Genomic DNA, 54,161 nt, shown 5'->3' with positions numbered 1-54,161 from the left:
AAGCGGTTGGCGGATGATTTCGTCCTGCGCGGCGATGCGGCCGGATCCTTTTCGACAGCCGGTGCGCAGGAGCGCGTCTACCTGGTCCAGGCGGAAGCGGCCGTCGCCATCGACCCCTTTCCCGACGCGCCGCCTCCGCTTCTGGTGGTGATGCGCGGCACGGACGCGGCCGGCATCCATGTCCTGCCGGACGGTGTCCAGTATCAGCGCCTCGTGGCCGCAGCCGATACGGATGGCGATGGGCTGGACGAGGTCTTCCTGGAGACGAGCTTCATGAATATGGGCCAGACGTCCATGTCGCTCGATGTGGCGGCTCTCCTGGCAGACGGCGGGGCGCGCATCGTGGAAAGCGTGACGGAGGTCTATTACGACGGCTGCGACAACCCGGCCGGGGCGCGCGAGCGCAAGGCCGCCACCATTTCCTTGCACGACGGCATCCAGGTGGAGCGGTTCGAAGAGGGATGCCCGTGACGCTGCCCCGCCGGTCCGGTCGCGCAAGCGGCGGCCTGCGTGCCTTTGCTGGAAAAAAGACGCCGAGCCTGTGGATTTACATCCTGTTCGGCCTGGGGGAGGTCGCGGCTTTCTGCGTCGTGGCGATCGGCATCATCGGACCCTTCGCCAAGGCTTTTCCGGACTGGACGGGTGTCATCGCCATCGCCGGCATGACGCTGGCGATCGCCGCCGTGGTGGTGATCGACCATCTCTGCGCCTACAAGACCGGACGATGCTGGATCCCCTATCGCAACGGGTGCCCGAAATAGACGCGGGCAGAATGCTACGCCGCTGCGGTTTCAAAATCGGGCGCGATTGTGCAAACTTAGTTTCCATTCGCGGTTGAGAATCGCACCCTTGACCTGTCCGGTCCATGCTAAGCCGTCTATTGTTAATCCCCGACACTCGACAATCGGCGTGGGCGGACAGGCATGTCACCCGATGTCCGCACGCCTTTTGAAAGCACTGAGATGAGCCGACTTGCCAACGATATCGGGCCCGAACTCGAAGGGTTGATCCGCCGGATCGAGCCGGATCTCGTCGCCATCCGGCGGGATATCCACGCCTATCCCGAAACCGGCTTCGATACGGTCCGTACGGCCGGGATCGTGGCCGAGCGGCTCCGCGCACTCGGCCTGAATGTCAGGACCGGCGTCGGGCGGACGGGCGTCGTCGCCGAGATTGCGGGCGGACGCGAGGGGCCCTGTGTGATCCTGCGGGCGGACATGGACGCCTTGCCGATCCACGAGGAAACCGGTCTGCCCTATGCCTCGACCGTTCCGGGCAAGATGCATGCCTGCGGCCACGACCTGCACACCGCATCGCTGCTCGGCGCCGCAGAGGCCCTTGCGCAGATCGCACCGCGCCTGTCGGGCACGGTGCGGCTGGTCTTCCAGCCGGCGGAGGAAACGCAGGAAAGCGGCGCCGCCGCTATGGTGGCGGAAGGCGCGGCGGATGGGGCCGACATGGCGATCGCCTTCCACAACCGGCCGGAGCTCGCGGCCGGGCGCATTGGGCTGAGCCGGGGCGCCAGCACGGCCTCGAGCGACGAGTTCCGCGTCGTCCTCCAGGGCCGGTCGGGCCATGCGGCCCGCCCGCATGCGGCCATCGACCCGATCGTCGGCGCTGCCTATGTCATCACCCAGCTGCAGACCGTCATCTCGCGTGAGATGGACCCGGCCTTGTCGGCCGTCCTCACCGTCGGCCATATCGAAGGCGGTGCGACGCAGAACATAATTCCCGACAGCTGCATGTTCGAGGGAACGGTCCGGTGCCGTTCGCCGCAATCGCGCGACCGTGCGGAAGCTGCGTTCCGGCGCGTCTGCACGGGGGCGGCCGAGGCGATGGGGCTGACGGCGGTGATCGACTATGTCCGCGGCGCCCCGGCCCTGATGAACGACGATGGCCTGGTCGACAAGGCCGCACAGGCCCTGACCGCGCAGTTCGACGCACCGGTGCTGGTCGAAGCCGGCAGCGGCTTCGGCGCGGAGGATTTCTCCTACTTCTCCGAGCGCATGCCCTCGATCCAGATCCTGATCGGCTCCGGCCAGCCGGGCCGTGACGACCGGGTCCACAATTCCGATTACCAGCCCGACGAAGCCTGTATCGCGCAGAGCGCGATCGCGCTGGCGCGCATGGCCACCGAACTTCTCTCCTGACATAAAGGACCTATGGACATGACGATCACCCGCAGCACCTTCCTGCGCGGCAGCCTTGCGCTGGGCGCCACGCTCGCCCTTCGTCCGGCATTCGCGCAGGATCGCAAGCTCGTCTTCGCGACCGAAGGCGCCTTCCCGCCCTTCAACATGACGCGGCCCGACGGCACGCTCTACGGTTTCGAGCTGGACATGCTGGCCGAAATCGCCAAGCGCGCCGGCTTCCAGTACGAGGTGATCGCCCAGGCCTGGGACGGGATGATCCAGGGCCTTGTCGACGGCAAGTACGATGCGGTGATCGATTCCGTCACCATCACGCAGAAGCGGCTCGAAGTGGTCGATTTTTCGCTGCCCTATACGACGGGTGGTTCGACCTTCGTCGTCATGAAGGAAAGCGGAATCGAATTGCCGGGTGTCGGAACCGTCGTCAATCTGGACGAGCCGGAGGCGACCGAGGCCGCCGTCGCGGCCATCGCCGAGGTGCTGGAGGGCAAGACGGTCGGCGTGCACGTCTCCACCATCCAGTCCGACTTCCTGAACCAGTATCTTGCCCCGCGCGGCGTGACCATCCGCACCTATCCGAACGGGCCGGACGTCTACCAGGACCTGTCGAACGGGCGGCTCGATGCCGGCATGGCGTCGGTCACGAACATCTCGGCCTTCCTGCAGAAGAATACCGACACCGCCACGACCACGGGACCGGCCTTCAAGGGTGGGGTGATGGGGTCCGGTGCGGCCATCGTCGTGCAGAAGGGCAATACCGAACTGGCCGACAGATTGAGCGCGGCGCTGAAATCCATGTCGGAGGACGGAACCCTGGAGAAGCTCTCCAACCAATGGTTCGGGCTGAACGTCACGCCCAAGCTTTGAGGATCGGATGGAGGATCTGACGCTTCTCGGCTTCGGGCCGGAAGGATGGGGCTCCGCCCTGGCGCGCGCCGGGCTCATGACCCTGGCCGTGTCGGCCGCGGCCTTCGCCTGCGGGCTGGCGCTGGGCACGCTGGTGGCCTGGGCCCGCATCGCGGGCGGCCGCGTGCTGCGCGGGGCGGCGGAAGCCTATACGGTCGTCCTGCGCGGCGTGCCGGACATCCTCGTCATTTACCTCTTCTATTTCGGCGGGCGGCAGGTGGTGACCGCTGTCGGCACGGCCCTCGGCTTTCCCGGCCCCTTCGACATTTCCGGCTTCATCGCCGGAATGCTGGCCATCGGCCTGATGTCCGCGGCCAACCAGTCGGAGGTGCTGCGCGGGGCCTATCAGGCCGTGCCCAAGGGAACGATCGAGGCGGGGCGCGTCGTCGGCATGAGCCGCCTGACGCTGTTCCGCCGCGTCATCGCTCCGCAGGCGCTGGTCACGGCTCTGCCCGGCATGGGCAATCAGTGGCAATCGGTCATCAAGGAATCGGCACTCGTCTCCATCACCGGCCTCGTGGAGACCATGCGCCAGGTTTCCGTCGCGGCGGGGACGACGCAGGAGCATTTCCTGTTCTATGCCGCGGGCATGGTGATCTACCTGATCATCACCAGTTTCTCCGACCAGATCTTCCGTATGGTGGAGCGCTACACGATGCGCGGCCAGCGCCCGGCGGGACTCTAGATCATGGACGGCGATTTTATCCTGCGCATGTTCGGGCAGATCCTCACCGGGCTGCCGCTCACCCTGAACTTCTGGGTCCTGTCCCTGGCCGGGGGCGGAATCCTAGCCCTGATCCTGAACCTCATGCGAACCACGCGGATCGGCAATGCCGTCGCAGCGTCCTACATCTTCGTTTTTCGCGGCACGCCCCTCCTGATCCAGATCTTCATGATCTATTACGGCCTGGCCGGGTTCGGCTTCATCCGGCAGAGCGTCCTGTGGCCCTTCCTGCGTGAGCCATACTGGTGCGCGCTGCTCGCCCTCATCCTGAACGACGCCGCCTATACGGCCGAAATCCTGCGCGGTGGCCTGAAGGCCGTTCCGAGCGGGCTGGTCGAAGCCGGGCGCGTCGGCGGGATGACGCGGGGCATGGTCCTGCGGCGGATCACCCTGCCCATCGCCATCCGCCAGGCGCTGCCCGCCTATTCGAACGAGATCATCTCCATGCTGAAAGCGACCGCGCTTGTCTCCACCATCACCCTCATGGACATGACGGGGATCGCCCGGGCGGCCATGTCCGAAACATGGCGGGCGGTGGAAATCCTTCTGTGCGCGGCGGTGATCTACCTTGTCGTCTCGCTCATCGTCACGCGACTGACGGCGCTGGTCGAGCGCCGCCTCTCGCCGTGGCAGTTCGCAGGGAGCGCGGCATGAGCCTGTCCGATACGCGGCCGGTGGCCTTGTCCGTCCAGGGCTTGCACAAGGCCTTCGGGGCGAATGCGGTGCTGCGCGGCATCGACCTTGCGGCCCGGGACGGCGACGTCATATCGATGATCGGCGCATCGGGCTCGGGCAAGAGCACGCTCCTGCGCTGCATTCCCATGCTGGAAGTGCCCGATGCGGGCACGGTGAGCGTCGGGTCCGACAGCCTGATGCCCTCCGGCGGCCGCCTGACCCGCTCGCAGGAGGCGACCGCCCGCCGCATGCGCAGCCATCTCGGCTTCGTGTTCCAGAACTTCCATCTCTGGCCGCACCGCACCGTCCTGCAGAACGTCATCGAAGCGCCGCTCTTCGTCCAGCGGCGCACACGCGCCGAGGCGGTGGACGAGGCGCTGGCGCTGCTCGACAAGGTGGGACTTGCCGAGAAGCGGGACGCCTGGCCGGCGCATCTGTCGGGCGGCCAGCAGCAACGCGTGGCCATTGCCCGCGCGCTGGCGCAGCGCCCGCGCGCGCTCCTGTTCGACGAGCCGACATCGGCCCTCGATCCCGAACTGGTCGGCGAGGTGCTGAAGGTCATTCGCAGCCTGGCCGAAGAAGGCCGCACCATGCTGATCGTCACCCATGAAATGGGCTTTGCCCGGGATGTATCCTCCCGCGTGGTGCTGCTGCACGAGGGTCGGATCGAGGAAGACGGCCGCCCGGACGACGTGTTCGGCGCGCCCCGCTCGGACCGCACGCGGGCCTTCCTGGCGCGCTACTTCGACCGGAGGGGTTAAGCCGGCATGCGCGAGCCCATCGAGCGCAAGAGTATCCAGGACCAGGCCGTGGAATGGCTGCGCCAGGGGATCGTGCGCGGCGAGTTCGCGCCGGGATCCACGCTGACGGAACTGTCCCTGGCCGAACGGATCGGGACCAGCCGCAGCACGGTGCGCTCGGCCCTCTTTACGCTGGAAGGGCAGGAACTCGTCAGCCGTTCGCCTTATTCGAGCTGGCGGGTGGCCGAACTGACGGCGCAGGCGATCTGGGAAATCTATACGCTGCGGGCGGCCTATGAGGGGCTTGCAGGCCGCATCCTGGCAGCGCGGCGCGGCGAGTTCGGCACGGAGCGGGTCGAAAGGGCCTTTGCGGCGCTCGCCGCGGCCGAGGGCAGCGGCACCGATGCGCGGGTCTTTGCCGATCTGTCCTTCCATGCCAGCTTCGTGCAGCAGATCCGCCATCAGCACCTGATCCGCCGCCATGCGCTTCTGGCCGACAAGATGGAGTGGCTCTATCGCTGGTCGGAGAGCCACTGGCCGTGCCGCAATCCACTGGTGGCCGAGCACCGCCCCCTGTTCGAGGCGCTCGTGCGGGGCAGCCCGGCCGATGCGGAACAAGCCGTGCGGGACCATATCGACTATTCCATCACGGAAGACCTGGCGGGCTTCCACCGCCTGAACAGGACAGGATCAGCATGACCTCCAGCATCACCATCCTCGATGGCGGCATGGGCCGCGAGCTCGAACGTGTCGGCGCCCCGTTCCGGCAGCCGGAATGGTCGGCTTTGGCCCTGATGGAAGCGCCCGAGACGGTGGCGGAGGTCCACGCCGCCTATGTCGCGGCAGGGGCGAACGTCATCACCACCAATTCCTACGCCCTCGTCCCCTTCCATATCGGGCAGGAGCGGTTCGATCGGGACGCGGAGCGGCTGGCCGACCTGGCCGGGCAGCTCGCGCGCGGGGCCGCGGATGCAGGTCAGGGCGTCCGGGTGGCCGGCTCGCTGCCGCCGGTCTTCGGCTCCTACCAGCCGGAACTCTTCGAGCCGGAGCTTGCACGGCACTATTTGTCGGTGCTGGTCCGGGGCCTTGCGCCGCATGTCGACCTGTGGCTTGCAGAGACCCAGAGCAGCCTGGAGGAGGCCGAGGCCGCCGCAGACGCCACGCGCCACACGGGCAAGCCGCTCTGGTTGTCCTTTACCCTGCGCGACGATGAGGACGATCTGCCCGTGCCGCAACTGCGATCGGGCGAGGCCGTCACCGAGGCGGCGGCGCTCGCCGTGCAGCTGGGCGCTGCCGCAATGCTCTTCAACTGTTCGCGGCCGGAGGTGATGGGGCCGGCGCTGAAGGCCGCACATGCCGCGCAACCCGAGCTGACGCTCGGCGTCTATGCCAATGCCTTCAGCGACTCCCAGGACGAGGAGGGTGCCGCAAACGAGGTCGTGTCGACCATCCGCGCCGATCTCGACCCGCCGCATTATGCGCAATGGGCGGACGGATGGGTCGGCAAGGGGGCACGCATCGTCGGCGGATGCTGCGGCATCGGCCGCGAGCATATCCACCACCTGTCCGGCCGGCTGGGCCTGCGCTGCGACCGGCCGGACAGCGCCTGAAGCTATGCCGTCAGTCCTGGCGCGCCCTGGCCGCCATGTCGTTCAGCTGGGCGAGCGTGGCGTCGAAGCGGCCTTGCGCTTCGGCATCGCGCAGGAAGCGGACACGCTCCACCAGGATTTCCGGCGGCGTCGGCTCCTGCGCGAAAAGAGCCATGACCTCGTCGACGAAGTCGGCGAGCGGCAGATAGCCGGGCCGGCTTTCCTGGCCGGGCGTCAGGCCCGTCTGGACGGCCGGCGGGGCAAGCTCGATGACCTCCACGCGCCCTTTCAAGACCTCCCGCAGCGAGACGGTATAGGAATGCATCGCCGCCTTGGTGGCGTTGTAGGTGGGCGTCGTCAGGAGGGGCACGAAGGCCAGGCCCGACGTGACATTGACGATCGCCGCGTCCCGCTGCCGGGCGAGATGGTCGATCAGCGCGTCGGTCAGGCGGATCGGGCCGAGGAGGTTGGTGGTGATCGTCGCCTCTGCATCCGCCAGATCGCGCTTCTGGCCGATCGCCTCGAAGCGCATGATGCCGGCATTGTTGACGAGGACGTTCAGCCCGGGATGGGCTGCCAGCACCCGGCGCGCAAAATCGTCGATGGCTGGCGCGCTCTCCACATCCAGCTCCATGGCATGCATGTTCGGGTGGCCGGCGCAGACCGCCTCCAGCGCGTCGCGCCGGCGGCCGGCGACGATGACCGTGTTGCCGGCATCGTGGAAGCGCCGCGCCAGGGCCGCGCCGATGCCCGAGCCGCCGCCGGTGACGAGGATCGTGTTTCCGCTCTGTTTCATGACAATGGTTCCCGTTGCAATGGTACAGCGCTACACCTCGGCTGCCGGGGGTGACTTTGTAAGAAGGCACCCGAAATATTCCAACTTACCGAAAGGAGAGTGTGGGCATGGCCGAGCTTCCATTCGATGCGGACACGATCCGCAAGGCGCGGCGCGTTGCGCAGACGGAGCCCCCGGCCGACAGCGATCCGCGGGTCGAGGCCTTGGTCAATGAGCTGATCGGCCGGGTCGCCGACAAATGGACGATGATCGTCATCGAGGTGCTGGTCGAGCATGGCGAGCTGCGGTTCACGCAGCTGTCGCGGCATGTCAAAGGGATCAGCCAGAAGATGCTGACGCAGACGCTGCGGCAGATGGAGCGCGACGGCATGGTCACGCGGACGGTGCATGCAATCGTGCCGCCGCGCGTCGATTACCGGCTGACCGATCTCGGCCAGAGCCTCGGCGCCGCCTTCTGTGGCGTCTGGATCTGGGCCGAGGACAATCTGGAGCGCGTCGACGCCGCACGCCGCAGCTTCGACGCGGCCAGCTCCGCCGCGCGGCAGCGCTAGAGGGTCAGGGAATCAACCGGTCCGCGCGCAGCCGTGCGAAAAGGTCGAAGAAGGCGTCGTCGGTCGGCTGGTAGTCCAGGAAGCCGAGGCGCCGGCTCTTGCTCATATCGGTCATCACCTCGAAGGGGCGGCCGAGATCGGCGTCCGTGTGCCATGGGGAGGCAAGGCGCCACAGGTCGGGCTCGGCCAGCTTCTCGCGCTCGGCGATCTGCCGCCACAGGGCGGCATCATCCTGCATCTGCCGCTCCAGCGGCAGGATGTCTCCGTCGAAGGGCGCGGGCTCAATGCCGAACCAGTCCGCAATGCGGGACCACATCCAGTTCCAGCGGAAGACATCGCCATTGACGACGTTGAAATCCTCGTTCGCGGCGGCCGGCGTGGTCGCGGCCCAGACGAGATGGCGCGCAAGCTGGCGTGCATCCGTCATATCGCTGAGGCCGGTCCACTGCGCCGATGAGCCCGGGAAGCGGAAGGGGCGGCCGGCCTCCCGGCACAGGGTCGCGTAGGCGGCGAGCGTGGTGCCCATGTTCATGGCATTGCCGACGGCCTTGCCGATCACCGTATGCGGCCGGTGGACGCTCCAGGAAAAGCCGTCGCGCCCGGCCGCGGTGAAGACCTCGTCCTCCTGCGCATAATAGAAATTCGCAACGTCGAGCCGCCCCTGTTCCTCGCGGAAAGGCGTCTGCGGCAGGACGCCCTTCCCATAGGCCTCGAACGGGCCGAGATAGTGTTTCAGCCCGGTCACCAGCGCGACATGCCGCGTCGTCCCGCCGGCGCTGAGCGCGTCGAGGAGGTTGCGGACCATGGCTGAATTGACGCGGATGTTCTCCGCCTCGCTGTCCTGGCGCAGCCAGGTCGTGATGAAGACGGCGTCCGGACGCAGCGCGCGCAGCGCCTCCCGCGTGGCCGATGCGTCCTGCAGGTCCGCCACGAGCGGGGCCACGCCCGCCTGTTCGACGGGCCGGCGGGCAAGGCCGTGCACCGTCCATCCGCGCTCGACCAGAAGGCTGGCGGTGGCGCTGCCCACGATGCCGCTGGCGCCGACCACCAAGGCTGTTTTCGACATGTCATGCTCCTTTGCGTTGCGCAGCTAGCTAGGCGATCCCATCTGCGCTTTCCAGACGGCACCATTTGGGGTCCAGGGAAGCGGAGGGAACCGCAGTTGAAAGCCGGCACACCGGATGCGGCGGGGCGCGAGGATTGCGCACCCCGGCGCGTCCTCGAACTCTTCGCCACCAAGTGGACAAGCATGATCCTGCATACGCTCGCCAGCCGCCACGGCGGCGCGGCCCGGACCGGTGCGCTGCTGCGCAGCCTGCCCGGCATTTCCAAGAAGATGCTGACGCAGACGCTGCGCGAGATGGAGGGCAGCGGCCTGATCTCGCGCCATGTCGAGGCGACGACGCCGCCGGCCGTCGAGTACCGCCTGACCGCCCTCGGCACGCGCTTCCTGGAGCCCATCGACCTGCTCTATGGCTGGGGGCGCGCCAATGCCGATGCGCTGGATCTCCTGACGGTCAGGCCTTCTTCGCGCCGCCGATAGGCGCCGTGCCGTCACCGCCGGCCATATCCGGCCGGAGCGCGCCGATATCCTTGAAGATCACGTTCCAGCTTGCATCGTCCATGTCGATCAGGCCGAAAAAGCGAAGGAGGTACGCCCCCTCCGTCGCCAGGAAGGCAAGGCGGGCGGTGCGGTGCGCGGGATCGGCCATGTCGAGGCCCGAGAGCCGTTCGCGATACCATCGACGGGTGGTTTCCATCGCCTCGGGCGAGCGCAGGAGCGAGGACAGGATGGCGGCCGAGCGGGCATGGTCGGCGGCCGGCGTGTCGCGCGTAATCTCCACATGGGCGCGGATCGCCGCGACGGGGGAGGGATCGTCGCCCACGAGGGCCCGAACGCTTGCGGCGTAGCCCTCCTCCCACCGGTCGATCATGGCGCGGATCAGCGCCTCCTTGGTGCCGAAGGCATATTGCACGCCGCCCTTCGTCACGCCCACCGCCCTGGCGAGGGCATCGATGGTCAGGGCGGCCGCGCCGTCCCGCGCGACAATGTCTTCCGCCGCATCCAGAAGGGCGCTGCGGTCGATGGAACGGGGGCGGCCGGGGGAACGACGCTTCGGAGCGGGGGTGGACTTTTTATTTTCCATACGTATGTATTTAAATAAAGGGCGCCGCGCTGGCAAGCGCAGCGCCTTGTTTCGTGTTTGGAAAGCTGTCCGAGATGACCCGGGTCCCCACCCAGAACCGCTGGCTGACGCTCGCCATATTGTCGAGCGCGCTTTTGCTCATCACCATCGACGTCACGGTGCTCTACACCGCCCTGCCGAGCCTGACGGCCGATCTGGCCGCGACGGCGGCGCAGAAGCTGTGGATCGTCAACGCCTATCCCCTGGTCATGGCGGGGCTTCTGCCCGGCCTCGGCACCTTGGGCGACAGGCTCGGCCACCGCCGGCTCTTCCTCTTCGGGCTCGTCATCTTCGGCGTTGCATCCCTGATCGCTGCCTTCGCGCCGGGACCTGCGGTCCTGATCGGCGGACGCGTGCTTCTGGCGGTCGGCGCGGCGGCCATGATGCCCGCGACCTTGTCGATCATCCGGCTGACCTTCGAGGATGATGGGGAGCGCGCCTTCGCCATCGGCATCTGGGCTGCCGTCGCCTCGGGCGGGGCCGCCCTCGGCCCGGTGCTGGGCGGGCTGCTTCTGGAACATTTCTGGTGGGGATCGGTCTTCCTGATCAACGTGCCGGTCGTGCTGGTGGCGCTCCTGGCCGGGTTTCTCCTGATCCCGCGGGCGCAAAGCCACTCCACGCGGCCCTGGGATCTTGCCGGGTCGGCGCAGATCCTTGTCGGGCTGGTGGCCGCTGCCTATGCGGTGAAGGAGGTCGCCCGCCGCGACGGGTCGCTCGGCGTGACGCTGGCGGCTCTGGCGCTGGCCATCGCGGCATTCGTCCTGTTCAAGCGGCGGCAGGATCGCCGGACGCACAAGCTGATCGACTTTCGCCTCTTTGCCAATCCGCGCTTCAGCGCCGGGGTGGTCGCAGCGCTGGTCTCCATGCTGGCGCTGATCGGCTTCGAGCTCGTCCTGTCGCAGCGCCTGCAACTCGTCCTTGGCCTGTCGCCGCTCCAGGCGGGGCTTTTCATCCTTCCGATCCCGGCCGCGGCCTTCGTGGCCGGCCCGGTGGCAGGCGCGCTGATGCCGCGCCTCGGCGCCTTGCGTCTTCTGTGGTGCGGAATGCTGGGCGCGGGCCTCAGTCTTGCCTATGCGGCGGCCACCTTCGACATGTCGCTCATGGTCCAGCTGCCGGGCTTCATCCTGCTCGGCGCGGCGCTGGGTGCAGTCATGACGGCCGCTTCGACGACGATCATGTCCAGCGCGCCGGCCGACCGCGCCGGCATGGCGGCGTCGATCGAGGAAGTTTCGTTCGAACTGGGCGGCGCCATCGGCATTGCGGTCCTCGGCAGCGTGCTGACTGCCGTCTACGGGGCCGCCCTCGTTCTGCCCGGCAATGTCGTCGCACCCGGAACGGCCTTCGACAGCCTGGACGAGGCCCTGGCCATCGCACGCACGCTGCCCGCCGAGCCGGCACACGCCCTGCAACTTGCCGCGCGCGGCGCCTTCGACGCGGCGGTTCTGGCGGTGATCGGCGCGACGGTCGCCGTCACGCTGGCCGCCGCCATCCTGCTCTGGCGGCTGTCCCGGCGGGCCGACCCGGCCCTGCCGCACACCATTTCGGGGCATGGGTAGCGCATAGTGCCGCCGGCAAATTAACCGGTCGTTGCGAAAATTCAGTTGATATAGTTTTATCATTTATCGTACAAAGGAATTGTTGGCCGGGGCACCCGTCATCGCCGACGATCCGCCGGGCGCCGCCCTTGCGCCCTGCGGGCCATGTGCCGAAGCGGGACGGCCTCGTCGATCCGTATTTCAGGCCGGCGCGTGCATCCGCCCCATGGCGGTTTGCGCGCACCGGCATCATTGCAGGAAGGACATTGCATGAGTGACGTGACACCCGCCGCGAACGGGGCGGCCGGCAATGCGGGGCAGTTCGTCGTGAACCTGCCGCTCTTCTACACCAGCCCGCTGCTCCTGCAGGCGCAGGAACATGCAGCCTACGGGATGCGCCCGGCGACGGATTCGCGCTTTGCTGCCGCTGCCACCGCAATTCCGATCGTCGGGCAGGAGTTCGCACGGGTCAGCCGGTCCTATCCGATTGTCTTCTCGATCGCCGAAGGGGCCATGCCGCTGGCCGTGACCGGGCTCGTGCCGGGGCAGAACCTGTTCGTGGATGCGGCGGGCCAGTGGCTTGCCGATTCCTACGTGCCGACTTACGTGCGCCGCTACCCCTATATCGGCATGTCGGACGGGCAGGGCGGGCCGCTGATGCTTTGCGTCGACAGTGCCTGCGACCGCCTGTCCGCCGCCGCAGTGGAGGATGCCGCCGATCCCTTCTTCGGCGATGACGGCAAGCCGACCCAGTTGAGCCTGTCGGCTATGACCCTGTGCGAGGCCTACGCCCAGCACCACGAGCGGACACGTGCCTTCGCGGCGGCGCTGGTGGAGCACGGGCTCCTGGTCGAGCGCGACCTGCGGATCAACTACCCCAGGGATGGTGCCGAAGCTTCCATCCACCTGGACGGCTTCCGCCTGGTGGACGAGGACGCCTTCCGCGCTTTGTCCGGCGACGTGCTCGCCACCTTCCATGCCAATGGCTGGCTCGATCTCGTGGCGCTCCACCTGGCGTCCCAGCTGTCCTGGCGGCGGCTGGCCGATCTGTCAGCGAGCGCAGCGCAGCAGGAAGCGGCCTGAGCCGCAAGCTGCCGCCTTTCGCATGCGCCACCATCAGCGGCGGCGCATGCATCCCACCCCGTGCTTCCCTGGAACTGCACATGACACGCCTTGGCTTCCTCTCATCCGCAATGCTGCCGCTTGTCCTGGCGGTAACGATCGGCGGCGCTGCGGCGCAAGTCCCAGTCCCGGCCGCCACCGCGCCTGCGCAAGGGGCGGCAGAGGCGCCTGCCACCCTGCCGGGTGGCGCATCCTCGCTCCGGGAAACCTATGGCGATTGGACCGTCCAGTGCTCCGTTCCGGACGGACAGCGGGTCTGCTCACTCCTGCAGACGCAGACGAAGCCGGAGAGCGGGCAGCGCATCCTGGCGATCGAGTTGCAGCCGCGGGACGGCGGCGCCGCCGGGGGCGCGCTGGTGCTGCCCTTCGGGCTGACCCTGGCAGAGGGGGCCACACTGAAAATCGATGACGCCGCGCCGGAACAGCCGATTGCCTTCAAGACCTGCCTGCCGGTGGGATGCATCATTCCCTTGTCGTTCGACGCCGGCATGGTCGGCAGGCTCGTGGCCGGCCGCAAGCTCACGGTCAACGCCGTTGCGGCGGATGTCGGCGCTCCCGTGGCGCTGACGGTCGGACTTGGCGGCATCGGGGCGGCGCTGAGCCGCACGCAGGGCCTGATGCCCTAGGCACAGGGGTCGAGCCGCGCCCCGCTCAGCCTGAAAGGCGCGTCCGGCCGTAGCCGGAATAACGCTCGAGCACGCGGGCGATCTCCGCATCCGGCAGGATGACGGGACTGCCGGCCTGGCAGGCCAGAAGATATTGCCGCGCGAGCGTCTCCAGCTTGATGGTCAGGTTCAACGCCGCTTCCAGGCTGGCACCGACTGCGATCATGCCGTGATTGGACAGAAGGCAGGCGCGTCGATCGCGCAGGGCTTCGACCGCATTGTCGGCAAGGGCCGCCGTTCCGAAGGTGGCGTAGGGTGCGCAGCGGACATCCGCACCGCCAAAGGCGGCGATCATGTAATGGAAGGCCGGGAGCGGCCGTTGCAGGCAGGACAGGGCCACGCAGCAATCGGCATGGGTGTGGATGACCGCATCGACGGCCGGATAGGCATTCAGGATCGCCCGGTGCATGTGCCATTCGCTGGACGGGACGCCATCGCCCACCACACTTCCGTCGGGCGCAAGCCGAACGATCCGGTCGGCCGTCAGCGTGGCGGCATTGGCGCCGGTCGGGCTGATGAGGAGTCCGGCGCCCGAGCGGCAGCTCACATTGCCGCTCGTTCCGTGATTATAGCCCGCCGCGTCGAGCCGCGCGACGGTGTCGACGAGCGCCTGGCGCAGCGCCCTATCGTCCGGCTTGTCCATGCCTAACCCCGTTCCATTGCGGCGAGCGCCGCCGAAAACAGATCCACGGCGCCGAGCTTGCCCGATTTCAGGCACAGGCCGATCGGATCGGGCCCCTCTGTCACGGCCGAGCCGATGCCCGGGCCGCCATAGGGGCCGACGCGCAGGCGGCGGATGCGCAGATGTTCCAGGACGGCGCCGGAGGTTTCTCCGCCCGCCACCACGAAACGCCGGACGCCGTCTTCATGGAGGGCAACGGCCAGTGAGCCGAGGATACGCTCGGCAAGGAGCGCCGCCCCCTCGCGCCCGTGCCTGCGCTGCGCCATCTCCACATCCGCCGGCCCGCCGCTGGTCGCAATGGCGACCGGCCCTTCCGCGCGATGCGCCCGCGCAAAGGCGAGCGCGGCGGCAACCGCCGCTTCGGGGTCCGCCTGGGCCGCAAGGTCGAGCCGCAGCACCTTGTGCCAGCGCTCGAACTCGGCCAGTTGCTCGAGCGTGCGCTCGGCGCAGCTTCCCGCCAGGACGACGCCGGGCCCCCTGACCGGGGCGAGCGGCGGCATGCCGGAAGCCGGCGCGGCATCGCCGGCCGCGGCGCGCCACAGCGCCGGATAGTGCTGCAGGATGGGGGCGTTCCCCGTCATCAGCGGCCAGAGCGCCGCAACGGCCGCCAAATGGGCAAGATCGGCATCGTCGATCGTATCGGCGATGAAGTAGCGTGTTCCGTCGGCCGCCTGTCGCTCGATCTCCGCCAGGATGGCCTGCGGCCCGGCCGCCACCTGCCGATGGGCGACCAGCCCGACGGGGAGGGATGTCTGGCGCTGGAGCACCCGGACGAGATCGGGGTCCGTCATCGGTGTGAGCGGATCGAAGCGCTTGGGAGAATCGGACACGAGCTGCGTGCCGACAAAGAGGTGGCCCTGGTAGACGGTGCGCCCGGCCTGCGGGGAAGCCGGGCAGAAGAGCGTGACCCGCGCGCCCGTCACCCGAAGAAGCATGTCTGCCACGGGGCCGATATTGCCGCGGTCGGTGGAATCGAAGGTGGCGCAATATTTGAAGAAGATCTGCTGCCATCCGCCCGCCAGAAGCGCGCGGGCGGCGGCTTCCATGCGGGAGACGGCGTCCTGTGGCGCGATCACGCGGGTCTTCTGCGCGATAACCATGACGGGCATGTCGTCCGACGCGTCCAGCGCGCCGGCATCCGTCGCAAAGCCGGTGGCAACGCCCTTCGCCACCAGCATGGCGGCGGTTTCCAGGCCGCCTGTCAGATCGTCCGCGACGATGCCGAGGCGGCGCATGGGCGGGAGCGGCCCGGTCGGGGTGCTGGGCACGCGCACGGCCATCAGTCCATCAGCATCCCGCCATTCATGTCGACGATCTCACCGGTGATGAAGCCGGCCCTCTCGCTGGCGAGATACGACACGCAATGGGCGACTTCCTCGGCGCTGCAGAACCGGCCGACGGGAATGTCCCGCAGCTGGGCCTGCCGCTGCGCTTCGGTCAGCTGCTCGGTGACCATCGGCGTCAGCACATAGCCGGGCGCGATGCCGTTGACGGTGATGGACTGCGCCGCCGTCTCCCGGGCGAGCGAAAAGGTCAGGACGCCGAGCCCGCCCTTGGAGGTGGCATAGGCCGTGCCGGCCGTCAGGCCGCCCGTCTTCATGGACAGGGAGCAGATGTTGACGATGCGCCCCCAGCCGGCGGCGCGCATGTCGGCCAGTGCCAGGCGCGACAGGATGAAGGGCGCATCCAGGTTCACGGCCATGATGGCCCGCCATTCCTCGAGTGTGGTTGCGGCAGCCTTGTTGTTGGACAGGATGCCGGCATTGTTGACGAGGATCTGCACCGGCCCTTCTGCGGCCGTCGTCGATGCCCAGGCAGCCTCGACCGCGGCGGCATCGGTGATGTCGAGCGCCAGCGGCACGATCCGGTCCGGCGCCTGCGCCGCCAGATCGTTGAGGGCGGCTTCCTGCAGGTCGACGGCCACCACGCGGTGGCCATCGGTGACCAGCTGGCGCGTGATGGCGCTCCCCATCGTGCCGGCGGCGCCCGTCACCACGGCCAGCCGCCCCGTATCCTGAATCATTCTTGAGCTCCATCCCATCCGGCCAACGCGCAACCAGCTACACATATCGGCCGACAGCTTTCAAGGTGCATGACGCATGATGCATCATCCTTGACAGGTTTTCAGTCTTCGTGCCACGGTCGGGGCGAAAGGTCGGGTCCGCTGCGTCGTTGGGCAGGGGCGACGCGACCGGCCGAGGGCCGGCAAGAGCCTGGAGGAGATGCGAGGGTGACCATGCTGGCGGCCAGGAGGAACGGGCTCGCGGAACTGTCCAGGACCGTGTTCTGGGCGGCCCTTGCCATTCCCGCATGCCCGGCGCTCGTGCAGCTCTTCGTCACGGCCGCCATCGTCCAGCCGCGGCTGATGAGCGTGCCCTTCCTTCTGATCGTCCTGCGCCAGGCGGTGCCTCTGGCGCTGGCTGCGCTCGGCCAGTGCCTTCCCATGATCGGCCGCTCGATCGATCTGTCGATCGGCGGGGTCATCGCCGTGGTCAACGTCACGCTGGCGCTGCCAAGCTTTTCGCGTGGGCCGGTGCTTCTGTCGCTGGCCTTCCCGCTCATCTTCGGTGCCTGTGTCGGCCTGTTCAATGCGGCGCTGATCGCCTATGTGCGCGCCTCTTCGGTGGTGGTGACGCTGGGCGTGTCGGTCATGCTGGTCGGGGTCAGCTACCTTGTCAGCGGCGGCGCGCCGGGCGGCAGCGTCCATCCCTTCATCCGCGAGATCGCGACGGGCCGGCTGGGCATGCTGCCGGTGGCCGGCATCCTGGTCCTCGTCGTGGCCGCGGGAGCGGCGGTCCTGTTGCGGGTCAGCACCTTCGGCCACGCCCTCCAGGCGACGGGCGCCAGCTACTCGGCCGCCTGGCTGGGCGGCATCGCCGTGCGCCGGCAGCTCGTCGTCGCGCATATGTTAAGCGGTCTGTTCGCCGGCCTCGCGGGGATCGTGCTGACCGGCTACATCGGCACGGGCACGCTCAATCTCGGCGCGGACCTCGTCATGGCGTCGATCGCCGCCGTGGTCCTGGGCGGTACCAGTTTCGGCGGGGGCGCGGGCGGCATCGTCGGCGTGGTCGCCGGGGCCTATGCGCTGACCTTCCTGGCCAATCTTCTGACGGGCGTGGGCCTGGGCAAGCCGGCCCAGCTCATCCTGCAGGGTGCGATCATCGCCGGCGCGGCCGCCCTGGCCCGGTGGCGCGAACGCTGAGTTACGGCAGATACGAACACTTCCCGGTCACCGGCGGAGGACTGTGCCCCAAGGCACATGTGAAGGAGGAGGAAACCCAATGTCATTGAAGATGCTATTCCTGGCGGGCACGATCCTAGCCGGCGCCGCGGCTCCGGCGCTGGCGGAAGTTCCCCAGCTGAACCCCGCTCTGTCGCCCGTGGCCGGATCGCCCATGGTCGACCGGCCGAAATCGGACAAGGAATCCTTCGTCCTGGGCTTCTCCAACATATCGGTGGTCAACACCTGGCGCGTCCAGATGGTGGAGGAGCTCAAGCACGAGGCTTCGCTCCATCCGGAAATCTCCGAGATGATCGTGTCGGATGCCGGCGGCGACGTGAACCGCCAGGTGGCCGACATCGAAAGCCTCATCGCCCGCGGCGTCGATGCGCTGCTCGTGGCGCCGGGATCGGAAGTCGCGCTGAACACGGCGCTCGACAAGGCCTATGATGCCGGCATCCCGGTCATCATCTTCTCGTCCAACGCCACGCCCAAGAACTACACTGTCAAGCTCCTGGCGGACGACGCGCAGTTCGGCCGCGACGGGGCGAAGTACCTGGCCGAAGCGCTGGGCGGCAAGGGCAACGTCCTCGCCATCCGGGGCATTTCCGGCAACTCCATCGACAATGACCGCTTCCGCGGCGTCGAGGAGGTCTTTGCGGATCATCCGGACATCAAGATCATCGACCAGGGCTTCGGCGACTGGGCCTATGACAAGGGAAAGCAGGTCTGCGAATCCCTGCTCATCGCCCATCCGGACGTGCAGGGGGTCTGGTCCTCCGGCGGCGCCATGACCCAGGCCTGCGCCGAGGTGGCCGAGGAGAACGGCCTGCCGATGATCCCCATGACGGGAGAGGCGAATAACGGCTTCCTGCGCATCTGGAAGGAAAAGGACCTTCAGAGCGTGGCGCCGATCAGCCCCACCTGGTTCGGCCAGCAGGGCGTGATCGCGGCGCTGCGGGTCCTGGAAGGGGAGCCCATCGCCAAGGACAATCTCGTCAACCCGGCGCCCATCACCAAGGAACAGATCGACGAATATTACCGCCCCGATCTGAACGATTCCTACTGGGTCGGCTCCACCCTGCCGGACGAGACCCTCGTCGAAATGTACAAAAAGTAGACGGGACCCCGGCATGCTCCTGGAAGCACGTGACATCGCCAAATCCTTCGGGCCCGTGCACGCGCTGCGCGGCGCCTCGCTGAGCCTGCGGGCAGGCAGCGTGCACGCCGTGCTGGGCGAGAACGGGGCCGGCAAATCCACCCTGATGAAGATCATCTCGGGTGTGTTCCGGCCGACCTCGGGAAGCCTGAGCCTGTTCGGCGCGCCGGTCGATTGGCACAGCGCGGAAGAAGCGCGCGCGGCGGGCGTGTCCACCATCTTCCAGGAGTTCATCCTTCTGCCCAACCTGTCCGTGGCCGAGAACCTGTTTCTCGGCCGCGAACCGCGCAACGCGCTCGGGCTGGTCGATCGCGGCCGCATGGCCGGCGAGGCCCGCCGCATCCTGTCGACGGTCGGGCTCGACATCGATCCCGACCGGGTGACATCCAGCCTGCGCGTGGCCGAGCAGCAGATGGTGGAAATCGCCAAGGGGGTGATGCGCGATGCGCGGATCTTTGTCTTCGACGAGCCGACCGCTGCGCTGGGCGACCGCGAGGCGCAGAAGCTCTTCTCGCTGATCCGCAAGCTGCAGGCGGACGGCAAGGGTGTCCTCTACATCTCGCATCGCCTGCCGGAACTGTTCGAGCTCTGCGACGAGGTGACCGTCCTGAAGGATGGCCAGTTCGCCGGCCACTACCGCATGGCGGACACGAATGCGGACGAACTCGTCACCGCCATGGTGGGCCGCTCGCTCGACCAGCTTTACCCGCCGCGCCGCGCTGCCGGCATGGGCGGCGCGCCGGCTCTGCAATTGACGGGCGTTGCCGCCAAGGGCCTGGCCGGACCGGTGAACCTGACCGTCGGGCGCAACGAGATCGTCGGGCTGGCCGGGCTGGAAGGCCAGGGCCAGATCGAGATCACCCGCGCCATCTACGAGGGGCACGCCCTGAGCGCGGGGGAGATCCTGATCGACGGGGCGCCGCTCGGTGCGGGCGGGCCGGCCGGCGGCATCGCGGCCGGGATCGGCCTCATCCCCGAAGACCGCAAGGCCGACGGGCTCTATCTGTCCTTGAGCGTCGCGCGCAACATCACGGCCGGGCTTCTGCCCGGGCGCGGCCTCTGGCGGCGGGCGCCGACGGCCAAGGGCGCCGTCACCGAGCAGGTCCGGCGCCTGGCGATCCGGCTGCGCCATGTCGGGCAGGCGATCCGCGAATTGTCCGGCGGCAACCAGCAGAAGGTCCTGCTCGCCCGCTGGCTCGTGCGCGGCGTGCGGCTCCTGATCTGCGAGGAGCCGACACGCGGCGTCGACATCGGCGCCAAGTCCGAAATCTACGCCTTGCTGCGGGAACTGGCGGATGCCGGAATTCCGGTGCTCGTGACCTCACGCGAGCTGCCGGAGCTGATCGGCCTCTGCGACCGGATCGTGGTGATCCGGGAGGGCGCCACGGTGGCCGAGTTCGCCGGGGCGGATGCGAGCGAGGAAGCGATCATGGCCGCGGCCATCAAAGGGGGGCGGTCATGAAGCTCAAGACAGTGACCACCGCCGTCGGGCTGCGACGCCTGTCGGCGGTGCCGGTCTTCCTGATGATCCTGGCCCTGGCGGTGGCGCTCGGCATATCCTCGCCGCATGCCCTGTCCTTCCAGAACATCGTCAACATCCTGAACCAGCAGGTCAGCCTGATCCTGGTGACGATCGGCCAGACGCTGGTCATCCTGACGGGCGGGCTCGACCTTTCGGTGGGATCGGTCGTGTCCATGACCACCGCCATCGTCAGCCACGATCTGCCCTACGCCGTGCCGCTGGCCGTGGCCGCGGCCCTGACGGTGGGGCTCGTCAATGCCATCGGCATCCTGCGGCTCGGCGTCCATCCGATCCTGATGACCCTGTCGACCATGACGGCGGTGCAGGGCATCGCCCTGTTTATCCGGCCGATCCCCGGCGGCCAGGTTCCGGACTGGATGAGCCGCTATTCCGCCACGGCCATCGGCGGCGTGCCGGTCGCCGTCCTGGCGGCGGCGGTGCTGGTCATCCTGTCGGGCATTCTCGTGGCGCGCAGCCGGTTCGGCCTGCACCTGATGGCGACCGGCGCCTCGGAGGACAGCGCGCTTCTGGGCGGCGTCAACACACGGATGGTGATCCTGTGGGCCTACCTCCTGTCGTCGCTCTTTGCGTGTCTGGGCGGGCTGAACCTCGCCGCGCGGCTGGCCAGCGGGGACCCGCTCGTCGGCGCCGCCTTCTCGATCGATTCGATCGCCGCTACCGCCCTTGGCGGCACGCAGCTTTCGGGCGGGCTCGGGGGCATTGCCGGTCCCGTGACCGGGGTCCTGTTCCTGGCGCTGCTCGGCAACGGGCTGAACCTCCTGAACATATCCACCTACTACCAGATGATCATCAAGGGTGCGCTTCTGATCCTTGCCGTCAGTGCACACCGGCGTAACCAGCCCGGCCTGTGAGCCGGACTACGGCAGGAAGGAACCGTCATGGACATCAAGGCCATCGTCGACTGCAAGACCATCCTGGGCGAGGGCCCGCTCTGGGACGTCGAGGAACAGAAGCTCTACTGGATCGACAGCTATGGCGGCCGCATCTTCCGCGCCGACCAGGACGGGCAGGGCGTGGAAAGCTGGAGCGTCCCCCAGCGGATCGGCTCCATGGCGCTGCGCCGGCAGGGTGGGGCGGTCCTGTCCCTGGCCGACGGGTTCCACCTGTTCGATTTCGCCACCGGGGTCGCCGAGCCGCTGCGCCAGATCGAGCATCTCGGCCCGACCGTGCGCATGAACGACGGAAAAGTCGACAGGCGGGGCCGCTTCGTCGCCGGGAGCATGGACACGACGGAAGAAGCGCCGCTCGGCTTCATCTACAGCCTCGGCACGGACCACACCGTCACGCGGCTCGACGCAGGCATCACCGTCTCCAACGGGCCCTGCTGGAGCCCCGATCATTCGATCTTCTATTTTGCCGACAGCCGGTCCCGCGCCATCTGGGCCTATGATTACGATGTCGAAACCGGGCAGGCGCACAACAAGCGCAAGTTCTGCGAGTTCGGGCCGGAAGACGGCCTTCCCGACGGCGCCACGGTCGATGCGGAAGGCTGCGTGTGGAGCGCCGGCGTCTACAAGAGCAAGATCCACCGCTTCGATCCGGACGGCCGCTCGATGCAGGTCATCGACATGCCGGTGGTCTGCGTCACCTCCGTCATGTTCGGCGGGCCGCAGCTCGACCGCCTTTACGTGACCTCGATGCTGCAGGCGCCGGTGCCCGGCGTGACGGAAACCGGGCCGCTCGCCGGTTCCCTCTTCGTCATCGACGGGCTCGGGGTCCGGGGCTTGCCCGAGTACCGCTACGAGGGTTAAGCCCGGCAGATCCCCGGGGAGGGCTGTCCCGCCCGGGGGACGATGCGCAGCCTGAAGGGTCCGTCATGCCACCGAAAGTCCTGGTCAAAGCGAACCTGTCCGAGCAGATCTACCGGAACCTGCGGCTCGGCCTGATGGACGGCGAGTTCCGGCCCGGCCAGCGGCTGACCATCTCGTCCGTGGCCGAGCAATACGGCACGTCCATCACCCCCGTGCGTGAAGCCATCTTCCGCCTGGCGAGCGAGCAGGCGCTGGAGGTGAAGGCGTCGACTTCCGTCGTGGTGCCCGATCTCACCAACCGGAACCTTCGGGAGATCGTCGCCATCCGCAAGGAACTGGAAGGCATGGCCGCAAGGCATGTCGGCCGGATCGCGACGCCGGAGATGATCGCGGCGCTGGAGGCGCAGAACGCCATGTTCGTGGCGGCCGCCGGGCGTGACCCGCGCGATGCGGCCCAGGCCAATCGCGACTTCCACTTCCTGATCCTGCGCTATGCGCAGATGCCCTATGTGGAAGCGGTCTGCGAGAATATGTGGGCCTTGATGGGGCCGTTCCTGCGCACCTTCCACGAAGAGGTGCCGGTCCGCCGGCTCGCGGGCAAGGACCACCTGCATTTCCGCTTCCTGGCCGCACTGAAGGCCGGCGACGCGGATGCCGCCGGCCGCGCCATGCAGGACGACATCGCCTGGAGCGACGAATTGATCGCCCGCCGGGAGGAACTGGCAGCCGCCGCAGCGGCCGGGGCTGACCCGCGCCGTCAGGCGATGGAGTAGCCGCCATCCACGGGCAGGACGACGCCATGCACATAGGCGGCATCGGGCCCGGTCAGGAAGGCGATGACATTGGCCACGTCCGCCGGCTCCGCCCAGCGTCCCAGCGGTATGCGGGCGGTGATGCGCGGCCCGCGCTCGGGATCGTTCTTCGCCCCGATCGCCATGCGCGTCAGCACCCAGCCCGGCGCCACGGCGTTGACACGGATGCCCTCCGGCCCCCAGGCAACGGCCATCGACCGTGTCAGGCCCATGATGCCGGCCTTGGACGAGGCATAGGCGGGGGATTTGGGCGAGCCGAAATAGCTCCACATGGACGCGATGTTGACGATGGAGCCGCCGGCCGCGCGCAGCTTGTCACGGGCCGCGTTGCCGGCGGCAAGGCTCGCCGTCAGGTTGACGTCGAGAACCAGCTTGAAATCGTCGAGCCCCCATTCGCGCTCCTGGCGCAGGATGCCGGCACAGTTGACGAGGGCATCGACGCGCTCGGCCGTGGCGACAAGGCGCTCCAGCTCATCCTGCCGCGTCACGTCGGTCGGCACGAACTCCACCCCGGCCGGCAGTTCGTCCTCGGTGTCGAGCCCGCCGGCGATGACGCGGTAGCCGTCGGCGGCCAGGCGCCTGCAGGTCGCAAGGCCGATGCCCGTGCCGCCGCCGGTGACGATCGCAGTCTTCATTCCGTTTCCTCCCCCAATCATGGCGCGGCTCAGCCGCGCAGGAACCCTTCGGCCACCTCCCGGATCCCCGGCCCGTCCAGCTTGTAATGGGCGTAGAGATGGGTCGGCGGCGCGATGAGGCTGTATTCGTCATACAGGCCGTGGCGCTTCAGGCGAATGCCTTTGCCTTCGTCCGTCAGCACTTCGGCAACGGCGGCCCCGAGGCCGCCGAGCACGTTGTGCTCTTCCACCGTCATGAGCTTGGCGGTCCGGCTGCGATCGGCCGCTTCCAGGATGGCCGCGCGGTCGATGGGCTTGATCGAAGCCATGTCGATGACGCCGACCGAATGCCCCGCGGCGTTGAGCGCCGCCGCCGCCTCCAGCGCGCCGTGCACGGCCATGCCGCAGGCGATAATGGTGAGCTCCTCGCCGAAGCCGTGCACATGCGCCTTGCCGAAGGCGAACTGCGTGCCGCCCGGATAGACGACCGGATCGCGCCCGCGGCCGATGCGGATGTAGATCGGCTTGTCCAGCGTGGCCGAGGCCGCGATCACGGCTTCGAGCTGCGGCCCGTCGGACGGCGAAACGACGACGAGGTCGGCGATCGAACGCATGGTGCCGATATCTTCCGTCGCATGGTGCGAGGTGCCGTAGAAGCCGAGTGAGATGCCCGTGTGATGGCCGATCAGCCGCACGGGCTGGCCGCCATAGGCGACATCCATCCGGATCTGCTCGCAGGCCAGGAGCGCCAGGAAGGACGCGAAGGTCGCCACGAAGGGGATGACGCCCGTCGTCGCCATGCCGGCCGCCGTTGACACCATGTTCTGTTCGGAAATGCCGAAGGAGATGTAGCGGTCGGGATAGGCGGCCGCAAAGCGGTTCAACCCGTTGGAATATTGCAGGTCCGCCGAGCCGGCCACGACATTGTGCCCGCCTTCGACCAGCGCAATGAGCCCATTGGACAGATGGTCGAGGCCCGGGTTCTTCGCGTTCAGGCCGCGATACTGCCAGGAATTGGGGGATTTGGGAGCGTTCATGTCAGATCACCTGCGCACGGATTTCGTCGATGGCGTCATCGGCGTCCGAGGGGTCCAGCCAGCCCAGGTGCCAGCCCGGCTCCGTCTCCATGTAGGAGACGCCCTTGCCCTTCACGGTGCGGGCGATGACGAGCGCCGGACGGCTGCGCGTGTCGTCCGCCCGCAGGCGCCGCAGGAGCTCGGTCACGGCCGCGATGTCGTGTCCGTCCACGTCATGAACCTCCCATCCGAATGCGCGCCACTTGGCGTCCAGCGGCTCGATCGCCATGACGTCGTCCACGCGGCCGTCGAGCTGGTAGCCATTGCGATCGACGATGCCGATGAGGTGGCCGAGCTTGTTCTGCGCGGCGAAGAGGGCGGCTTCCCAGACCTGGCCTTCCTGCATCTCGCCATCGCCCATCATGCAGAAGACGCTGTAGGACTTGCCGGTCCAGCGCTGCGCAAGCGCGATGCCGATGGCGTTGGACAGCGCATGCCCGATGGAGCCGGACGAGAAATCGACCCCCGGCACCTTGCGCATGTCCGGATGGTCGCCGAGCGGGCTGCCGAGCCGGGTATAATCGTCCAGCCATTCGGCAGGAAAGAAGCCGAGATCGGCATAGATGGGAAAGAGCCCCACGGCGGCGTGGCCCTTGCCGATGGTGAAACGGTCCCGCTCGTCCCAGGCGGGATCGCCGTGCCGCAGCTTCATCACGTCGTAATAGAGGGCGGAGAAGACCTCCGCTGCCGAGAAGACCGAGCTGTAATGGCCCGTCTTGGCAATGTCGATCAGGCGGATCGTCTCCAGCCGGATGAACTGGGCGCGCTCGCGCAGGCGCTCGATGGTCGCCGCGTCCGGAACGTAACTGTTGTTCCCGATGGATGGCTCTGGCGATGGCATGGTTCCCGTAGCCTTTCGGAAGAGGGGGTCGGACCTGTCGGCGGGGCCACGCGCCACGATCGCCGTCACTGCTTTCTACCGCCCCATGATGCATCTTGCAAGGATGATGCATCATGGATGATGCCTCTTAAGCGGGGATTGGCAGCGTCTCGATCGTAATGTCGGCGATGGCCGCATGCTCCACCCGCACATGGGCCAGCGTGACCGGCAGGCGAAAGCGGCGCGGGCCCGCACTTCCGGGGTTGAGTAAAGCCGTTTCGCCCACCCGTTCCAGAAGCGGCTTGTGGGAATGGCCGAAGATCGCGAGCTGTATGCCGGACAGAGCGGCATTGCCCGGCAGGTCGCCGCGCTTGTGGACCATGCAGACGGATATGCCGAACAGGTCGAGCCGCAGCGTGGCCGGCAGCATGCGGGCCCAGGTGCCCGTGTCGATATTGCCGGCAATGGCGGTGACCGGCGCGATGGCCTGCAGCGCCGGCAGGATGGCGGGGCTGCCCACATCGCCCGCATGGAGGATATGGTCGACGCCGGCCAGCGCTGCCAGCGCCTCGGGCCGCATCAGGCCATGCGTGTCGGACAGGATGCCGATGGTGGGCATGGACGTCTCCGGGATGATCGCGTTTCACGCAAGATTGGGGAAGGAGCCGCTATTTCCAGTTGTGGGTGGCGGCGCGCGCAGCTAGCTTCGCAACTTCAGTGACAGGCTGGGCCCGACAGGGCGGCATCGGGCGGGGCTTGATGGTGTCGAATCCTATATTCCGCGGCGCCATGATGCGCGCCCGCACGGCAGGCGATCGTGCCGTTTTGCAGATCGCCTTTTTGCTGATCCTGGCCTTCGGCCTGGCGGCCGCGGCTCCGGTGCATGCCCAGGCTCCGGCGCAGCCGCAGAACGGCCCGATCCGTGTGGGCGTCTATGTCGATCCGCCCTTCGTTCTGGACGATAACGGCACCTATGGGGGGATGGCCATCGAATTGTGGCAGCTGATCGGGCCGCGCCTCGACAGGCTGACCACCTATTCGCGCTACGCCACGATCCAGGATCTTCTGAATGCGGCCGCCAGCGGTCAGATCGACGTGGCCGTCTCGAACCTGACCATCACCCAGGAGCGGGCGCAGAGGATGGACTTTACGCAGCCCTGGCTCGATTCGGGCATGCGGATCATGGTTCCCGAGCAGCAGGCCTCGGATTTTTCCGAAATCATCACGGAACTTCGAGAGGCCGGCCACCTGACCGCCTACGCGCTGATCGCCATCGTCATCCTTGTGGCGACGATCCTCGTGACGCTGTTCGACCGGCGCTTCGACCGGGACTTTCCGCCGACCTGGAAGGAAGGGCTGGCCGAGAGTTTTCACACCGTCATGCTGGTGACGACCTCCGGCAAGCCGGCGGCGCGCAAGAACCTCTTCGGCTGGATCGGACGCTTCTGGCAGGGCCTGTGGCTGATCGTCGGCATCGCCGTGGTGGCCTATCTGACATCCTCCATCACGAGCGTCATGACGCAGATCGCCATGACGACGCAGATCAATTCGTTGAACGACCTGCCGGGCAAGGATGTCGGGGTGCTTGCCGGCAGCGTGTCGGAACACTATGCGCAGTCCATCAAGCTCGACGTCACGCCCTTCGCCTCCATGGACGAGGCCGTGAGCGCGCTCGGCGATGGGGATATCGACGCCATCATCGGCGATGCGCCGGTGCTCGAATATTTCGAACATGCCAATTCGGGCATCAAGCTCGCAGTCGTTGGCAAGGCCTTCCATCCGGACAAATACGGCTTCGCGCTGCCGCCGGACAGCCCCTTGCTGCGGCCGATCAACCTGCAGCTCCTGCGCGCGATGGAAAATGGCGAGCTGGAGCGCATCCGCGGCTACTATTTCGGCGACAATCCTTGAACGGGACGCCAGGCCCGGCTTATCCGCCCCTTCCTGCAAACCGCAAGGGTGAGAAGGGCGCCATGTCGATGGCCGGCCTGCGACCCGCCAGAAGGTCTGCCGTCACGGAGGCGGAGCCGCAGGCCATGGTCCAGCCGAGGGTGCCGTGGCCCGTGTTGAGGAAGAGATTGTCCAGCCGCGCTTGTCCCAGTATGGGCGGCCCATCCGGCGTCATCGGGCGCAGCCCGCTCCAGCGCTCGGCCTGTTCCAGGGCCTTTTCCGGCACAGTCGGAAAGAGCGTGCGCACCACATGCAGAAGGCCGGCATAGCGCGGCTCCGGCCGTGACGTATCGAAGCCGGCCAGCTCCGCCGTGCCGCCCACGCGGATCCTGTCACGCAGATAGGTGACGCCGACCTTGTAGGTTTCGTCCGATACGGTGGACAGGGGGCCGACGGCGGCGCTGTCGGCCGGGATGGTCAGCGAATAGCCCTTGAGCGGCGCGACGGGAACCGACAGTCCGGCCATGCGCAGAAACGCCGACGAACCGACGCCGAGGCAGCATATGACCGCATCGGCAGCGATGCTGCCGCCGCCTTCCAGGCTGACGGCGCGGACCCTGTCCCCGGCGGTCTGAAGGCCGCTCGCCCGTGTGGACAGGAGGAGGCGGAAGCCCGTGCGGTCGGCGATGGCGTCGAGGAGGCCGGTGGTGAAGCGGCGGCAATCGCCCGTTTCGTCACCCGGCAGATGCACCGCGCCGACGATTCCCGCCCCCGCCACGTCGAGATTGGGCTCGGCCCGCTGCAGCGTGTCGAGATCGATCCGCATCCCGGCGACACCGAGTTGCGCCAGGGCGTCCAGATCCCGCTCGTAGGCGGCCGCCTGGTCGCGCTTGCGGAACAGGACGAAGGTTCCGCGTTGCGCACCCGCATAATCGATGGGAAGGGCGGCGCGCAGAGCGGCCAGGCGCTCGCGGCTATAAGTGCCGAGCGCCACCATGGCGCGCTTGGACCGGTCGTAATCGGCCGCATTGGCGGCCCGGAACATGCGCAGGAGCCAGCCGAGCGTCGCAAGGTCCGGCACCTTCCCCAGGCGCAGCGGCGGATATTGCGCGAACATCCACCCCACTGCCTTGGTGGCGAGGCCCGGCACCGCCCAGGGCGCCGACAAGGCGGGGGAGATCTGCCCGGCATTGGCATGGCTCGCCCCGCAGGCCGGCCCTTCCTCCGCCTCGATGAGCGTGACCTCATGCCCGTCATCCAGGAGCGCATGCGCCGTCGTGACCCCGATCACGCCGGCGCCGAGAACCACCACATGCATGCTGCCTCCGTCAAGCCTTAGAGCCCCAGCGCGGCGTAGAGATCGTCCTGTGGGCGATAGCCAAGGAAGCGTTCCGCCCCGGCCAGATCCCAGCCGGTGCCCCGGTTGCGCGAGACGCCGTTGACGGTGATGCAGCGCTCCGGCCAGCCTTCCGCCGGCGCCTGCAGCGCGGCGGCGAAGAGCTCGGCGAAGTCCCGGTTCGACAGCCACATATTGCGGTACCAGGACAGGTCCCGGCGGCCATCCGCGTCCTGCGGCTCGTCGGCGGAGTCGAACACAGCATCGCCCGAAATGTTGATCGTGCGGGGGTGATTGTCGCCCGGCTGCACCCAGCCGATCCGCACGTTGATGCCCGTCATGGCGGGCACGCGCCGCGTCAGCGCCACCAGGGCCCGCTCGCCCGTCAGCTTGGCGGCGGCATAGGCGGTGGAGTCCATCATCTCACGGCCCGTATGCCAGCGCGTGCCCGGCGCGGGGTCGATTTCGTGCGTCAGGAAGCCGGGCTCCGGGCTGGCCAGGGGCGCATCCTTGTAGCCACCCATGACATGGTTGGACGAGGCGAAGACGACACGGCCGACACCGTGCTCGGCCGCCGCATCGTAGACCGACAGGGTCATGTCGATGGAGGCGGCGGCATCGGCCCAGCTGGCATCCGTATGCGGGTTCTGCGCCGCTAAATGCACCACCGCGTCACAGCCTGCCATGGCCGCGCGCCAGGGGCCGTCGGGGTGGAGAAGGCTGCCGGCCACGGGCGTAACGCGGCCGTCGGAAAGATCGGTCGGCGGGGTGATGTCGGCCGCGACGATGCGGCTGCACCAATCCGTGGCGAGGAGGCGGGCGATGAGCTTGCGACCGAGGCCGCCCCCCGCGCCGGTGATGAAAACTGCGGTCATGTTCAGGCCTGGTGTTGGTGAGGCTGCGGAGCGGTGGGCAGGGGGCCTTCGGGAAGGGTCTGCCCACCGTCGACGATGATCGTCGTGCCGGTGATGAAAGACGATTCGGCGCTGGCAAGGAAGAGCACCGCTTCCGCCACTTCCCGCGGGGTGCCGAGCCGGCCGAGCGGCACCGACGCCGCCATGCCGTCGATGAAGGCCTGGCTGCGGCCCGCCTTCATGCCCTCCGTCAGGATGTTGCCGGGCTCCACGCCGTTGACGGTGATCCCGTAGGGCGCAAATTCCAGCGCGGCGGAGCGGATGAAGCCGTTGATGCCGGCCTTGGAGGCTCCGTAATGTCCGTGCCCGGCCGAGGTGACCCGCGGCCCGGTGATCGAGGAGGTGAAGACCATGCGTCCGTAGCTGGCCGCGCGCATGGGGTGCAGGGCGGCCTTGGCCGCCAGGAAGGTGCCGCGCAGGTTGACGCCGAGCACGCTGTCCCATTCGGCGGCGGAAATATCCTCGATCATCGTCAGCGGGTAGATGCCGGCATTCTGGATCAGGATATCCAGCCGCCCGAAAGCGGCCATGGCTTCCGCCACGATGGCCTCTGCATCGCTTTCGAGCGCGATATCGGTGCGCAGGAAGCGCGCCTTGTTGGGGCCGCCGAGCTCTTCCACCAGGCGGCGGCCCTCGACCTCGTCCAGATCGCCGATGACGATGCGCGCGCCTTCGTCCACGAAGCGCCGCGCGATGGCGCCGCCGATGCCGCGTGCGGCGCCGATCAGCACCGCGACCCTGTCTGCCAGTCTCGTCATGTCGTGTCTCCGAAGGTCAGGCGATCTGGCGGCGAAGGGATGTCTTGACCGTATCGAGCAGGATGGCCGCCAGGACGAGCCCGCCCCGGATGATCTGCGTGTAATGGGGCGGCATGCCCATCACGTTGATGGCGGTCGAGATGGAGGACAGGAGCAGGACGCCGGCGATGACGCCGCTCAACCGGCCGACACCGCCCTTCAGGCTGACGCCGCCGATGACGACGGCCGCGAAGACCTCGAACAGCATGCCGGTGCCCAGATTGGCCGTCGCGCCGGAGGTGCGGGCGGCCAGGAGCCAGCCGGTGAAGCCGGCGATCATGCCCGTCAGCATGAAGACGATGATCATCAGCCGGCGCACCGGAATGCCGGCGCGGTAGGCCGCGACCGCATTGCCGCCCACCATGATGATGTGCCGCCCGAAGGGGGTTTTGGCCAGCATGATCCCGAAGACGAGGAAGGTCAGGCCGGTGATCCAGGCGAGCACCGGGAAGCCGAGGAAGGAGTTGACGGCCACCCAGCGTATATCGTCCGGCATGCCATAGACCGACCGGCCGCCCGACAGCGCCACGACCAGCCCGCGGACCCAGAGGAAGGAGGCGAGGGTCACGATGAAGGAGTTGATGCGCCAGACGACGATGAGCCAGGCATTGATGAAGCCGACCACGCCACCGATGACCAGCGCCAGGAGGATGGACAGAAGCGCCGTGGTGAAGCCGTTGCCGATCACCAGCCCCAGCCCCGCGCCGTTGCTGCCGAACAGGAGCGCCGAGGCCATGGCGGACAGCGCCATGGTGGATTCGATGGACAGGTCCATCTCGCCGCAGATGACGACCAGCGTCAGCCCCACGGCCAGAATGCCGATGAAGGTCGATTGCTCCAGGATGTTCAGGAGAATGCTGACCTGGAAGAAGTTCGGAATGGTCAGGGAGAAGGCCGCAAAGGCGATGACGAAGACCACCCAGACGAGATTGTCGAGCGTGAACTCCAGGAGCGCGCGCCGGCGTGCGCCGGGGGCGGCCCCTTCATTTCGGGAAAAGATCGCAGTCAAGGCCATGGTGCAACACTCCGGGGGATGATCGAGCCGGCCGCACCCGGCGTGCCAGGGCGGCCGGCCATGCGGTCACTTCACGGGGGTGATGGGCGTCTGCGGCAGCTTGCCGTTGCCCCAGAAGGCCGGGTCGTCGACATTGGTCTTGTCGATCGCCGCGCCGGGAATCTTCAGGTTCGGGCCCCAGGGCTCCATGGTCAGCTGCGCCTTGAGGCCTAGCACGTCGTACTCGCCGGGCTCCAGGGGCTCCTTGGCGATGATCTTGTCGGCGAACATGGCCAGGCCCGCCGCCTGCGCGAAGAGCGGCTGCTCCACCTCGACCTGTTCCCAGCCCTTGCGGATCAGGTCCAGCCCGACCGGGGCGCCGTTGGAGGAGACGAGCATGATCTCGCCCGGCTTCTTGCCGCGCGCTTCCAGAATGGCGCTGACCGGCACGGCCAGATGCGCGGCATGGACGAAGATCAGGTCGATATCCGGATTGACGAGCAACTGGTCGCTGGCGATATCGCCGGCCTTGGTGGCCTCCCACATGATGGCGGGCTGGCTGATGATCGTGACGTCGGGATAATCCTTCATCACGCCCTCGAATCCTTTCTGGATGTCGAGCGTGTAGGCATCGCCCGGATCGCCGAGGATCTGCAGGATCTTGCCCTCGACCTTGCCCTTGCGCTCGGTGAGCAGCTTCTTGATGCTTTCCGCGGCGACCTGGCCGATCTCGACCGTGCCGGCCACGGAGGTCAGGTCGCTCTGCGTCGAGGTGATCTGCCGGTCGAAGATCATGACCGGGATGCCGGCGGCGCGGGCCTTTTCGATGCCGGGTTTCATCGCCTCGAAATCGACCGCGGCCAGGACGATCGCCTTGGGGTCGAGGCTGAGGACGTCGTTCATCTGGCTCTGCTGGAGATCGGTCCGGTTCTGGGCGTCGAGGGAAACGGTCTCGTAGCCGACCTCTCCCATGAAGCGGGTCAGCGCATCGACGGAGCCGGTCTGGAACTCGTCGAGCAGCGTCGGCACGAGGTAGTAGATCTTGCCCTTCGTGTCCTGCGCAAAGGCTCCGGCGCCGGTGGCCAGCAACATGGCCGCGGTGCAAAGCCCGGTGAGAAGGCGTCTGACTGTCATGGCACTCATCCTTTCGTCCTGCGAGCGATCAACGGATCGGCTCATGTTGGATTTCACCAGTGATCATGCGGATGACATCGTCCGGACGCGTGTCGCGCGTGCGGACATTCCCGGCGACCCGCCCCTGGCGGATCACCACGATTCGGTCGGCTACCTGGAAGGCCTGGGCCATGATGTGCGTGATGACGATCACGCCGATGCCCTCGTCCGCCACGCGGCGGATCGTTTCCAGGCCGCGTCGGGTCTGCTCGACGCCGAGCGCGGCGAAGGGTTCGTCGAGCAGCACCAGCTTGCCGCCCCAATGGACGAAGCGGCTGAGTTCGATGATCTGGCGCTGGCCACCGCTCAGGTGCTCGACATTGGTGCGCAGCGACGGAATGCGCGTTCCCGCGGCCACGAGAGCCTTGCGGGTTTCCTCGAACATGGCCTTCTCACGCAGGAAGGGGATGCCGAGGAAACGGCGGGTGAGCTCCCGCCCCATGAAGAAGTTGGCGACCACGTCCACATTCGTGCACAGGGACAAGTCCTGGTAGACGGTCTCGATGCCGGCCTGCTTCGCCTCCTGCGGCGATGCGAAGGCGACGTCCCGGCCTTCGAACTGCATCTGCCCGGAACTCGGTTGCAGCCCGCCCGACATGATCTTGACCAGCGTGGACTTGCCGGCCCCGTTATCGCCCAGAAGGGCGATGACCTCGCCCCGCTGCATCGAAAAGTCGATCCCGCGCAGCGCCTCGATCGCGCCGAAGCGGCGGGTGATGTCGGTCAGCCTCAAGAGTTCTTCAGTCGCCATGACGATCTCCTCGATGACGTCCGGGCAGATTTCCGCCCGGCAAGAAGGCATGCGATCGCTGCTCCGTCCGGCGCCCGCAGGCCCGTCCGGTATCCATAGGGCGTTCCGGGCCTGACGGTCCGGGACGGGGGCGTCAGGGCCGGGTGCCGGCCCCCTTCATGCGGCCTTCGCCTCGCGGCCCGCGAAGAGATAGAAATCGTGCCGCTCCACCAGGCGCATGGCCTGTTCGACGGCGCCCAGCACCGAGGTCCGGCCGAGAAGGGCCGTCCGCTCCACGGCGACGGGGAAGGGCACGAGCGCACAGATGCGTGCCCGCAGATCGGCGATGAAGCTTTCGCCCGCATGGGCGAGGCCGGCGCCGATGATCAGCATTTCCGGGTTGAACATGCAGCAGGCGACGGCGAGCCCGCGGGCGAGCCGGTCGGTCAGCATGTCCACGATCTGGCGGGCGGCAGCATCCCCGTCCTGCGCCGCATCGAAGACCATGCGCGCATCGAGCGTGTCGAGCCGGCCGGCGCACCGTGCTTCAAGGGCCGGGCTGCGTCCGTCCTCGACGGCGCGCCGCGCCAGGCGCGCGAAGGCCCGTCCACCCGCCTGCCACTCGAACTGACCGACACCCGGCGGGGCTGGCTCGATGGCGTCCACGACGATGCTGCCGATTTCTCCGGCAAAGCCCGCCGCGCCCTGGACGATCCGCCCGCCCGCCATGATGCCGAGCCCGATCCCCTTGCCCAGATGCACGAAGATCGCGTCCTCGAGCCCGCCGGCGACACCGTGGCGATGCTCCGCCAGCATGGCGAACTGAACCCGGCCGCCGGAGACGAAGGGGCAGCCGAACCGCGCCTCGAACGTGCCGGACAGCGCGTCCGTGAAGGAGAGGCCGAGCCAGTGTTCCAGCCCCGGGGCAAGGCGGATTTCTCCGGAATGGCGGTCGACAAAGCCCGGAAGCCCCATGCCCGCGGCCCAGAGATCGCCCGGCCCGAGCCTGTTGGCGGCGATGAGATCCTGCGCCAGATCCGCCGTAAGGGCGGCAAATTCGTTCAAGGACGGGGGGCCGTCGGCAAAGGCGATCTCGCGCGTTGCCACGATATGCCCCGACATGTCCGCCAGCCCGGCCCGCAACCGGCTGATGCCGAGATCGAAGCCGACCACATGCCCGATGGCGGCGTTGAAGGTGAGCGGGTTTGCCTGTGGGCCCGGCCGCAGGGCCGCGGTGGGGTCCGGCTGGTGCTCGCGCAGATAGGCGCGCTCCAGAAGGTCCCCGACGATGGTGTTGACGGTCGGCTTGGAGAGGCCCGTCAGCCGGGAAATGTCCGTGCGCCCGAGCGGCCCGGCCGTGCGCAGCGTCCGCAGAATGTGCAGCGCGTTGGCCTGTCGCATATCGCTCGGCGAGGACATATTGCCCATGGCTAGCCTCCTATCTGTTAAGGAGGCTAACTGTTAAGAGGATTTACCGTCAAGCGGGTGTGATCGATTTTTTTGCGCGCCGCTTTTTGCGGCAGTGCACCTAGAATTCGATCCCCTTCTGCGCCTTGATCCCGGAGCGGAAGGGGTGTTTGACCTGCTCCATCTCGGTCACGAGGTCGGCGAAGTCGATCAGCTCTTCCTTGGCGTTGCGGCCAGTGATGACCACATGCTTCATCTCCGGCTTGTGATCGCGCAGGAATTCGACCACCTCGGCCACGGGCAGATAATCGTAGCGCAGGACGATGTTGAGTTCGTCCAGCACGACGAGCTGGTGTGTCGCATCCAGGATCAGCGCCTTGGCACGTTCCCAGGCGGCCTGCGCGGCGGCGATGTCGCGCTGGCGGTCCTGCGTTTCCCAGGTGAAGCCATCGCCCATGGCGGTGATGGTGACGCTGTCCTCGAAGCGCCGGAGCGCCTGGCGCTCACCGGTTTCCCAACGGCCTTTGACGAACTGGACGATGGCCACCTTCATGTCGTTGCCGAGGGCGCGGAAAACCAGGCCGAAGGCAGCGGTGGACTTGCCCTTGCCCTTGCCGGTGTGGACGATGACGAGGCCCTTCTCCTGCGTCTTGGTGGCGATGATCTTGTCGCGCGCGAGCTTCTTTTTGCGCATCTTGTCGGCGTGGCGCGCATCGAGTTCGGCCTCGGTCATGCCGGCAAGTTTCTCGTTCTTCACGCTCATCGTGTCTCCTCCTGCATGCCCAGCGCATAGGGGGCGGAATTGGAGCGCGGGGTCCACAAACCGCGCTCGACGGCCTCGCGGAGCCGGTCGCGCAGCTCCCGGGAGGCGTCTGGATTGTTGTCCTGCATGAAGCGGGACACCGTCTCGTCGGCCACGAAGGCCGCGTGGACGAGGTCGAAGTGGTGGTTGCGCACGGCCCCGGTGGTGGCTGCGAAGGCGAAGAGATAGTCTACCGTGGCCGTGATCTCGAAGGCGCCCTTGTAGCCATGGCGCATGACGCCGGCGATCCATTTGGGGTTGACGACCCTGGCCCGCAGCACGCGCCCGATCTCGTCCTCCAGGGTCCGCACGACGGGGCGCTCGGGGCGGGAATGGTCGTTGTGATAGGCGGCCGGCCGGCGGCCCGACAGATGCTCCACCGCAGCGCTCATGCCACCTTCGAACTGGTAGTAATCGTCCGAATCCAGAAGATCGTGCTCCCGGTTGTCCTGGTTCTGGACGACGGCTTCCACGCGCGCCAGCCGCCGCTCCAGCCCGTCGCGGTCCGCCACGCCGTCCGCGGTTCCGCCATAGGCATAGCTGCCCCAGCTGAGGTAAGCTTGTGCAAGATCGGCCCGTTGCGTCCAGCCGCGCTCGTCGATCAGCGCCTGTAGGCCCGCACCATAGGCGCCGGGCTTGGAGCCGAAGACCCGGAAGCCCGCCCGGTGCCGTGCCGTCTCCGGGGCCAGTCCGGCGGCGATCAGTGCGGCCGCTTCCTCCTGCATCCGCGCGGCGATGGGATTGTCCGCTGCATCCTCGTCCAGCGCGCCGACCGCGCGGACCGCGGCATCGAACAGGGCGATCTGCTCGGGGAAGGCATCCCGGAAGAAGCCCGATATGCGCAAGGTGACATCCACCCGCGGCCGCCCCAGCGCGGCCTGCGGAATGATTTCGAAGCCGGTGACGCGCCGTCCCCCGCCTTCCCAGAGCGGCCGCACGCCGATCAGCGCCAGAGCCTGGGCGATGTCGTCGCCGCCGGTGCGCATATTGGCGGTGCCCCACACAGACAGCCCCACGACGCGCAGCCAGTCGCCATGATCCTGCAGATGCCGCATGACGAGGGCCTCTGCGGATTTGCGCCCGAGCGCCCACGCCGTCTCGGTCGGCACGGCGCGTGTGTCCACCGAATAGAAGTTGCGACCGGTGGGCAGGACGTCCGGCCGCCCGCGTGACGGGGCGCCGGAGGGGCCGGGCGCGACGAAGCGGCCGGACAGGCCGGCCAGGAGCCCGGCCATTTCCGCCTGTCCACACCTGTCCACAGCCGGGCGCAGCACCCTGTCCACATGCGCCAGCACGGCCATGGCCGCGCCATCGGGCAGCCGCGCCCGGTCCTGACCTGCCAGTAGGCGCGATGCCAGGAGTTCCAACCGCTCCACCGTATCGCCATGGCTGCGCCAGAGCGCTGTGGACACATCCTGCAGAAGCTGTGGATAAGGCCCGTTCCACGGCGCGCTCATGGCGGGTGCGAGCGGATCGAACGCAGCGGGCAGGCCGAGGTCCTGGCAGAGCGCCCGCAGGAGCGAGGCGTCCTCTGCCCGCGTGCCGCGCGGCAGGCGGGTGATGGCGGCCAGGAGATCGTCGGCCAGGCGGCCCGACGGCGGCGTGCCGAAAATGTGCAGTCCGTCGCGGATCTGCATTTCCTTCAATTCGCACAGGTAGGCGTCCAGCTTGTCCAGCGCCGCATCCGGCGCGTCGGCTGCCGCAATGCCGGCATCGACCGCAAGGCCGCTATCGGCGGCCAGTTGCAGGATGCGGGGCCGCAGGGCGGCGATGCGCCGCCTGTCGCCGAGCTGCGCCTCGTAGAACTCGTCCACCAGGTCTTCGAGTTCGCGCAACACGCCGTAGCTGTCGGCGCGCGTCAGCGGTGGGGTCAGATGGTCGATGATGACGGCGGCGTTGCGCCGCTTGGCCTGCGTGCCTTCGCCCGGATCGTTGACGATGAAGGGGTAGAGATGCGGCATGGGCCCGAGGAGCCCCTGCGGGAAGCAGTCCTGCGACAGCGCCAGGGCCTTGCCCGGCAGCCATTCGAGGTTGCCGTGCTTGCCCATGTGAATGACGGCATCGGCATCGAACGTCCGTCGGATATGCGCATAGGCCGCGATGTAGTTGTGCGGGGGCGGCAGGTCCGGCGCGTGATAGCTTTCCTTGGGGTCGATATTGTATCCGCGCGCCGGCTGGATGCCGACGATCACGTTGCCGAACTGCAGGAAGGGAAGGGCGAAGCCCTTGCCCGCAACGACGAAGGGGTCCGCTTCCGGCGGCCCCCAGCGCGCCGTGACGGCGCTGCGGATCGCCTCTGGAAGGCTGTCGAAGACGGCGCGGTAATCGTCGAGTGAGAGGCTGTGTCGGATGGTCCGTCCACCATGGCCGGCATTGGTCGGCCCGGCCAGAAGCTGCGCAATGAGCGCATTGCCGTCCGCGGGCAGGTCCGCCAGCGTATAACCGGCCCCGACCAAGGCGTTGAGGACGGCGAGCGCGGCGGCCGGCGTGTCCAGCCCGACGCCGTTGGCCACCCGCCCGTCGCGGTTGGGATAGTTGGCCAGAAGCATGGCGACACGCCGCTCTGCCGCCGGGCGTCTGCGCAAGCGCACCCAGCGGGCGGCCAGCGCGGCGGCAAAGGCGATGCCGGCCGCATGCGAGCGATGGGTGACGAGATCGCACTGGGTCAGCGCGTCCCACTGGCCCGCCGCCTTGAAGGAGATCGCGCCGCTGAGGACCCGTCCGTCGATCTCGGGCAAAGCGATGTTCATTGCCAGATCACGCGGCCCAAGGCCCCGGTCCGATGCAGCCCAGGCCTCCTGGCTGGTGCCGGCCAGCACGGCCTGCAGCACCGTGGCTCCGCTTTCGTCCAGCACGGTCGGCACATGCGCGGCGCCGGCGGGCGACGTGGCAAAGCCTGTGCAGTTCAGGACGACGTCGGGCGCGCGGGGCTGGAACAGGTGGCGCAGCGTCTCGATGCTGACGGGATCCTTCAGGCTGGAAATGAAGACCGGCAGCGCGGCAAGACCGTGCCCTTCCAGCGCGGCCGCCAGGGCCTCGATCGGCTCGGTCTGGCCGCTCTGCATCAGGGCGCGGTAGAAGACGATGGCCACGACGGGCGCATCGGGCGCCGCCACGCCGGGCCTGTCCATCCGCCCGGCGCGCAGGAGCGGGCGGGCGGCGGGCGGCTCCGGCGCCGCGCCGATCAGGGCGGCGCAGGCGTCCAGAAACAGGCCGGCATTGTCGATGCCGCCTTCCGTCAGATAGGCGGCGAGCGCGTCGGCACGGTCCGCGCCGATCGTGCCGGCCTCCGCCAGCGATGGGTCCGGCCGCTCGTCGCCCGGCAGGAAGGCGAGCGCGAAGCCGAAGCGCCGCGCCGCTGCCTTCAGAGCGTCCACCCCGTAGGGCCAGTAGCCGATGCCGCCCAGAAGGCGCACCACCACCAGCCGGGCGCCCGAAAGCGTCCGCTCCACGAAACTGTCGACGGACATGGGGTGGCCGAGCCGCAGAAGATTGGCCAGCCGCAGCCGCGTCGGCGGCAGGCCGGCGCGATGCGCCGCCGCCGCCAGCGCGCTCAGCTCGGTGTCGGCCGCCGACAGGAAGACGATATCGCCCGGCGACTGGCCAAGATCCACCGCTTCCTCGCCATCGGCGATCCGGCCTTTCTCTGCAAGGAGAAGATGCACGCCGTCAGGCCGCCGCCGCGTCGGCGGCACCGGCCAGAAGGTCGGCGATGTCGCGTTGCGCCGCCGCGTCGAGCCGGTCGTGGAGGCCGATCACGACCAGCCGGCTCTGCGTCTCCTGCGGCGTGGCCGGCCGGTCGAAATAGCTGTCGATCCGGCTGCCCACGGCCTGCACCTGCAGGCGCATCGGCTTTCCGGCAATACGGGCGAACCCCTTGAGGCGCAGGATATCGTGGCGCTCAATCGCCGTCTTCAGCGCTGCCTCCAGCGCCTCGCGGGAGGCGGCCGGCGGCAGGGTCAGGAGGAAGCTGTCGAAATCCTCGTGGTCATGCGTGTGGCCATCGGCATGGTGCAGCTCGTGATGGGATTGCCGCTCGGCGATCAGGCTTTCGGTCCCGGCCCCGATGCCGATCAGCACATCGACCGGCAGCTTGCCGTCCCGTGCCGTCAGCACGGGCAGATTGCGTCCGGCCTGCGCCAGCACTTCGGTGCGCACCGCATCCAGCGCCGCCGCATCGACGAGATCGGCCTTGTTCAGAATGACGAGGTCGGCGGCGCGGATCTGGTCCTCGAACAGTTCCTCCAGCGGATTGTCGTGATCGAGGCTCTCATCCCTGGCACGCTCGGCGGCGATCCGCGCCTCGTCCTGCGCGAAGCGCCCGGCGGCGACGGCCGCCGTGTCGATGACCGTCACGACGCCGTCGACGGTGACACGCGCCTTGACGTCCGGCCAGTTGAAGGCGGCCACGAGGGGCTGGGGCAGCGCCAGGCCCGAGGTTTCGATGACGATGTGATCCGGCGGCTGCGGCCGGTCGAGGAGCTTCTGCATGGTGGGGATGAAATCGTCGGCGACGGTGCAGCAGATGCAGCCATTGGTCAGTTCGACGATATCCTCCTCGCGGCAGGCCTGGCTGCCGCAGCCGCGCAGCGTATCGCCATCCACGCCCAGATCTCCGAACTCGTTGATGATCAGCGCGATGCGACGGCCTTCCACCGATTCCAGGAGGTTGCGGATGAGTGTCGTCTTGCCGGCGCCGAGGAAGCCGGTGATGACGGTGGCGGGAATCTTGGTCTGCATGGGATCATGAACCTTTCAGTGTCAGCGGCAAGCCGGCCGCGACGAAATGGACGTCGTCGGCCAGCGCCGCGACGGTCTGGTTGATGCGGCCGGCATGGTCGCGGAAGGCGCGCGCCAGCGCATTGTCCGGCACGATGGACAGGCCGACCTCGCTCGCCACGAGCGTGACCGGGCCGGCGGCCGCACCGAGCGCCTGGCACAGCGCCTGCGTCTCGTGCCCGATATCCCGCTCCGCCAGCATGAGATTGCTGAGCCAGAGCGTCAGGCAGTCCACCAGCACGGCCTGCCCGGGCAGCGCGTGCCGACAGATTGCCTCCGGCAGGGCGAGCGGCGCGTCGACCGTTTGCCAGTCCGGCCCCCGCGCCGTGCGATGGGCCTCGATCCGGTCGGCCATCTCGGCGTCGAAGGCCTGCCCCGTCGCCAGGTAGATGCGGGGAAGGCCGGTGGCCACGATGCGCCGCTCGGCGAAGGCGCTCTTGCCCGAGCGCGCTCCGCCGAGGACGAGGCCGATACGCCTCACGCCCGGGCCAGCCGTCCGGCCGTGCCGAAACGCTCGAGCGCAAGGCCCGTCAGGCCCCCGATCAGGACCCAGAAGATGGCCGATGTCGTCAGAGAGGCGACGGCGAACTCGGCGGCGAGCGTCGGCGGAATGGGGCTCGCCAGCTCCGCCGGATGTGGCGCGGCGATCATCATCGGCACGACGATCAGCGCCGCGCCTGCGGCCCGCAGCCCGGCCGGCCGCGCCAGCGTGAGGACACCGATGCCAAGGCCCGTGCACAGGACGGCCATGAGCCACCAGAGCTGGCGCGCGCCAAGATCGGCGGCCGGCATGGCCGGGAGTTCGGGCGGCAGCCCGAGCGCCGGCGCGAGCGTCAGGGTGGCAAAGCCGAGAAGGCCCCAGACGGCCCCGTTCCGGGCCGTGATGGCCCGTCCGCTCACAAGGCTGACTGAGAGGAGCAGAAGCGCGAAGCCCGCGCCGAGCACGATGTTGGCGAGCGCCGTGCCGCCAAGGCGGGCGGCGCTCGTGCCCCCTGCGTCCGCGCCGGCGCCCGGCGCATGGGCAAGGGCGGGCGTGGCAAGGCTCAGCGCGCCATGCTCGTGGGCCGAGGGGGCGCCACCATCCTCGTAGGCTTCCGCCGCGATGATGAGGGGCGTGGTGCGAAGGGCCTGGACCGGCGTGATCGCCAGGCCAGCCAGAATTCCGGCGAGAAGCGCCGCAAGAAGGATCCGGATTGTCATGGGTCTATGCTCCCCCGCTCAGTGGCAGGGCAGTCCCATCGCATGGCGCGCATCATGCGCGGTATCGTGCAACTGGTCGGCGCTGGCAAAGCCCGCGCCGAAGATCAGGAAGCCGCCCAGCGCCAGGGCCAGAAGCCCCGTGGCGAATCGGGTGGCGGTGTCGGATGGCGTTCGGGACGCGGTCCGCGTGGTCATGTGCTCAACCTCCGTGACAGCGGCAGGGATTTGCCGCTCTTCATAGCGATGGCAGGTCTCCTGGCTCGCGGGTCATGGGGTCTGTCCTGCCTTCCCGGACACGGGTGTCCAGTGGCGTTTCCGGCATGGCCGGCGGACGGAACCTCACCGCTCTACAGTCGCGGGGTCGGCTGCGATAAAGGCCCCCGGAATGGGTCGGCCCGTCGCATTCCCTCTCGGAGCTTTGCTCCTTCCCCGGCCACGCACGAGTGGCGCGCCGGGACCATCGGGCAAAAGGATAGACGCTTTGCGCTGCGAGCGGAAGCGTCTGCCGCCCGCATGCACCGCAGGGCTTGCCAATAAGGCCGGACCGCCCGACATGTTGGCCCGTCATCGCCAAGAAAGGTTGCCCATGTCGCACGCCGCTATCGCACCCGGCCACACCGCCGTCATCATGGGAGGCGCGTCCGGCATCGGCCTTGCCGCCGCCCGCCGCTTCCTGGCGCTCGGCCTGAACGTGGCCATCGTGGATCGGCAGATGGACCCGCTGGCAGTGGCTCTGGAAACGCTGGAGGCGGAGGCGGCGTCCGGCCAGAGCGTCATCGCCGCGGCCTGCGACGTGACCGACCGCGCGGGGCTTGCCCGGACGGCCGCCCATGTGGGCCGTACGCTCGGGCCCGTGCATGTCCTGATGAACAATGCGGGGATCCAGCCGGGCTCTGCCATTTTCGGGCCGGAGGAAGGCTGGGATGCCGTCCTGTCGGTCAATCTGGGCGGCGTCATCAACGGCACGCGCGCCTTCGGCCCGGCCATGCTGGAGCATGGCGCGCCGGGGCTGATCATCAATACGGGCTCCAAGCAGGGGATCACCACCCCGCCGGGGGACCCGGCCTACAATGTGTCGAAGGCCGGGGTGAAGGCCTATACGGAGGCGCTGGCGCACGAGCTGCGCGAGCGCCCCGGCTGCCGTGTCGGCGCGGCGCTGCTCATTCCTGGCTTCGTCTTCACGGGCCTGACCGCGCGGGGCCGCACGCAGAAGCCCGATGGCGCCTGGACGCCGGAGGAAACGGTGGACTTCATGCTGGAGGCCCTCAGCGCCGGCGATTTCTACATCCTGTGTCCGGACAACGAGGTGACACGGCGCACGGACGAAAAGCGCATCCTCTGGGCCGCGCAGGACGTGATCGAGAACCGTCCGCCCCTGTCGCGCTGGCATCCGGACTGGTCCGGCCGCTTCGCCGATTTCATGGGAAGCTGACGTCCGCCCGCATGGCGGTGCCTAGCGCATGCGCGCCAGGACGGGTTCGCGGAAGACGCGTTCGTGCAGGACGACGGCCAGGAGATGGCCGGCTACCAGCGCGAAAAGGCAGTAGCCGAGCGGCCCATGCAGAAGATTGGCGGGCGCCATCAAATCGGCGCTGCGCTCCCCGGTGGCCGGCAGAAGATGGACGCCGAAGGCGCGCAGACCGCGCCCGCCGCCATAGCTGCGCAGAACGGCGATCGCCGGCGTTGCGATCATCAGCGCATACAGCGCCAGATGGCCGAGATCGGCCGCCCGGCCGAATCGCAGCCCGTCATGCCGCGGCCGCTTGCTGAAGTTGGCGAGCCCCCAGGCCCCGCGCGCGATCGCCAGGACCAGGATGGTGACGCCCGTCGTGACATGGGTCGAAAAGAAGAAAGCCTCCACCGGCGTGTCCTCGGCGACGAGGCGGGACACCACGGTCAGGAACTGCCACAGGATCAGCGCAGCCATGATCCAGTGGAAGCCGCGGCTGAGCAGGCCGTAACGGCGCGGCGTATCCATCCATGTCGTGTTTCTTATCACCGGATGCTCCCATGCGGGGGTCGATAGCGCAGAGTGGCGGATTTCGGCGCCGGGGTGAAGCCTTGGCTGCGTGACGAAATATTTCCGCTCGTGGCGCAACCCGGGGCGACCTTTGCACGTTCATGTCGGCCCCGACGACACGCGTCGCGACCAGGGTTTTGAACAAAGGAATACCGAGCGTGAGAGTGCTTCTGCCGATTGCCCTTCTGGCAACCTTGTCGCTGGCCGCCTGCGGCGATGACCGGAACGACACCGCGTCGCAACCCGCCCCGCCGCCACCACCACCCGCCGCGTCCGCACCATCCAACGCCGAGCGCGAAGCGCGCGAGGCGGCCGACGCGCTCGGAGATGCCGCGCGCCAGACGGGAGACGCGATCGGCGCAGCCGCGCAGGATCTGCAGAACCGGGCAGGCCCGGCGCTCGAACGCGCGCAGGAAGAGGGCGCCAATGCGCTCGACCGGGCGCGCCAGGGCATCAACAACCTGACCCGCGGCGCGGCGTGCGAAACAGCCCGCGCTGCCAACGACGCCGAAGGTGTTGCGGCCAACTGCAGCTAAAAGCTGCCGGCGCGCCCGGCGAGGGTGGTGAGCGCGTCGATGTCCAGGGACTGTTCCAGGGCATCGGCGAGGCCGTCTAGCGCGGCGTCGATTTCTGCCCGGTAGTCGTGGCGCGGGCCATTCAACCCGAGTTTCGCCAGGAAACGGTGCCGCCAGGCATCGTTGGCGAAGATCCCGTGCAGATAGGTGCCGGTAACGCGCCCGTCCGCGCTGATCGCGCCTTCGCCCTGGCCATCCACGACGGCGAAGGGGCGCTGCATGTCGGCGCCCTGCGTATGGCCGAGATGGATTTCATAGGCGTCGATCGCTTCGCCGCTCGCCGCCCGCCCTTGCGTCCGGCGCACGGTCTTGTGCCGCTCCATGACGGTTTCCACGTCCAGAAGGCCGAGGCCCGGCGCCGAGGCGATGGGCCCCTCGGCGCCGAGCGGGTCGTGCAACTGCCGGCCCAGCATCTGGTAGCCGCCGCAAATGCCGATGATCCGGCCCCCGCCCGCATGATGGCGCAGTATGTCGCGGTCCCAGCCATGGGTGCGGAAGGCTGCAAGGTCGCCCAGCGTGGAGCGCGTTCCGGGCAGAAGGATGCAGTCGGCCTGTGGGATCGCCTCGCCCGGACGCACGAAGGCGACCTCCACCCCCGGCGTCGCGGCCAGCGGATCGAGATCGTCGAAATTGGCGATGCGGCCGGGCTGCGGCACGGCGATGCGGATGCGGCGGCCGGCTTGCGTGGCGCGCGGCCGCTCCAGCGCGACCGAATCCTCCGGCGGCAGGCGGCCCGGCAGGGAAAGCCAGGGCACGAGCCCGAGCGAGGGCCAGCCCGTATGGCGGGTGACCGTCTCCTGGCCCGGAGCGAAGAGCGTCGGATCGCCCCGGAACTTATTGACGATGAACCCGGCGATGCGGCGCCGATCCTCCGGCGGCAGCACGGTATGGGTGCCGACCAGCGAGGCGATCACGCCGCCACGGTCGATATCGCCGACCAGCACGACCGGCACTTTCGCGCTCGCGGCAAAGCCCATATTGGCGATATCGTCCTGGCGCAGATTGACTTCCGATGCGCTGCCCGCGCCCTCGATCAGGACGATATCGGCCTGCGCGCAAAGGCTTTCATAAGCCGCCAGCACATGAGGCATGAGGCTGGCCTTCAGCGCCTGATAGGCCCGCGCATCCGCATGACCCTGGCCGTGACCGCGCAGGATCACTTCCGATCCGGTATCGCTCATGGGTTTGAGCAGCACGGGGTTCATGTCGACATGCGGCTCGACGCCCGCCGCCATGGCCTGGAGCCACTGGGCGCGCCCGATCTCTCCCCAGGCGCCATCCGCGCGGCGGGCCACGGCGGCATTGTTGGACATGTTCTGCGCCTTGAAGGGCAGGACGCGCAGCCCGCGCCGGGCGAACACCCGGCACAGACCGGCCACCAGCACGCTCTTGCCGACATCCGATCCCGTGCCCTGCAGCATCAGGGCCATGGTCATCCGCGTCAGCTCCACAAGAGGCGCAGCGCCAGCGCCGTGCAGATGACGACGAGGAGCGGCCGGATCAGCCGCGCACCGAAGCGCATGGCCGATGCCGCGCCGAGGCGCGCGCCCAGGAATTGCGCGACCCCCATGGCGAGGCCGAGCTTCCAGTGGATCGAGCCGGACAGGGCGAAGACGGCGAAGCCGCCGATATTGGAGGCGAAGTTCAGAAGCTTGGTGTGGGCCGTCGCCTTCAGGACGCCGTAGCCTGCCAGGGCCACGAAGGCGATCATGAAGAAGGACCCCGTTCCCGGCCCGAACAGCCCGTCATAGGAGCCGATCAGCGGCACGATGAAAAGGGCGAAGGCCATGGGCGAGACGCGCCGGTCCCGGTCGACATCCGACAGGTTGGGCTTGAAGGCGAAATAGAGGGCGATGCCGATCAACAGGAAGGGCAGGATGCGGCCCAGGAGATCGGGCGGCAGCACGGTGGCGAGAAGCGCGCCGGCGGCCGAGCCGAGGCAGGCCAGCGCCGCGGCGGGCAGCAGGCGGGCAACCTCGATATGGCCCTTGCGCGCATAGGCGAGCGTGGCCGAACCCGAGCCGAACAGGCTCTGCAGCTTGTTCGTGCCGAGGGCCGACAAGGGATCGATCCCGCCCAGAAGCAGTGCCGGAATGGTGATGAGCCCCCCGCCGCCGGCGATGGCGTCGACATAGCCGGCCAGGAAGGCCGCGGCGACGATGAGAAGGACGACGATTTCCGGCGACATGAGCGGCTCCCGTGGGGCCCGTTCCCTGTAGCCTCCGGAGCCGGTAATGAAAAGGACGGTTTCCTCGACGCACGGCTTCCACTATTGGTCACGCCTTCGACGGTGCCCAAGGCCCGTCGGGACGGCGCCCCAAATCGTGGGGCTGAAACAGAATCCGGTGCGGCCGACCCAAATCGGGGGCCAAGGGACGGAGCCGAAGGAGACGCTCGATGAACGCCTTGATGTTGTGCGGCCATGGCAGCCGCGACCAGGGAGCCGTGGACGAGTTCCGCCAGCTCGCCGAAAAGATGGCGCGCCGCCTGCCGGACTGGACCGTCGATTACGGCTATCTGGAATTCGCGCGGCCGATCATCCGCGACGGGCTGGACCGCCTGCGGCAGTCGGGCGCCGGCACCGTCCTGGCGCTTCCGGGCATGCTGTTTGCCGCCGGCCACGCCAAGAACGACATTCCCTCCGTCCTCAACACCTATGCCCGCGCCAACGGGATCGAAATCCGCTACGGCCGTGAGCTGGGGATCGATCCGAAGATGGTGCGCGCCGCCGGTGCGCGCGTACGTGAGGCGCTTTTGGCCGCCGGCTGGCGCGACGGCGCGCCGCTGCACGACACGATGCTCGTCGTGGTGGGGCGCGGCGCTTCCGACCCCGACGCCAATTCGAACGTGTCCAAGATGATGCGGCTCATCTGGGAGGGGCTCGGCTTCGGCTGGGGTGAAACGGCCTATTCGGGCGTCACCTTCCCGCTGGTCGAGCCGGCGCTGGAACATGCCGCGCGGCTCGGCTACCGGCGCATCGTCGTGTTCCCCTATTTCCTCTTCACCGGAATCCTGGTGCAGCGCATCTACGACTATACGGACATGGTGGCGGCCCGCCATCCGGAGATCGAGTTCATCAAGGCATCCTATCTGGGTGATCACGACCTCGTCGTGGAGACCTTCGTGGACCGGCTGGACGAGATCCTGACCGGCGATAACCGCATGAACTGCCAGATGTGCAAGTATCGCGAGCAGGTGCTCGGCTTCGAGGCCGAGGTCGGGCTGCCGCAGGAAAGCCACCACCATCATGTCGAGGGCATCGGCACGGGGGAGGCGGCGCCCTCGCACAGCCATCACGACCATGATCATCATGGTCACTCCCACGACCATGGGCATGATCATCACCATAGCCACGATCATGGGCATGGGCACCACCATGACCACGGGCACGAGCACGGGCACAGCCATGGGCACGGCCACGGGCATGATCACGCGCACGACCACGGGCACAGCCATGGCCACCACCATGGGCATGGGCATGGGCACGACCATGGGCATAGCCATAGCCATAGCCATGGGCACGGGCACCATCCCTATCCGCATGCCGATCATCCGCTCGGGCCGCGCTCGATGAAGAAGGGCGGCTGAAACATGGGCCCTTGGCTGACCGTCGTCGGCATCGGCGATGGCGGGCTTGCGACCCTGACCGGCGAGCAGACCGCCGCGCTTGGCGAAGCTGCGCATCTCTTCGGCGGCCGGCGGCACCTTGCCATGCTGGATGCCAGCATTTCCGGCACGCGCACGGCCTGGGCGCAACCTTTCGCAGCCACGCAGCCGCAAATCCTGGCCGTGCGGGGGCAGCCCACCGTCATCCTGGCGACGGGCGATCCAAGCTGGTTCGGGCCGGTCGCCTGGCTGCGCGGCTTTCTGGCAAAGGGTGACATGCGCATCCTGCCGAGCCCTTCCGCCTTTTCGCTGGCGGCCGCGCGGCTCGGCTGGCCGCTCGAAACCGTCCGCTGCCTGTCGGCGCATGGGCGGCCCGTCGCCGATCTGGCGCCGTCCATGCTCGACAAGCAGCGGCTGATGGTCCTGTCGAGCGACGGGACGACGCCGCTTGCCCTGGCCGAACAGCTCTGCGCGGCCGGGCTGGGGGCGAGCAGCCTGACGGTCTGCGAGCATCTGGGCGGCACGCAGGAGCGCATTCTGGCGATGGAGGCCGCCAATATGGCGCCCGGCCCCTTCGCCGCGCTCAACCTCGTGGCCGTGGAGTGCCGGGGCGCGGCCGGGCATGGCCTGTTCGGCCTGCCCGACACTGCCTTCCGGCACGATGGCAAGATGACCAAGCGGCCGCTCCGTGCGCTGGCCCTCGCGGCCCTGCGGGCGCGGCCGGGCGCGCTCCTGTGGGATATCGGCGCCGGCTGCGGCTCGATCGCGGTGGAATGGAGCCGCCTCGGCGGCCGGGCCATCGCCATCGAACCGCGCGAGGACCGGCGCGCCATGCTGGCGGAGAATGCCGGGCGGCTGGCCGGGCCGGGCATCGAGATCGTGGCCGGCACGGCCCCCGATGCGCTGGACGGATTGCCGGCCCCGGACGCCGTCTTCATCGGCGGCGGTCTGTCGCCGGAGACCTTCGCCCGCGCCTACGCCGCCCTGACGCCGGGGGGCGATCTGGCGGCCCATGCCGTGACGCTGGAAAGCGAAGCGCAGCTTTTGAGCATCCACGCGCGGCTCGGCGGCGAGCTCCTGCGCATCGCCGGCTGCACGGCGTCCCCCGTGGGCGGCCTGACGGGATGGCGGCCGCATATGCCCGTCACCCATCTGCACCTGACCAAGCCCGTGGACGCGCCATGACGGGCCGGCTCATCGGCATCGGGCTCGGGCCGGGGGATCCCGAACTTCTGACCCTGAAGGCGGTCCGGCTGCTGCGCGCCGCGCCCGTCATCGCCTATCCCGTGCCGGACAGCGGGGTGAGCCGCGCCCGCGCCATCGCCGCGCCGCATCTCGGCGGCCAGCAGGCGGAAATTCCGATCGACCTGTGCATGCGGGTCGATCCGGCGCCGGGGCAGGCCGCCTACGACCGGGCGGCGGTCGACATTGCCCGGCGGCTCGACCAGGGGGAGGACGTGGCCCTGCTCTGCGAGGGTGATCCGCTCTTCTATGGCTCCTTCCTTTACCTGTCGGAGCGCCTGGCACCGCGCTTTGCCGTGGAGATCGTGCCGGGCGTCGCCTCTCCCATGGCCGGCGCGGCGGCGCTGCGCCTGCCGCTTGCGCGCCGCAACGATACGTTCTGCGTCCTGCCTGCCACGCTGGACACGCCGGCGCTCACGCAACGCCTGGCCCTTGCGGATGCCTTCTGCATCATCAAGCTCGGCCGCCATTTCGCGCGGGTCCGCGCCCTTCTGGATACGCTCGGCCTGACGCCCCATTGCCACTACCTCGCCCATCTGACGCAGGAGGGGCAGGAGCTGTCGCCCCTGGCGACGGCGCGGGCCGAGGCACCCTATTTTTCCATGATCCTCGGACACCGAAAGGCGGCGGCATGAGGCCACCCGCGATCGTCATCCTGAATGCCGGGGCACTGGACCTTGCCCGCAGCATCCGTGGCAGCCTCGGCGGCGCCATTCATGCGCCGGACACGGTGCCGGGTGCCGATACGGGCTTCGACCATGCGGCGGCGCATCTGCGCCGCCTTTTCCAGGACGGCCACCCGATCATCGCCATCATGGCAACCGGCGCCACCATCCGCTGCTTAGGCCCGGTTCTGGCGGACAAGGCGGCCGAGCCGCCGGTCATCTGCCTGTCGGAGGATGGGGCATCGGTCGTGCCGCTCCTCGGTGGCCATCACGGCGCCAACCGGATCGCCATGCAGATCGCCGCTCTGACCGGCGGGCACGCCGCCGTGACCACGGCCGGCGATACGCGCTTCGGCGTGGCGCTGGACGAGCCGCCGGCAGGCTGGACGCTGGAGAATCCGGCGGCCGCCAAGGGCGTCATGGCCGCGCTTCTGGATGGCGCCACCGTGCGGCAGGACGGGTTGCCGCCCTTCCTGGCCGATGCCGGTCTTCCCCTGGCGGCCGACGGAGCCGTGCGGCTTGTCGCAGACGATGCACGCCGCGCGCCCTCCGCGCTGGAACTTGTGTACCGGCCGCGGCATCTGGTGCTTGGCATGGGCGCGGAGCGCGGTGCACCGGCCGCGGAAGCCATCGCGCTGGCAGAGGCCCTGCTGGCGCAAGCGGGGCTGAGCCCCCTGTCGCTGGCGCTGGTCGCCACGCTCGACGTGAAGGCGGACGAGGCGGCGCTCCAGGCTGTCGCCCGGCACTTCGACGTTCCCTTTCGGGTCTTCGACGCGGCGCGCCTGGAGGCGGAGCATCCGCGCCTTGAGAACCCGTCCGACATCGTCTTTGCCGAGGTCGGCTGCCACGGCGTCGCCGAAGGTGCCGCTTTGGCTGGCGTGGGCGCGTCCGGGCTGCTCGTCGTGCCCAAGCGCAAATCCGCGCGCGTCACGGCGGCGCTCGCCCGTGCGGACGGGGTGCTCGATCCCGCCACGATCGGGCGCGCGCAGGGCAGGTTGACGCTGGTCGGCATCGGGCCGGGTTCGGCGCAATGGCGCTCGCCGGAGGCGACCCGCGCCATCGAGGATGCCGATGCGCTGGTCGGCTACGGGCTTTACCTCGACCTCGTGCGCGATGTGCCGACACGGGCCGAGCGGCACGACTTCCCCCTCGGCGCGGAAGAGGACAGGGTCCGCCATGCCCTGTCGCTCGCGGCCACGGGCCGCGAGGTCGCGCTGATCTGTTCGGGCGATGCCGGCATCTACGCCATGGCGACGCTCGCCTATGAGCTCGTCGACAAGGGCGGCCTCGACCCCGCCGAGCGCCGGGTGGAGATCCACGTCTGCCCGGGCATCTCCGCCCTGCAGGCTGCCGCTGCCCGGGCCGGGGCGCCGCTCGGGCACGATTTCTGCACCATTTCCCTGTCCGACCTTCTGACGCCCTGGCCCGATATTGAGCGCCGGGTGCAGGCCGCCGCGATGGGGGACTTCGTCATCGCCTTCTACAACCCCGTCTCGCGCCGGCGCCGCAGCCAGCTTGCCGCTGCGCGGGACATGCTGCTGCAACACCGGCCGGACGATACGCCCGTGGTTCTGGCCACCAATCTCGGCCGCGCGGGCGAAGAGGTGCGCATCCTGCCGCTCGCCGAACTGCAGGTGGACATGGTGGACATGCTGACCGTCGTCGTCGTCGGATCCAGCCAGAGCCGCGCCTTCCAGAGGGGCGATGGGACGTGGCGCGTCTATACGCCGCGCGGTTACGCCGGCAAGGCCGGCCGCACGCTGGACGATGCCGATCAACCGTACAGGACGGAGCCTGCCGCATGACGGTCCATTTCATCGGCGCCGGACCCGGCGCGCCGGATCTCATCACCCTGCGCGGGCTGCGGTTGATCCAATCCTGCCAGGTCTGCCTTTATGCCGGCTCCCTCGTTCCGGCCGAGATCGTGGCCGCGGCGCCGGACGGGGCGCGGGTCATCGATACGGCACCCATGACGCTGGACGAAATCCTGGCCGAGATCGCCGATGCACATGCGCTCGGCCATGACGTGGCGCGTGTCCATTCCGGCGATCCCTCGATCTATGGGGCCACCGCCGAGCAGATGCGCCGGCTCGACGCGCTCGCCATACCCTATGACGTGACCCCCGGCGTTCCCGCCTTTGCCGCCGCCGCGGCGGCGTTGAAGCTGGAATTGACCGTTCCGGAACTGTGCCAGAGCATCATATTGACGCGGACGGCCATGAAGTCTTCCGCCATGCCGCAGGGCGAGGAGCTGGAAACGCTCGGCGCCAGCGGGGCGACGCTCGCCATCCACCTGTCCGTGCGCAACCTGGCGCATATCGAGCGCAGCCTGTCGCCGCTGCCGGCCTATGGTCCCGACTGTCCGGCCATCATCGCCTATCGCGTGGGGTGGCCGGACGCGCTCTTTCTGCGCGGAACCTTGTCCACCATGCGCCGCATGGCGCGGGAAGCCAAGCTGACGCGGACGGCGCTCGTCCTGGTCGGGCGTGCGCTCGATGCGAAGGGCTTCGTCGATTCCAGCCTTTACGATCCGCGCCATGTGCATGTGCTGCGGCCGGCGCGCTCACAATAGGCGGAGGATTTCGTCCATCGCCGCGTCCACGGTGGCCACGCTCGGGCCGGGCGGCGGCTCCGGGCGTTGCACCATCAGGACGGGGATGCCGAGTGCCGTCGCGGCGCGGAGCTTGCCCGCGCCATCGCTGCCGCCGGAGTTGCGGCAGACGAGATGCGTGATGCCGTGCCGCAGGAAGAGCGCCCGCTCGGCCCGTGCATCCGCGGCCGGCGGTCCGACGACGATCCTGGCGGCCAGCGGCAGCGGCGCCGACGGGGCCTGCGCCATGCGCAGGACAGGCGCGATGTCCGCCCGGTCGGGGAAACCCGCCAGATGCTGCTGGCCGAGCGCCAGGAAGGGCCGGGCGCCCGACGGAAGCGCATAGCCGGCCGCCGCGATGTCCGGGAAAGCGTGCCAGCCTTCTTCCAGGGGCCAGGGGGGGCGCAGGAGCAGGATGCGCGGAATGCCGGCCGCCGCGGCGCCTTGCGCGGCATGGGCGTGCATCCGCGCCGCGAAAGGGTGGGCGGCATCGACGAGGAGCGATACCGCATCCTGGCGCAGTGTGGCCGCCAGCCCGTCCGGCCCTCCGAAGCCGCCAATGCGCAACGACACCCCGACCGGGCGGGGCGCCCGGGTGATTCCCGCAAGCGACAGGATGGTGTCGACATGCGGGGCATCTTCCGCAAGGCGCTCGGCAAGCGCGCGTGCCTCGCGCGTGCCGGCCAGGATCAGAATGCGGGACAAGGGTCTTGCGGCGTCGGCCATGGCCTCGTTTATAAGCTGTCCGGAACGCGAGCGGACCAGAAAAAGGGAACAGGCGGGCAGATGGCAGGCGCAGCTGGGCTTCTCATATCGGCGCCGTCCTCCGGCTGCGGCAAGACGCTGGTGAGCCTTGCCTTGATGCGTCTTCTGGCGCGGCAGGGCCTCGACCCCCGGCCGGCCAAATCCGGGCCGGACTATATCGATCCGGCCTTCCACGCCATCGCCTGCGGGCGCAGCAGCCTCAACCTCGACGTCTATGCCATGCGGCCGGGCTTGATCGAAGACCTGGCGGACGCCCCCGGCGGACCCTTGATCGTGGAAGGCGCCATGGGGCTCTTCGACGGGGCGGCGGACGGGACGGGCTCGGCGGCGTCGCTGGCCTGCCAGCTCGGGCTTCCCGTCGTCTTGGTCGTGGACTGCGCGCGGCAGGCGCAATCCGTGGCTGCGCTGGTGGCAGGCTTTGCCCGCTGGGACCCTGCCATCACCATTGGCGGGCTGATCCTGAACCGCGTGGGCAGCGCGCGGCACGCGGACATGCTGGCCCGGGCACTCGATCCGGTCGGAATCCGCATCCTTGCGGCCCTGCCGCATCAGCCGGAACTGGAGCTGCCCTCACGCCATCTCGGCCTCGTCCAGGCGATGGAACATGCCGACATGGACGGCTTTGCCGAGCGTGCGGCCGACTGGCTGGAAGACCGGCTCGATCTTGCCGCATGTCTCAGTCTGGCCGGGACGGCCCGGGGGCCGCGCGCTCCCGTGCAGGGGGCGGCGCGCCCTCTGGCCCCGCTCGGACAGCGCATCGCGCTGGCGCAGGATGCGGCCTTCGCCTTCGCCTATCCCCATCTCATCGATGGTTGGCGGGCGGCGGGGGCACAGATCATCCCCTTTTCGCCGCTGGCCGACGCGCCGCCCGATGCGGATGCCGATGCCGTCTACCTGCCGGGCGGCTATCCGGAACTTCATGCCGGACGGCTCGCCGCCAATCGGCGCTTTCGTGTGGGAATGGAGGCGGCTGCCGCACGCGGCTGCCGCATCTACGGCGAGTGCGGCGGCTACATGATGCTGGGAACAGGCCTTGTCGACGCGGCGGGGCAGCGCCACGCCATGCTCGGCCTCCTGCCGCTGGAAACGAGCTTTGCCGCGCGGCGGCGGCATCTGGGCTACCGCAAGGCGCGCCGCCTGGGAGACGTCTTGCCGTGGGGGCCCTGCGTGATGGCGCATGAGTTCCACTATGCAAGCATCCTGTCGGAGGGCGCGGACGGAACGCCGCCTTTGTTTGCGGCGCAGGATGCACAGGGGCAGGATCTCGGCCCGATGGGGCTGCAGCGTGACCGCATTGCCGGCTCCTTCCTGCATGTCATCGACGAGGCACGCGCATGACGGAGGCAGCCTTCCTGCACGG

At 68.5% G+C, this 54,161-nt stretch carries 57 protein-coding genes and 1 riboswitch (2 of these 58 running past the window's edge); of the genes, 30 read left to right on the top strand and 27 right to left on the bottom strand.

The window, feature by feature from the left end:
- The 9 genes from AUL30_RS12110 to AUL30_RS12070 all read left to right on the top strand — a co-directional run.
- Positions 1-471, top strand: the 3' portion of a protein-coding gene (locus AUL30_RS12110; RefSeq protein WP_062228146.1) for a hypothetical protein. The gene continues 186 nt to the left of window position 1, outside the view; the window shows 471 of its 657 coding nt (coding positions 187-657); the start codon falls outside the window, past its left edge; its stop codon occupies positions 469-471.
- Entirely contained in the window at positions 468-761 is a 294-nt protein-coding gene (locus tag AUL30_RS12105; RefSeq protein WP_157070108.1) for a hypothetical protein, read from the top strand. The genes AUL30_RS12110 and AUL30_RS12105 overlap by 4 nt, the downstream gene beginning before the upstream one ends.
- 201 nt (positions 762-962) lie before the next feature.
- On the top strand, positions 963-2,150 hold the full coding sequence (locus AUL30_RS12100; protein WP_062228144.1) for a M20 metallopeptidase family protein: 1,188 nt from the start codon (positions 963-965) through the stop codon (positions 2,148-2,150).
- Positions 2,151-2,168: 18 nt separating this feature from the next.
- On the top strand, positions 2,169-3,017 hold the full coding sequence (locus tag AUL30_RS12095) for a transporter substrate-binding domain-containing protein (protein WP_062228221.1): 849 nt from the start codon (positions 2,169-2,171) through the stop codon (positions 3,015-3,017).
- A gap of 7 nt (positions 3,018-3,024) precedes the next feature.
- Positions 3,025-3,741 (top strand): ABC transporter permease, encoded by a 717-nt coding sequence (locus AUL30_RS12090; protein ID WP_062228143.1) that lies wholly within the window; start codon positions 3,025-3,027, stop codon positions 3,739-3,741.
- A 3-nt stretch (positions 3,742-3,744) separates the two neighbouring features.
- Positions 3,745-4,434, top strand: coding sequence for an ABC transporter permease (locus tag AUL30_RS12085; protein WP_062228142.1), 690 nt, complete (start codon positions 3,745-3,747; stop codon positions 4,432-4,434).
- Positions 4,431-5,216 (top strand): ABC transporter ATP-binding protein, encoded by a 786-nt coding sequence (locus tag AUL30_RS12080; protein WP_062228141.1) that lies wholly within the window; start codon positions 4,431-4,433, stop codon positions 5,214-5,216. The genes AUL30_RS12085 and AUL30_RS12080 overlap by 4 nt, the downstream gene beginning before the upstream one ends.
- 6 nt (positions 5,217-5,222) lie before the next feature.
- Positions 5,223-5,894 carry a GntR family transcriptional regulator gene (locus AUL30_RS12075; RefSeq protein ID WP_062228140.1) on the top strand — a complete coding sequence of 224 codons (672 nt, stop codon included), beginning with the start codon at positions 5,223-5,225 and terminating at the stop codon, positions 5,892-5,894.
- The gene (locus tag AUL30_RS12070) at positions 5,891-6,805 is read left to right on the top strand and encodes a homocysteine S-methyltransferase family protein (protein WP_062228139.1); all 915 of its coding nucleotides are present in this window, start codon (positions 5,891-5,893) and stop codon (positions 6,803-6,805) included. The genes AUL30_RS12075 and AUL30_RS12070 overlap by 4 nt, the downstream gene beginning before the upstream one ends.
- A 10-nt stretch (positions 6,806-6,815) precedes the next feature.
- Here AUL30_RS12070 and AUL30_RS12065 read toward each other — a convergent pair whose 3' ends face one another.
- Positions 6,816-7,580, bottom strand: coding sequence for an SDR family oxidoreductase (locus tag AUL30_RS12065; protein WP_062228138.1), 765 nt, complete (start codon positions 7,578-7,580; stop codon positions 6,816-6,818).
- A 107-nt stretch (positions 7,581-7,687) separates the two neighbouring features.
- Here AUL30_RS12065 and AUL30_RS12060 point away from each other — a divergent pair, with 107 nt between their 5' ends.
- Entirely contained in the window at positions 7,688-8,131 is a 444-nt protein-coding gene (locus AUL30_RS12060) for a winged helix-turn-helix transcriptional regulator (protein ID WP_062228137.1), read from the top strand.
- 4 nt (positions 8,132-8,135) lie between these two features.
- Here AUL30_RS12060 and AUL30_RS12055 read toward each other — a convergent pair whose 3' ends face one another.
- Positions 8,136-9,197, bottom strand: a complete 1,062-nt coding sequence (locus AUL30_RS12055; protein WP_062228136.1) for an SDR family oxidoreductase — start codon at positions 9,195-9,197, stop codon at positions 8,136-8,138.
- A 96-nt stretch (positions 9,198-9,293) separates the two neighbouring features.
- Between AUL30_RS12055 and AUL30_RS12050 the strand changes: the two genes are divergently transcribed.
- The gene (locus AUL30_RS12050) at positions 9,294-9,674 is read left to right on the top strand and encodes a winged helix-turn-helix transcriptional regulator (RefSeq protein ID WP_062228135.1); all 381 of its coding nucleotides are present in this window, start codon (positions 9,294-9,296) and stop codon (positions 9,672-9,674) included.
- On the opposite strand, the gene AUL30_RS12045 is transcribed toward AUL30_RS12050, so the two are convergent.
- Entirely contained in the window at positions 9,649-10,278 is a 630-nt protein-coding gene (locus AUL30_RS12045; protein WP_062228134.1) for a TetR/AcrR family transcriptional regulator, read from the bottom strand. The two genes, AUL30_RS12050 and AUL30_RS12045, sit on opposite strands and share 26 nt — an antisense overlap.
- 74 nt (positions 10,279-10,352) lie before the next feature.
- Here AUL30_RS12045 and AUL30_RS12040 point away from each other — a divergent pair, with 74 nt between their 5' ends.
- The 3 genes from AUL30_RS12040 (at position 10,353) to AUL30_RS12030 (ending at position 13,600) form a co-directional block, all read left to right on the top strand.
- Complete coding sequence (locus AUL30_RS12040; protein WP_062228133.1) at positions 10,353-11,873, top strand: MFS transporter; 1,521 nt, start codon at positions 10,353-10,355, stop codon at positions 11,871-11,873.
- Between the two features lie 249 nt (positions 11,874-12,122).
- A complete protein-coding gene (locus AUL30_RS12035; protein ID WP_083507896.1) occupies positions 12,123-12,935 on the top strand; it encodes a SapC family protein in 813 nt (270 codons plus the stop codon).
- Positions 12,936-13,015: 80 nt separating this feature from the next.
- A complete protein-coding gene (locus AUL30_RS12030; protein WP_062228132.1) occupies positions 13,016-13,600 on the top strand; it encodes an invasion associated locus B family protein in 585 nt (194 codons plus the stop codon).
- A gap of 25 nt (positions 13,601-13,625) precedes the next feature.
- On the opposite strand, the gene AUL30_RS12025 is transcribed toward AUL30_RS12030, so the two are convergent.
- Genes AUL30_RS12025 through AUL30_RS12015 form a run of 3 tightly spaced genes read right to left on the bottom strand, consistent with a single transcriptional unit; the run spans position 13,626 to position 16,344 of the window.
- A complete protein-coding gene (locus AUL30_RS12025; protein WP_062228131.1) occupies positions 13,626-14,282 on the bottom strand; it encodes a class II aldolase/adducin family protein in 657 nt (218 codons plus the stop codon).
- Between the two features lie 2 nt (positions 14,283-14,284).
- Entirely contained in the window at positions 14,285-15,595 is a 1,311-nt protein-coding gene (gene otnK, locus AUL30_RS12020) for a 3-oxo-tetronate kinase (RefSeq protein ID WP_244490809.1), read from the bottom strand.
- A 5-nt stretch (positions 15,596-15,600) separates the two neighbouring features.
- Entirely contained in the window at positions 15,601-16,344 is a 744-nt protein-coding gene (locus tag AUL30_RS12015) for an SDR family NAD(P)-dependent oxidoreductase (RefSeq protein ID WP_083507895.1), read from the bottom strand.
- A gap of 213 nt (positions 16,345-16,557) precedes the next feature.
- Here AUL30_RS12015 and AUL30_RS12010 point away from each other — a divergent pair, with 213 nt between their 5' ends.
- From AUL30_RS12010 to AUL30_RS11985, 6 genes are all read left to right on the top strand, one after another.
- Complete coding sequence (locus tag AUL30_RS12010) at positions 16,558-17,523, top strand: ABC transporter permease (protein WP_062228129.1); 966 nt, start codon at positions 16,558-16,560, stop codon at positions 17,521-17,523.
- Between the two features lie 79 nt (positions 17,524-17,602).
- Positions 17,603-18,661: an ABC transporter substrate-binding protein gene (locus tag AUL30_RS12005; protein WP_083507893.1), complete on the top strand. Its 1,059-nt coding sequence runs from the start codon at positions 17,603-17,605 to the stop codon at positions 18,659-18,661.
- A gap of 13 nt (positions 18,662-18,674) precedes the next feature.
- Complete coding sequence (locus AUL30_RS12000) at positions 18,675-20,162, top strand: sugar ABC transporter ATP-binding protein (RefSeq protein WP_062228127.1); 1,488 nt, start codon at positions 18,675-18,677, stop codon at positions 20,160-20,162.
- Positions 20,159-21,094: an ABC transporter permease gene (locus tag AUL30_RS11995; protein ID WP_062228126.1), complete on the top strand. Its 936-nt coding sequence runs from the start codon at positions 20,159-20,161 to the stop codon at positions 21,092-21,094. Before AUL30_RS12000 ends, AUL30_RS11995 begins: the two co-directional genes overlap by 4 nt.
- Before the next feature lie 27 nt (positions 21,095-21,121).
- Complete coding sequence (locus tag AUL30_RS11990) at positions 21,122-21,994, top strand: SMP-30/gluconolactonase/LRE family protein (RefSeq protein ID WP_062228125.1); 873 nt, start codon at positions 21,122-21,124, stop codon at positions 21,992-21,994.
- Between the two features lie 65 nt (positions 21,995-22,059).
- Positions 22,060-22,767: a GntR family transcriptional regulator gene (locus tag AUL30_RS11985; RefSeq protein WP_062228124.1), complete on the top strand. Its 708-nt coding sequence runs from the start codon at positions 22,060-22,062 to the stop codon at positions 22,765-22,767.
- On the opposite strand, the gene AUL30_RS11980 is transcribed toward AUL30_RS11985, so the two are convergent.
- From AUL30_RS11980 to AUL30_RS11965, 4 genes are all read right to left on the bottom strand, one after another.
- A complete protein-coding gene (locus tag AUL30_RS11980; RefSeq protein ID WP_062228123.1) occupies positions 22,752-23,441 on the bottom strand; it encodes an SDR family NAD(P)-dependent oxidoreductase in 690 nt (229 codons plus the stop codon). The genes AUL30_RS11985 and AUL30_RS11980 overlap by 16 nt on opposite strands.
- 29 nt (positions 23,442-23,470) lie before the next feature.
- A complete protein-coding gene (locus AUL30_RS11975; protein WP_062228122.1) occupies positions 23,471-24,457 on the bottom strand; it encodes a transketolase family protein in 987 nt (328 codons plus the stop codon).
- Between the two features lies 1 nt (position 24,458).
- A complete protein-coding gene (locus tag AUL30_RS11970) occupies positions 24,459-25,337 on the bottom strand; it encodes a transketolase (RefSeq protein ID WP_062228121.1) in 879 nt (292 codons plus the stop codon).
- A gap of 127 nt (positions 25,338-25,464) precedes the next feature.
- Entirely contained in the window at positions 25,465-25,935 is a 471-nt protein-coding gene (locus AUL30_RS11965; RefSeq protein WP_062228120.1) for a metallophosphoesterase family protein, read from the bottom strand.
- Positions 25,936-26,075: 140 nt separating this feature from the next.
- Between AUL30_RS11965 and AUL30_RS11960 the strand changes: the two genes are divergently transcribed.
- A complete protein-coding gene (locus AUL30_RS11960; RefSeq protein ID WP_244490808.1) occupies positions 26,076-27,227 on the top strand; it encodes a transporter substrate-binding domain-containing protein in 1,152 nt (383 codons plus the stop codon).
- A gap of 19 nt (positions 27,228-27,246) precedes the next feature.
- Here the strand turns inward: AUL30_RS11960 and AUL30_RS11955 are convergent, their stop codons facing one another.
- The 13 genes from AUL30_RS11955 to AUL30_RS11895 form a co-directional block, all read right to left on the bottom strand.
- Complete coding sequence (locus AUL30_RS11955) at positions 27,247-28,524, bottom strand: D-amino acid dehydrogenase (protein WP_062228119.1); 1,278 nt, start codon at positions 28,522-28,524, stop codon at positions 27,247-27,249.
- Positions 28,525-28,541: 17 nt separating this feature from the next.
- A complete protein-coding gene (locus AUL30_RS11950) occupies positions 28,542-29,417 on the bottom strand; it encodes an NAD-dependent epimerase/dehydratase family protein (RefSeq protein ID WP_062228118.1) in 876 nt (291 codons plus the stop codon).
- Positions 29,418-29,419: 2 nt separating this feature from the next.
- Entirely contained in the window at positions 29,420-30,214 is a 795-nt protein-coding gene (locus tag AUL30_RS11945) for an SDR family NAD(P)-dependent oxidoreductase (RefSeq protein WP_062228117.1), read from the bottom strand.
- Between the two features lie 16 nt (positions 30,215-30,230).
- Positions 30,231-31,268: an ABC transporter permease gene (locus AUL30_RS11940; protein WP_062228116.1), complete on the bottom strand. Its 1,038-nt coding sequence runs from the start codon at positions 31,266-31,268 to the stop codon at positions 30,231-30,233.
- A 66-nt stretch (positions 31,269-31,334) separates the two neighbouring features.
- The gene (locus tag AUL30_RS11935; protein ID WP_062228115.1) at positions 31,335-32,381 is read right to left on the bottom strand and encodes a sugar ABC transporter substrate-binding protein; all 1,047 of its coding nucleotides are present in this window, start codon (positions 32,379-32,381) and stop codon (positions 31,335-31,337) included.
- A 28-nt stretch (positions 32,382-32,409) separates the two neighbouring features.
- On the bottom strand, positions 32,410-33,171 hold the full coding sequence (locus tag AUL30_RS11930) for an ATP-binding cassette domain-containing protein (RefSeq protein WP_062228217.1): 762 nt from the start codon (positions 33,169-33,171) through the stop codon (positions 32,410-32,412).
- A 156-nt stretch (positions 33,172-33,327) separates the two neighbouring features.
- A complete protein-coding gene (locus AUL30_RS11925) occupies positions 33,328-34,578 on the bottom strand; it encodes an ROK family transcriptional regulator (RefSeq protein ID WP_062228114.1) in 1,251 nt (416 codons plus the stop codon).
- 100 nt (positions 34,579-34,678) lie between these two features.
- Positions 34,679-35,320 (bottom strand): cob(I)yrinic acid a,c-diamide adenosyltransferase, encoded by a 642-nt coding sequence (cobO, locus tag AUL30_RS11920; protein ID WP_062228113.1) that lies wholly within the window; start codon positions 35,318-35,320, stop codon positions 34,679-34,681.
- Positions 35,317-39,024 carry a cobaltochelatase subunit CobN gene (cobN, locus tag AUL30_RS11915; RefSeq protein ID WP_062228216.1) on the bottom strand — a complete coding sequence of 1,236 codons (3,708 nt, stop codon included), beginning with the start codon at positions 39,022-39,024 and terminating at the stop codon, positions 35,317-35,319. Before cobN ends, cobO begins: the two co-directional genes overlap by 4 nt.
- A gap of 4 nt (positions 39,025-39,028) precedes the next feature.
- Positions 39,029-40,099, bottom strand: coding sequence for a cobalamin biosynthesis protein CobW (cobW, locus tag AUL30_RS11910; protein ID WP_062228112.1), 1,071 nt, complete (start codon positions 40,097-40,099; stop codon positions 39,029-39,031).
- 4 nt (positions 40,100-40,103) lie between these two features.
- Complete coding sequence (gene cobU, locus AUL30_RS11905) at positions 40,104-40,619, bottom strand: bifunctional adenosylcobinamide kinase/adenosylcobinamide-phosphate guanylyltransferase (protein ID WP_062228111.1); 516 nt, start codon at positions 40,617-40,619, stop codon at positions 40,104-40,106.
- Positions 40,616-41,338, bottom strand: coding sequence for a CbtA family protein (locus AUL30_RS11900; protein WP_062228110.1), 723 nt, complete (start codon positions 41,336-41,338; stop codon positions 40,616-40,618). The genes cobU and AUL30_RS11900 overlap by 4 nt, the downstream gene beginning before the upstream one ends.
- A gap of 18 nt (positions 41,339-41,356) precedes the next feature.
- Positions 41,357-41,533: a CbtB domain-containing protein gene (locus AUL30_RS11895; RefSeq protein ID WP_062228215.1), complete on the bottom strand. Its 177-nt coding sequence runs from the start codon at positions 41,531-41,533 to the stop codon at positions 41,357-41,359.
- A gap of 33 nt (positions 41,534-41,566) precedes the next feature.
- Positions 41,567-41,815, bottom strand: a riboswitch (cobalamin riboswitch).
- Positions 41,816-41,924: 109 nt separating this feature from the next.
- Between AUL30_RS11895 and AUL30_RS11890 the strand changes: the two genes are divergently transcribed.
- Positions 41,925-42,770: an SDR family NAD(P)-dependent oxidoreductase gene (locus tag AUL30_RS11890; RefSeq protein WP_062228109.1), complete on the top strand. Its 846-nt coding sequence runs from the start codon at positions 41,925-41,927 to the stop codon at positions 42,768-42,770.
- Positions 42,771-42,791: 21 nt separating this feature from the next.
- Here AUL30_RS11890 and AUL30_RS11885 read toward each other — a convergent pair whose 3' ends face one another.
- On the bottom strand, positions 42,792-43,316 hold the full coding sequence (locus AUL30_RS11885) for a cytochrome b (protein ID WP_062228108.1): 525 nt from the start codon (positions 43,314-43,316) through the stop codon (positions 42,792-42,794).
- A 200-nt stretch (positions 43,317-43,516) separates the two neighbouring features.
- On the opposite strand from AUL30_RS11885, the gene AUL30_RS11880 reads away from it, so the two are divergent.
- Positions 43,517-43,894 carry a hypothetical protein gene (locus AUL30_RS11880; RefSeq protein WP_157070105.1) on the top strand — a complete coding sequence of 126 codons (378 nt, stop codon included), beginning with the start codon at positions 43,517-43,519 and terminating at the stop codon, positions 43,892-43,894.
- Here AUL30_RS11880 and AUL30_RS11875 read toward each other — a convergent pair.
- Together AUL30_RS11875 and AUL30_RS11870 are read right to left on the bottom strand one after the other, a co-directional pair.
- Entirely contained in the window at positions 43,891-45,369 is a 1,479-nt protein-coding gene (locus tag AUL30_RS11875) for a cobyric acid synthase (protein WP_062228106.1), read from the bottom strand. The two genes, AUL30_RS11880 and AUL30_RS11875, sit on opposite strands and share 4 nt — an antisense overlap.
- A 5-nt stretch (positions 45,370-45,374) precedes the next feature.
- Positions 45,375-46,121, bottom strand: coding sequence for a TSUP family transporter (locus AUL30_RS11870; RefSeq protein WP_062228105.1), 747 nt, complete (start codon positions 46,119-46,121; stop codon positions 45,375-45,377).
- A 209-nt stretch (positions 46,122-46,330) separates the two neighbouring features.
- Between AUL30_RS11870 and AUL30_RS11865 the strand changes: the two genes are divergently transcribed.
- Genes AUL30_RS11865 through cobM form a run of 5 tightly spaced genes read left to right on the top strand, consistent with a single transcriptional unit; the run spans position 46,331 to position 52,018 of the window.
- Positions 46,331-47,521, top strand: a complete 1,191-nt coding sequence (locus tag AUL30_RS11865; RefSeq protein ID WP_062228104.1) for a sirohydrochlorin chelatase — start codon at positions 46,331-46,333, stop codon at positions 47,519-47,521.
- Positions 47,522-47,524: 3 nt separating this feature from the next.
- Positions 47,525-48,724, top strand: a complete 1,200-nt coding sequence (locus AUL30_RS11860; protein WP_062228103.1) for a bifunctional cobalt-precorrin-7 (C(5))-methyltransferase/cobalt-precorrin-6B (C(15))-methyltransferase — start codon at positions 47,525-47,527, stop codon at positions 48,722-48,724.
- A complete protein-coding gene (cobI, locus tag AUL30_RS11855) occupies positions 48,721-49,416 on the top strand; it encodes a precorrin-2 C(20)-methyltransferase (RefSeq protein ID WP_062228102.1) in 696 nt (231 codons plus the stop codon). Before AUL30_RS11860 ends, cobI begins: the two co-directional genes overlap by 4 nt.
- A complete protein-coding gene (gene cobJ, locus AUL30_RS11850; protein WP_062228101.1) occupies positions 49,413-51,251 on the top strand; it encodes a precorrin-3B C(17)-methyltransferase in 1,839 nt (612 codons plus the stop codon). Before cobI ends, cobJ begins: the two co-directional genes overlap by 4 nt.
- Complete coding sequence (gene cobM, locus AUL30_RS11845) at positions 51,248-52,018, top strand: precorrin-4 C(11)-methyltransferase (protein WP_062228100.1); 771 nt, start codon at positions 51,248-51,250, stop codon at positions 52,016-52,018. The genes cobJ and cobM overlap by 4 nt, the downstream gene beginning before the upstream one ends.
- Here the strand turns inward: cobM and AUL30_RS11840 are convergent.
- The gene (locus AUL30_RS11840; RefSeq protein WP_062228099.1) at positions 52,010-52,762 is read right to left on the bottom strand and encodes a precorrin-6A/cobalt-precorrin-6A reductase; all 753 of its coding nucleotides are present in this window, start codon (positions 52,760-52,762) and stop codon (positions 52,010-52,012) included. The two genes, cobM and AUL30_RS11840, sit on opposite strands and share 9 nt — an antisense overlap.
- A gap of 60 nt (positions 52,763-52,822) precedes the next feature.
- Here AUL30_RS11840 and AUL30_RS11835 point away from each other — a divergent pair, with 60 nt between their 5' ends.
- Positions 52,823-54,139 (top strand): cobyrinate a,c-diamide synthase, encoded by a 1,317-nt coding sequence (locus tag AUL30_RS11835; protein WP_062228098.1) that lies wholly within the window; start codon positions 52,823-52,825, stop codon positions 54,137-54,139.
- Positions 54,136-54,161: the 5' end (the start) of a threonine-phosphate decarboxylase CobD gene (gene cobD / locus AUL30_RS11830; RefSeq protein ID WP_062228097.1), read on the top strand. It continues 976 nt past the right edge of the window; 26 of the gene's 1,002 nt are visible here — the first part of the coding sequence; the start codon lies at positions 54,136-54,138; its stop codon lies off the right edge, out of view. The genes AUL30_RS11835 and cobD overlap by 4 nt, the downstream gene beginning before the upstream one ends.

This window comes from Aureimonas frigidaquae (assembly GCF_001463905.1).
Lineage (GTDB): Bacteria > Pseudomonadota > Alphaproteobacteria > Rhizobiales > Rhizobiaceae > Aureimonas > Aureimonas frigidaquae.
The sequence above is the reverse complement of the archived record's forward strand: the minus strand, read 5'-3'. Positions and strand labels throughout refer to the sequence as shown.

What these genes read in the sequence shown, in the direction of transcription:
- AUL30_RS12100 (WP_062228144.1), top strand. Translation starts at nt 963, where the DNA reads ATGAGCCGACTTGCCAACGATATCGGGCCCGAACTCGAAGGGTTGATC.
- AUL30_RS12095 (WP_062228221.1), top strand. Translation starts at nt 2,169, where the DNA reads ATGACGATCACCCGCAGCACCTTCCTGCGCGGCAGCCTTGCGCTGGGC.
- AUL30_RS12090 (WP_062228143.1), top strand. Translation starts at nt 3,025, where the DNA reads ATGGAGGATCTGACGCTTCTCGGCTTCGGGCCGGAAGGATGGGGCTCC.
- AUL30_RS12085 (WP_062228142.1), top strand. Translation starts at nt 3,745, where the DNA reads ATGGACGGCGATTTTATCCTGCGCATGTTCGGGCAGATCCTCACCGGG.
- AUL30_RS12080 (WP_062228141.1), top strand. Translation starts at nt 4,431, where the DNA reads ATGAGCCTGTCCGATACGCGGCCGGTGGCCTTGTCCGTCCAGGGCTTG.
- AUL30_RS12075 (WP_062228140.1), top strand. Translation starts at nt 5,223, where the DNA reads ATGCGCGAGCCCATCGAGCGCAAGAGTATCCAGGACCAGGCCGTGGAA.
- AUL30_RS12070 (WP_062228139.1), top strand. Translation starts at nt 5,891, where the DNA reads ATGACCTCCAGCATCACCATCCTCGATGGCGGCATGGGCCGCGAGCTC.
- AUL30_RS12065 (WP_062228138.1), bottom strand. Translation starts at nt 7,580, where the DNA reads ATGAAACAGAGCGGAAACACGATCCTCGTCACCGGCGGCGGCTCGGGC.
- AUL30_RS12060 (WP_062228137.1), top strand. Translation starts at nt 7,688, where the DNA reads ATGGCCGAGCTTCCATTCGATGCGGACACGATCCGCAAGGCGCGGCGC.
- AUL30_RS12055 (WP_062228136.1), bottom strand. Translation starts at nt 9,197, where the DNA reads ATGTCGAAAACAGCCTTGGTGGTCGGCGCCAGCGGCATCGTGGGCAGC.
- AUL30_RS12045 (WP_062228134.1), bottom strand. Translation starts at nt 10,278, where the DNA reads ATGGAAAATAAAAAGTCCACCCCCGCTCCGAAGCGTCGTTCCCCCGGC.
- AUL30_RS12040 (WP_062228133.1), top strand. Translation starts at nt 10,353, where the DNA reads ATGACCCGGGTCCCCACCCAGAACCGCTGGCTGACGCTCGCCATATTG.
- AUL30_RS12035 (WP_083507896.1), top strand. Translation starts at nt 12,123, where the DNA reads ATGAGTGACGTGACACCCGCCGCGAACGGGGCGGCCGGCAATGCGGGG.
- AUL30_RS12030 (WP_062228132.1), top strand. Translation starts at nt 13,016, where the DNA reads ATGACACGCCTTGGCTTCCTCTCATCCGCAATGCTGCCGCTTGTCCTG.
- AUL30_RS12025 (WP_062228131.1), bottom strand. Translation starts at nt 14,282, where the DNA reads ATGGACAAGCCGGACGATAGGGCGCTGCGCCAGGCGCTCGTCGACACC.
- AUL30_RS12015 (WP_083507895.1), bottom strand. Translation starts at nt 16,344, where the DNA reads ATGATTCAGGATACGGGGCGGCTGGCCGTGGTGACGGGCGCCGCCGGC.
- AUL30_RS12010 (WP_062228129.1), top strand. Translation starts at nt 16,558, where the DNA reads ATGCTGGCGGCCAGGAGGAACGGGCTCGCGGAACTGTCCAGGACCGTG.
- AUL30_RS12005 (WP_083507893.1), top strand. Translation starts at nt 17,603, where the DNA reads ATGTCATTGAAGATGCTATTCCTGGCGGGCACGATCCTAGCCGGCGCC.
- AUL30_RS12000 (WP_062228127.1), top strand. Translation starts at nt 18,675, where the DNA reads ATGCTCCTGGAAGCACGTGACATCGCCAAATCCTTCGGGCCCGTGCAC.
- AUL30_RS11995 (WP_062228126.1), top strand. Translation starts at nt 20,159, where the DNA reads ATGAAGCTCAAGACAGTGACCACCGCCGTCGGGCTGCGACGCCTGTCG.
- AUL30_RS11990 (WP_062228125.1), top strand. Translation starts at nt 21,122, where the DNA reads ATGGACATCAAGGCCATCGTCGACTGCAAGACCATCCTGGGCGAGGGC.
- AUL30_RS11985 (WP_062228124.1), top strand. Translation starts at nt 22,060, where the DNA reads ATGCCACCGAAAGTCCTGGTCAAAGCGAACCTGTCCGAGCAGATCTAC.
- AUL30_RS11980 (WP_062228123.1), bottom strand. Translation starts at nt 23,441, where the DNA reads ATGAAGACTGCGATCGTCACCGGCGGCGGCACGGGCATCGGCCTTGCG.
- AUL30_RS11975 (WP_062228122.1), bottom strand. Translation starts at nt 24,457, where the DNA reads ATGAACGCTCCCAAATCCCCCAATTCCTGGCAGTATCGCGGCCTGAAC.
- AUL30_RS11970 (WP_062228121.1), bottom strand. Translation starts at nt 25,337, where the DNA reads ATGCCATCGCCAGAGCCATCCATCGGGAACAACAGTTACGTTCCGGAC.
- AUL30_RS11965 (WP_062228120.1), bottom strand. Translation starts at nt 25,935, where the DNA reads ATGCCCACCATCGGCATCCTGTCCGACACGCATGGCCTGATGCGGCCC.
- AUL30_RS11960 (WP_244490808.1), top strand. Translation starts at nt 26,076, where the DNA reads ATGGTGTCGAATCCTATATTCCGCGGCGCCATGATGCGCGCCCGCACG.
- AUL30_RS11955 (WP_062228119.1), bottom strand. Translation starts at nt 28,524, where the DNA reads ATGCATGTGGTGGTTCTCGGCGCCGGCGTGATCGGGGTCACGACGGCG.
- AUL30_RS11950 (WP_062228118.1), bottom strand. Translation starts at nt 29,417, where the DNA reads ATGACCGCAGTTTTCATCACCGGCGCGGGGGGCGGCCTCGGTCGCAAG.
- AUL30_RS11945 (WP_062228117.1), bottom strand. Translation starts at nt 30,214, where the DNA reads ATGACGAGACTGGCAGACAGGGTCGCGGTGCTGATCGGCGCCGCACGC.
- AUL30_RS11940 (WP_062228116.1), bottom strand. Translation starts at nt 31,268, where the DNA reads ATGGCCTTGACTGCGATCTTTTCCCGAAATGAAGGGGCCGCCCCCGGC.
- AUL30_RS11935 (WP_062228115.1), bottom strand. Translation starts at nt 32,381, where the DNA reads ATGACAGTCAGACGCCTTCTCACCGGGCTTTGCACCGCGGCCATGTTG.
- AUL30_RS11930 (WP_062228217.1), bottom strand. Translation starts at nt 33,171, where the DNA reads ATGGCGACTGAAGAACTCTTGAGGCTGACCGACATCACCCGCCGCTTC.
- AUL30_RS11925 (WP_062228114.1), bottom strand. Translation starts at nt 34,578, where the DNA reads ATGGGCAATATGTCCTCGCCGAGCGATATGCGACAGGCCAACGCGCTG.
- cobO (WP_062228113.1), bottom strand. Translation starts at nt 35,320, where the DNA reads ATGAGCGTGAAGAACGAGAAACTTGCCGGCATGACCGAGGCCGAACTC.
- cobW (WP_062228112.1), bottom strand. Translation starts at nt 40,099, where the DNA reads ATGCAGACCAAGATTCCCGCCACCGTCATCACCGGCTTCCTCGGCGCC.
- AUL30_RS11900 (WP_062228110.1), bottom strand. Translation starts at nt 41,338, where the DNA reads ATGACAATCCGGATCCTTCTTGCGGCGCTTCTCGCCGGAATTCTGGCT.
- AUL30_RS11895 (WP_062228215.1), bottom strand. Translation starts at nt 41,533, where the DNA reads ATGACCACGCGGACCGCGTCCCGAACGCCATCCGACACCGCCACCCGA.
- AUL30_RS11890 (WP_062228109.1), top strand. Translation starts at nt 41,925, where the DNA reads ATGTCGCACGCCGCTATCGCACCCGGCCACACCGCCGTCATCATGGGA.
- AUL30_RS11885 (WP_062228108.1), bottom strand. Translation starts at nt 43,316, where the DNA reads ATGGATACGCCGCGCCGTTACGGCCTGCTCAGCCGCGGCTTCCACTGG.
- AUL30_RS11875 (WP_062228106.1), bottom strand. Translation starts at nt 45,369, where the DNA reads ATGACCATGGCCCTGATGCTGCAGGGCACGGGATCGGATGTCGGCAAG.
- AUL30_RS11870 (WP_062228105.1), bottom strand. Translation starts at nt 46,121, where the DNA reads ATGTCGCCGGAAATCGTCGTCCTTCTCATCGTCGCCGCGGCCTTCCTG.
- AUL30_RS11865 (WP_062228104.1), top strand. Translation starts at nt 46,331, where the DNA reads ATGAACGCCTTGATGTTGTGCGGCCATGGCAGCCGCGACCAGGGAGCC.
- AUL30_RS11860 (WP_062228103.1), top strand. Translation starts at nt 47,525, where the DNA reads ATGGGCCCTTGGCTGACCGTCGTCGGCATCGGCGATGGCGGGCTTGCG.
- cobI (WP_062228102.1), top strand. Translation starts at nt 48,721, where the DNA reads ATGACGGGCCGGCTCATCGGCATCGGGCTCGGGCCGGGGGATCCCGAA.
- cobJ (WP_062228101.1), top strand. Translation starts at nt 49,413, where the DNA reads ATGAGGCCACCCGCGATCGTCATCCTGAATGCCGGGGCACTGGACCTT.
- cobM (WP_062228100.1), top strand. Translation starts at nt 51,248, where the DNA reads ATGACGGTCCATTTCATCGGCGCCGGACCCGGCGCGCCGGATCTCATC.
- AUL30_RS11840 (WP_062228099.1), bottom strand. Translation starts at nt 52,762, where the DNA reads ATGGCCGACGCCGCAAGACCCTTGTCCCGCATTCTGATCCTGGCCGGC.
- AUL30_RS11835 (WP_062228098.1), top strand. Translation starts at nt 52,823, where the DNA reads ATGGCAGGCGCAGCTGGGCTTCTCATATCGGCGCCGTCCTCCGGCTGC.